Genomic DNA, 56,408 nt, shown 5'->3' with positions numbered 1-56,408 from the left:
GGTCGCCGTGGAGGCGAGCACGGCCTTGGTCGCCGACAGCCGCCGGCCACCGACGTGCACGGCGACGGCGAGCCCGTCCTGCACCTCGATCCGCTCGGCCGGCGCCCCCAGCACGACCTCGACGCCGCGCTCGGCGAGCAGCCGGCCGAAGGCCTCGGTGAACCGGCCGGCACCGCCCTCGACGACCGGCAGCCCGACGGCGTGCATGGTGAAGGCCATCACCGGCAGCATCAGCCCGCCGGTGGCCTGGTCGGGGGCCAGCCCGGCGTGCAGCAGCCACGGCGCCCACAGCTGGTCGACCTCGTGGCCGGCGAACCGCTCGCGCACCAGGCCGCGGCCGGACTGGCCGGCCACCCGCACCAGCTCGACGACCTCGGCCCGGCCCAGCCCGCGCAGCGCACCCAGGCCCAGCCGGGCGGCGTCGGTGCCGCCCAGCCGGGAGCCCAGCGCGCCGAACACGTGCGGGGACCAGCGCTCGAGCTGGGTGAGCATCGCGGCGTAGGCCGCGGCGTCCTCCGGGTGCTCGAACGTGGCCGCGGTGGCGGCGGGGTCGCGGTCGGCGACGACGGCACCCCGCTCGGACACCGAGGCGGTCACCGGGCCCTCGGCGTTCCGGTAGACCAGGCCGTGCCGGTGCAGGTCCGCCCCGAGCGCGGCGTAGGCGCCGCCGGCCATGAACAGCGGGTGCCACGAGCTGAACGTGTCGTGGGTGTACCCGGGCAGGGTCAGCTCGTCCGACGCGATGAAGCCGCCGATCCGGTCGTGCTCGTCCACCAGCGCCACCCGCCAGCCGGCGCCGGCCAGCTCGGCGGCGGCCACCATGCCGTTGATCCCCGCGCCGACGACGACGGCGTCGAACCGGTCGCTCATGCCGGCGACCCCTGCAGCCGCTTCGCCAGGGTGGGCGTGACGTGCGCGTAGTCGCCCGGGTCGATCGGCAGCAGCCACTGCTTGGCCCGGGTGAGCGGGCCGACGCCGATGCCGACGTCGGAGAGCACCTCGTCGATGTTCTTCACCGAGAACGGGATGATGTTGGTGCCGCGGGCGTGCGCGCCGTGGGTGCGCTCGCGCATCCAGTCCAGGGTCTCGCGCCGCTGCCGGTGCATCTCGTCCCGGCTGGGCAGCTCGTGGTTGCCGCCCAGCAGCGAGCCGATCCAGATCGCCGAGACCTCCGCCGACAACGGGGAGAAGAACGACGAGTTGTACCCGGCGAAGCTGAGGTCGGCGACGTCGATCGGGTGGATCTGCCGGTGCAGCAGGAAGTCCCCCTTGTCGTCGGTGAGCCGGTCGACGACGTCCTCGGGCAGGAAGGGCAGGTCCTGGGTCCAGCCGGTGGCGGCGACGACGACGTCGGCGGGCACCAGCTCCCCGGTGGAGAGCTCGGCGAGCGCCTTCCCGTCCTGCTCCACGAACCGGGCGACGACGGTGTCGCGCTTGACGGCGATCCGGCCCTCGGCGACGCCCTCGAAGAAGCCCTCGGTGGCCAGCGAGACCGTCGACCGGGCGATGTCGGAGAACTGGCCCAGCGGCACCAGGCCGAGGTCGGTGAGCTTGAGCTGGCCGGTGGTCACCTTCTCCACGCTGCCCAGCATCGAGTTGGCCATCGCCGAGTTCCTGGCGTGCAGCAGCTTCTCCGGACCGGTGGTGGACCGGTAGCGGAACAGGCCCTCGCCCATCCGCGTGAGCATGAAGAACTTGTAGTTGACCGCGTTGGCCACCTTGCGCGGCATCTTCCACAGCAGCTCGCGGGCCACGACGGTGGTCGAGGCCGCCACCGAGGCGATCTCCACGGTGATGTCGCAGGCGCTCTTGCCGTAGCCGAGCACGACGACGTCCTTGCCGCGGACCTGCTCGTGGCTGTGCCACTCGCTGGCCGCCAGCACCTCGCCGCCCAGCTTCTCGAACAGGTCGAGGTTCTCGATCGGCGGCACGAAGGGCCGGGAGAAGATCCCGCTGGCCAGCACCAGGTGGTCCACGTGCGTGGTGCTCTCGGCGGTCTCGACGTCCCACCCGCCGCCGTCGGACGGGCGGGCCTGCACCACCTCGGTGCCCAGCTGCACGTGCCGGACCAGGTCGAACTTCTCCGCGTAGGTCTGCAGGTAGGCCTGCACCTGGGCGCCCGAGGGCCACTCCGGGTAGTCCACGGGCATCGTGAGGTCCGACAGGGCGTAGGTGCCCTTGTCGTTCTGGGTCTTGAGCCCGGGGTAGCGGCGGGTCCCGCTCCACACCCCGCCCAGGTCGGGCGCCTTCTCCCAGACCACCACCTCGTGGCCGAGCTGGCGGAGGACCTTGGCGGAGGACAGGCCGGCGAACCCGGCCCCGACGATGCCGATCTTCATGGTGGAGGACCTCACTCTGCGAGCTGCGGGATGGCGGGGACGGTCTGCTCGGGGCCGAGCGCGGAGTAGCCGCCGTCGGCGGCCCAGTCGGCCCCGGTGACGACGGAGGCGGCGTCGGAGACCAGGAAGGCGACGACGGCGCCGATCTCGGCGCCGTCCCCGACCCGGCCGGTCAGGTGGAACGGGGCCGCGACGGCGTCGGTCTTCGCGCGGTCGCCGCCGGAGAGGTCGTCCATGATCTTCGACCAGGTCCAGCCGGGGCTGATGGAGTTGACCCGGATGCCGTCGGGGGCCAGGTCCAGCGCCATCGACCGGGTGAGCTGGGCGATCGCCGCCTTGGACGCCGGGTAGACCCAGCGGCCGGTCTGGGCGACCTTCGAGGAGATCGAGGTGAAGTTGACGACCGCGGCGTGCTCGCTGGCGACCAGGTGCGGGTGCGCGTGCCGCACCACCTCGACCATGCTCACCACGTTCACGTCCAGCGCCCGCAGCCAGTCCTGCCGGGAGGTGGCGAAGCCCTCGTCGAGGTAGACCGCGGCCAGGTTGACCACCACGTCGATGCCGCCGAACCGCTCGACGGTGGTCTGCACCAGGGCGGCCAGCGAGTCGTCGTCGGTGACGTCGGTGCGGACGAAGACGACGTCGGTGCCCAGCGCCTCGGCCGCGGCGCCGCCGACCTCGTCGACGTCGGCGACCACCACGCGGGCGCCGGCCCGGGCGAGGGCCTCGACGACCCCGTGGGCGAGCAGGGTGGCACCGCCGGTGACGACGGCGGTGCGACCGGTCAGGTCGGTCATGCGGGCTCCTCTCCTCCGACGCTGCGACATCGGTCACAACGTGTGGAGGGCGACGCTAGGAAGGCCCGGGACCGGGGGCTATCCGCTCTGCGCGACCGGCGTCCGCGGAGCGCGGGGCGGTCCCGGCGAGCTGCTCGCGCAGCTTGAAGTGCTGCAGCTTGCCGCTGGTGTTGCGCGGCAGGGCGTCGACGAACCGGACGTCGCGCGGGTACTTGTACGGGGCCAGCACGGCCTTCACGTGGTCCTGGATCGACCGCGCCGTCGCCTCGCTGGCCGGGACGCCCGCGCGCAGGACGACGAACGCGCAGACCACCGCGCCGCGGTCGGGGTCCGGGCGCCCGACCACCGCGGACTCGACCACGTCGGGGTGCCCGTCGACGGCGAACTCGACCTCGGGCCCGCCGATGTTGTAGCCCGAGGACACGATCATGTTGTCGGTGCGGGCGCAGTAGGTGAACCAGCCGTCCTCGTCGCGCCGGAAGGTGTCGCCGGTGACGTTCCAGCCGCCCTGCACGTAGCTGCGCTGCCGGTCGTCGTCCAGGTACCGGCAGCCGACCGGGCCGATCACCGCGAGCCGGCCCTCGACGCCGGCCGGCAGCTCAGCGCCGTCCGGGTCGAGGATCGCCGCGCGGTACCCGGGCAGGGGCCGGCCGGTCGTGCCGCGCCGGACGTCCTCACCGGCGGCGGAGATGAAGATGTGCAGCAGCTCGGTGCCGCCGATGCCGTCGACCACCTGCAGGCCGAGGTCGTCGTGCAGCGCGGCCCAGGTGTCGTCGGAGATGTGCTCGCCGGCGCTGACCGCCATCCGCAGGCCCGCCAGCTGCGATCCCTTGCCCGCGGCCAGGATCTGCCGGTAGGCCGTCGGCGCGGTGGCCAGCACGGTGACACCCTGCTCGGCGACCAGGTCGGCCAGCGCGGGCGGGGCCAGCGCGTCGGTGAGCAGGGCGCAGGCGCCCGCGCGCAGCGGGAAGACCACCAGCATGCCCAGCCCGAAGGTGAACGCGAACGGCGCAGTGCAGGCCACCAGGTCGTCGGGCCCCAGCTGCAGCACGTGCCGGCCGAAGGTGGCGTCGATGCTCAGCACGTCCCGGTGGAAGTGCATGGTGATCTTGGGGACGCCGGTGCTGCCCGAGGTGGGGCACAGCAGCGCGACGTCGTCGGCGGCGGTGTCGACGGCGGTGAACCCGGCCGGCTTGGTCGCCGCCCGGGCCACCAGGTCGGTGTCGGTGCCGGCCCCGATCGTGGTCACCCGCAGGTCCGGGGCGGAGGAGTCCCGGACGGCCTCGACGTCGGCGACGCTGCGGTGGTCGACCAGGGCGAGGGCGGGCCGGGTCCGCTCGACGACCGGGGCCAGCTCACCGGCCCGCAGCGCGGCGAAGACCACCGTGGCGACGCCGCCGGCCTTCAGCGTGCCCAGCCAGGCCGCGACCATCCACGGCGTGTTCGGTGCGCGCAGCAGCACGCGGTTGCCCGGCTCCAGGCCGAGGTCGTCGACCAGCACGTGGGCGACCTGATCGGCCCGGTCCTGCAGCTCGCCGTAGGTCCACACCTCGCCGTCCGGGGTGCGCAGCGCCGGGCGGTCCCGGCCGAACCGGGCCACGGCCTCGTCGACGAGGGCGGCCCCGGCGTTCAGCCGGGCCGGGTGCTGCAGCTCGGGGGTGGTGAACTCGAGGACCGGCCAGTCCTCGGCCGGCGGGAGGTGGTCCCGGGCGAAGGTGTCGGTGTGGGCCGACGGCGAGAGCTGCACGGGCGCTCCTCAACTCTGGTCCGGGTGACATGACACATCAAGCGCGATCGTTGCGCAGGTGTCAATACACACCGGTCGGGTTCAGGCGGGCCAGTGCCCCGCGGCGTGCGCCAGCGCCCGGCCCTCGAGGGCCTGCACCAGCTGCTCGAACACCGCGGCGGCCCGCGGGCCGGCCCAGTCGTCGGGCAGCAGGGTGCGGGGCAGGCCCGGGTCCCGGTAGGGCAGCCGGCGCCAGGCGTCGACCACCTGCAGATAGGTGGCGAACGCCGTCGCCGGGTCCACGCCGCCCTCGACCACCGCGAGGGTGTCGGCGTGCTCGGCGACGAACTCCCGGTACCGCTGGTCGATGCCGGCCAGGTCCCAGCTCTCCCGGATCAGCGTGGCCAGGTCCTGCCCGGCGACGTGGTCGCCGACGAAGACCGCGCTGTGGCCGACCAGGTCGAGCTCGGTGATGGCCGCCTGCGCCGCCGGCAGCATCCGGGCCGGGGCGATCCAGGTCGCCGTCCCCACGTTCCCGAAGCCGAGGGAGGACAGGTGCGACCGCAGCTGCTGGCGGCGGCTGCGCATCGACTCGGGCACCGAGAAGTTCACGATGCACCAGCCGTCGGTCAGCGCCGCCGGCTGGCGGGCGTGCCAGATGATCTCGTCGCCGCGGGCGAAGGAGTCGGCGGCCAGCGGGGTCAGCGCGTAGCCGCGCACCCCGCCCCGGCTCTCCGGGTCCAGCCAGCCGCGCTTCTTCAGCCGGAAGACCGCGGTGCGCACGGTCGGCCCGTCCAGGTCGAGGGCGGCCAGCAGGTCGATGCTGCCGCCGATGGGCAGCCAGCCGCCCATCCGCCGGACCACGGCACCGAGGAACGTCACGACGACGGTGCGGGAGGCACGCCCCCCGCCGTCCCGTCGCTCCTCCACCTCCGGGCTCACCAGCAGCATCGTGCCAGCCGACCCGGTCACGACCCGTCGGCCCCCAGCGCCGCGCGCCAGGCGTCCGGCCACGGGCTGGGCCCGCCGCCCTCGAACCCGTCCACGTGCACCACGACGTACCGGCCGCGGGCGGCCAGCACGTCGTCCCCACGGCGCACCTCGAAGTCGAAGGTCATCGAGGTCCGGCCGATCTCGGCCACCTGCACGGTGGTCACCGCCTCGTCGCCGAAGCGCAGCGGGGACACGAACTCGACCTCGTACCGGACCCGCGGGGCGGTCGGGGCGAAGTCCAGCCCGACCCCCCGCATGAGCTCCGCCTCGGCCGCCTCGGCGAACCGGGCCACCGCGGTGTTGTGGTAGATCCCCGACGCGTCGGTGTCCACCCACTCCACCCGGCGGCGACAGGTGCCGCTGGGCCCGCTCACCCCGCCGCGACCGGCGTGCGCGGCCGCCACCGGACGTGCTCGGGCTCCACGACGCCGTCGCGCAGCAGGGACAACCGCGGCGGCACCTTGTCCGTGCGCGACGTCGGGGGCTTGCGGCTGCCGCCGGCCCAGGGCGTCGGCCAGACCGCGCCGGGACCGGCGTAGCCCTGCTCGGCGGCGGCGTGCAGCGTCCACTGCCCGTCGTAGAGGTGGGTGCGGCCCAGCGCGCAGAGGTCCGCGCGCCCGGCGAGCAGGATCGAGTTGACGTCGTCGTGCGAGGAGATCGCCCCGACCGCGATCACCATCGCGCCGGCCGGCGCCGCCACCTCCTGCCGGATCCGGTCGGCGAAGGGGGTCTGGTAGGACCGCCCGAACGCCGGCTTCTCCTCCTTGGACACCTGGCCGGAGGACACGTGGACGGCGGCCGCGCCGTGCGCCACGAAGGCCCGGGCGATCTCCACGGCGTCGTCGTCGGTGTTGCCGTCGGGCAGCCAGTCGTGCGCGGAGATGCGCACGGTCACCGGCACCCGGCCCGCGACGACCTCGCGGACGGCGTCGAAGACCTCCAGCGGGAACCGCAGCCGGTTCGCCAGGCTCCCGCCGTAGGAGTCGGTGCGCTGGTTGGCGGCCGGGGACAGGAACGACGACAGCAGGTAGCCGTGCGCGGCGTGCACCTCGACCAGGTCGAACCCGGCGTCGACCGCCCGGCCGGCCGCGGCGGCGAAGTCGGCGACCGCGGTGTCCAGGTCGGCGCGGGTGGCCTCGCGGGGCACGTGGCAGCCGGGGCCGTAGGGCAGCGCGCTGGGCCCGACGACCTCCCAGTTGCCGCTCTCCAGGGGCTGGTCGATGCCCTCCCACATGAGCTTGGTGGAGCCCTTGCGGCCCGAGTGCCCGATCTGGACGCCGATCTTGGCCGGCGACCGCTCGTGCACGAACCGGGTCACCCGGGCCCAGGCGTCGCGCTGCTCGTCGGTCCACAGCCCGGGGCAGCCCAGGGTGATCCGGGCCTCCGGGGACACGCAGGTCATCTCGGTCATCACCAGGCCGGCGCCGCCCAGGGCCTTGCTGCCCAGGTGCACCAGGTGGAACTCACCGGGCACGCCCTCGTCGGCCACGTACATGTCCATGGGCGCCAGCACGACCCGGTTGGCCAGCTCCAGCCCGCCGATCCGGACCGGCTGGAACATGGCCGGGGCGGGCTCGCCGTCCCCGTGCCGGGCGGCGAAGGCGGCCTCGACCTGGGCGGCGAACACGGCGTCCCGGTCGCGCAGGTTCTCGAAGGTGATCCGGCGGGACCGGGTCAGCAGGTTGAACACGAACTCGGTCGGCTCCTGGCCCGCGTACATGCCGATCCGCTCGAACCACTCCAGCGAGGCCTGGGCCGCGCGCTGGGTGGACTCGACCACCGGCTTGCGCTCGTCCTGGTAGGCGGCCAGAGCCTGCTCGATCGTGGGGTGCTCGTGCAGGCAGGCGGCCAGCGCCAGCGCGTCCTCCATGGCGAGCTTGGTGCCCGAGCCGATGGAGAAGTGCGCGGTGTGCGCCGCGTCGCCCAGCAGCACCAGGTTGCCCTCGTGCCAGCACTCGTTGCGGACGGTCTGGAAGTTCAGCCACTTCGAGTTGTTGGTGAGCACCTCGTGCCCGGCCAGCTCGTCGGCGAAGATCTCCCGGATCCGCTCGACGGCGTAGGTGTCGCTCACCCCGGGCGGGAACTCCTGGCCCTCGGTCGCGCCGAAGCCCGCGCGCTCCCAGACGTCGTCGTGCATCTCGACGATGAAGGTCGAGCCGGTGTCGGAGAACGGGTAGCCGTGGATCTGCATCGTCCCCCACTCCGTGTGCTTGACGATGAACTGGAAGGCCTCGAAGACCAGGTCGGTGCCCAGCCAGATGTACTTGTTGTGCCGGCGGTCCAGCGTGGGGCCGAACGCCTGGGCGTGCGCCGTCCGGATCTGGGAGTTCAGCCCGTCGCAGGCCACCACCAGGTCGTGGGTGGCGCGCAGCTCCTCGACGTCGGGGGCCAGCGCGCGGTAGTGCACGGTGACGCCGAGCTCGGCGACCCGCTCCTGCAGGATCGACAGCAGCTCCTTGCGGCTCATCGCGGCGAAGCCCTGGCCGCCCACGGTGAAGGACTGCCCGTCGACCTCGACGTCGATGTCGGTCCACCGGGCGAAGCGGGACTCCATCCGCTGGTGCACGACCTCGTCGGCGCCCTCGATGCTGCCCAGCGTCTCGTCGGAGAACACGACGCCGAAGCCGAACGTGTCTTCGGGGGCGTTGCGCTCCCAGACGGTGATCTCGTGGCTGCTGTCCAGCTGGCGCAGCAGCGCGGCCAGGTACAGGCCACCGGGCCCGCCGCCGACGATCGCGACCTTCACGACTGCTCCCCCGTCTGCGGCACGGCCGCCCGGATCAGACCTTCCTGGACGACGGTGGCCAGGTGGACCCCGTCGGTGTCGTAGAACCGGCCCACCCCGGTGCCGCGGCCGTCCTCGACCGAGACCACCTCCTGGGCGTAGAGCAGCCAGTCGCCCATGACGACCGGCCGGTGGAACCACATGGCGTGGTCGAGGCTGGCGGTGACCAGGCCCTCGTCGGCCCACGCGTGCCCGAGCACCCGCAGGGCGGGCTCGAGGATCGTGTAGTCGCAGACGTAGGCCAGGGCGGCGGCGTCCCGCTGGGCGTCGTCCACGCCGGGCACCGGGCGCAGCGCGTCGAACGGGCGCACCCAGACCGCCTGCTGCGGGCCGGTGCCGCCGGCGACGTCGAGGTAGAGCGGGCCGGGCACGTGCCGCATGTCGAAGCTGCGGCCGCCGGCCCAGTAGGCGCGGGAGGCCTCGGTGCTGGTGCCGCCCTCGCGTCCGGCCAGCACGTCGGCCGCCGACGGCAGGTCCTCGGGCGCGGGGACGCCGGTCGGGGCGGCGGGCGCCCAGCTGCCGCCGGCCTCGCCCGCGGCGAAGCTGACCAGGCAGGTGTAGACCGGCTTGCCGTTCTGGAAGCCGCGGACCTGGCGGGTGGCGTAGCCGCGGCCGTCGCGCAGCAGCTCGACCTCGTAGCGGACCTGCCCGCCGATGTCGACCGGCCGCAGGAAGTAGGAGTGCATCGAGTGCACGGTCTTGCCGTCGGTGACGGTGCGCAGCGCGGCGACCAGCGCCTGGGCGACCATGTCCCCGCCGTAGGCCTTGGGCCACGGGCAGGGCTGGGTGGTCGCGGTGAAGGCCACGTCGTGCACCTCCGCCGGGGCCTCCTGCAGCGTGACCGCGGCGGTGAAGACCTCCGAGGTGGCGGTCACGGCCGGTCCGCCCAGTCGCGCAGGTCGGCGTCGTCCACCTGGGGCAGGTTGACCACGATGTTGTCCGGCGTCCGGGTGGTCATCCAGGTCAGCGGGTTGTTCCGGTCCAGGTTGCACTCGACGTGCGGCATGTGCGGCGGGACGAAGACCCAGTCGCCCTCGGACATGTCGATGTAGTCGTCGAACCGCTCGCCGAAGTAGATCCGGGCCCGGCCGCTGAGCACGAACCCGCCGGTCTCGGCCTCGCCGTGGTGGTGCGGCACCGAGCGGTAGCCGGCCAGGTTGTGCACCTGGCCGAACCAGATCTTCGTGGCCGGGGTGTGCTGCGGGCTGACCCCGGAGATGCGGGTCGCGCCCTCGCTCTGCGCCGTCCGGTCGGGCTCCTGGCCCGAGCGGGTGACGACCGGGACGACGAGGCCCGTGGCCGGGGTGATCAGGCGGTCGTTGCTGGGGTCCACGATGACTCCTCCTGGGTGAGACGGATGGTGTTGCGCAGGGTGCCGATGCCCTCGACCTCGGTCTCGAGCACCTCGCCGTCGGCGAGCCAGCGCTGCGGATCGCGGGCCATGCCGACGCCGCCGGGCGTGCCGGTGAGCACCAGGTCGCCGGGGCGCAGCACGGTGAAGGTGGAGACGTAGGCCAGCAGGTCCGCGGCGTCGAAGACCAGCGTGGCCGTGCTGTCGCGCTGCACCTCCACGCCGTCGATCCGGCAGGAGACGGCCAGCCCGGCGAAGGGGTCGACCTCGTCGGGGGTGACGACGACCGGGCCCAGCGGGGTGGTGGCGTCCCACGCCTTGCCCTGGAACCACTGCAGGGTGCGGCGCTGCCAGTCCCGGGCGGACAGGTCGTTGGCGACCGTCCAGCCGCCGATGGCCGCGCGGGCGGCGGCGCGGTCGGCCCGGTGCAGCGGGGTGCCGACGACGACGGCCAGCTCGGCCTCCCAGTCCCACTGCGCCGAGGCGTCCAGCCGCAGGTCGTCGGTCGGGCCGGTGAGCGTGTCGGCGAACTTGGCGAACAGCGTGGGGTGGGCGGGCAGCTCCCGGCCGGTCTCCCGGATGTGCTCGCCGTAGTTCAGGCCGCAGCAGACCACCTTGCCCGGGCGCGGCAGCGGGAGCACCGGCACCGCCCCGGGGACGACGGCACCGGGCGCCGCGGCCCAGGAGCCGTCGGCGAAGGCCGCGGAGAGGTCGCGCGCGGGCAGGGCGCGCCAGTCCTCGCCGTCCTGCACCGCTGCCGTCGTGCCGGTCGGTGTGCTGACCGTGGCGAGCCGCATCGGTCCCCCTTCTCGTTCGGTGTTGCATTCTGCGCACGATCGTTGCGTCGTTGTCAATACGATGACAGAGTGGCTGCGTCCGGACCGCCCCCACCACCAGGAGCCCGTCATGTCGCTCGAGCCGCAGGCCGTCAACCCGTCGTCAATGCCCACGCCGCGCGGCTACTCGCACGGCACGCTCAGCGGCAACACGCTGTACCTGGGTGGGCAGACCGCCCTCGACGCAGACATGCGGATCGTCCCGGGGGGGATCGTGGCGCAGTTCCGGCAGGCCTTCGGCAACGTGCTCACCACGCTGCGCGCCGCGGGCGGCGAGCCGGGCGACCTGGTCAGCATCACGATCTTCCTGACCGACATCCCCGACTACCAGGCGCACGGCAAGGAGATCGGCGAGGTCTGGCGCGAGCTGGCCGGCCCGGTCTACCCGGCCATGGCCGGGATCGGCACCACGGGCCTGTGGCAGACCGACGCGCTGATCGAGATCGTGGGCACCGCGGTCATCCCCGACGAGCGGCTCGTCCGGCCCTGACCTGCACGTTCCGCGCAGATGACGGGCGTCCCGGCGTTGACGCGCGCCGGGACCGCGTGCCCCAATGGACGCGCCGCCCACGAGGAGCCCGCATGGCCACCGCACTGCTCGCCCGTCACCCGCTGGTCGTCACGACGGAGCTGGACGAGGCGCGCAGCGAGGTCGCGCAGCGGTTCTGCCCCCACCACCTCGGGCTGACCCGCCGCGACGGGCGGCTGGACATGGTGCACAACGCGGCCGCCCTCGGTGAGGACGTCACGCTGGACTACCTGCGCTACGGCGACGAGGTGCGCATCGTGCCCGGGCGGTTCGAGGACTTCTTCCTGGTCCAGGTCCCGCTGGCCGGTCGCGCGCGGGTGCGGGTCGGCGACCGCGTCGTCCCGTCGGACACCACGCGGGCCTCGCTGGGCTCCCCCACCGAGCACGTCGACATGACCTGGGAGGCCGGCTGCGAGCAGCTGCTGGTCTACCTGCGCCGGTCCGCCGTCGAGGCGGCCGCGGGCGGTCCGGTCGTGTTCGACCCGCTGGTCGACCTGACCGCGGCACCGCTGCGGTCGTGGCTGCGCCTGGTGCACCTGGCGGTCGACGACCTGGGCGCCGGCGGCCCGCTGCTGCGGTCGCCGCTGGTGGCCACCCAGTTCGAGCAGACGCTGATCTCCGCGCTGCTGGCCGCCCAGCCCAACAGCACGACCGACGCGGTGCCGGCACCGGTCGGCTCCCGGGCGGTGCGCCGGGTGCTGGCCGCCATCGAGGCGGAGCCCGGGCGGGCCTGGCGGCTGGCCGACCTGGCCGGCACCGCCGGCGTCTCCGCCCGCTCCCTGCAGGAGGCCTTCCAGCGCGAGCTCGGCAGCACGCCGCTGGAGCAGCTGCGCCTGGTCCGGCTGACCCGGGCCCGCCGCGACCTGCAGGCCGCCGACCCCGGCACCACGTCGGTCACCGACGTCGCGGCCCGCTGGGGCTTCTTCCACCTGGGCCGGTTCTCCCAGGTCTACCGCGAGACCTACCGCGAGCTGCCCTCCCAGACCCTGGCCGGCTGAGCCACCGGGCCCACCGGGTCAGCGGCGGAGCGTGGCCGAGGGGGGCTCGGCGAAGCGCCGGCGGTAGTCCCCGGCGAACCGGCCCAGGTGGGTGAACCCCCACCGGAAGGCCGCGTCGGTGACCGTCAGGCTGCCGGGGTCACCGGCCTGCAGCGCGGCGTGCACCCGGTCCAGCCGGACGTCGCGCAGGTACTCGGTGGGCGTGCAGCCGACGTAGCGGCGGAAGCCCTGCTGCAGCGCCCGCACGCTCATGCCGGTGGCCTGGGCGACGTCCTCGACGGTGAGCGCCTCGGCGGCGTGGTCCCGGATCAGGTCGACGGCCCGCTGCAGCAGCCGGGGCACCGGGGTGCCCGACCCCTGCCGCAGCACGTCGCTGTAGTTGTTGGGCTGGCCGCACAGCAGCTGGGTGAGCAGCAGGCTGCGCAGCTGGGCCCGGGCGACCGGCGAGTGCACCAGGGCGCCGTCCTGCTCGGCCTCGGTGCGCAGCAGGTCGACCAGCCGGTGCCACGACCGGCCCTCGGGCGAGGTGAGGTCCAGGGCCGCGGTGAAGCGCAGCGGGCGGTGCACCTCGGCGCCGGTCAGCGTGCGCAGCTGGTCGTCGAGGGCGGCGCGCTCGAGCCGGACGATGAGCTGCGGGCTGCCGGCCGAGCGGACCGTGCTGATCGGCTCGGCCAGCGACAGGATCGCGCCGGTGGTGCGGTCGGCGACCACGGTGTCGGCGCCCTGGGTGATGGTGGACCGGCCGCCGAGCGGGATCTCGACCAGGAACGCGTCGCAGCCGCCGCGGGTGGTGATCCGCACGGGCGCGCCGTAGTCGAGCACCGTGACGCCGATGTCCTCGACCTGGTGCGCCCGCCACCGGGCCGACAGCGCGGCCGAGCGGTCGGGCAGCTCGAGCGTGTGCGGGCAGAACGCGGCGGCCACCACGTCCCGGGTCTCGTCCAGGTCAGCACTGCGCAGCACCGTGGCAGCGAGCATCGCGCACCATCCCTCTGCGCCGGACGGCGGCGCGGAGGGAAGCGTATGACCAATTCGGAGCGAACGTCAATGCAATGTCATGTTACGTCTGGGTACCGGGCGGGCGTCGGACCCGCCCGGTACCCACCCGCTCAGCCGACCGGGAGGCGGGTCTCGGCGGGCTTGAGCACCGTCGTCCGCAGGGTCGGGTAGGCGACCAGCACGACCACGAGGGCGACGACGAAGCCCAGCGCCGTCACACCGGTCTCCTGCAGGATCCCGCCGAGCAGCGCGGCGCCGACCACCGAGATGACCCCGGCCCAGTTGACCGACTCGGTCTCGCCCGGGTCGGCCACCCGGCGCTTCCGGACGATGAAGAAGTCGGCGATGATCACCCCGGCCAGCGCGGTGGTGGTGACGCCGAGGATGCCCAGGTAGCTGCCGATCAGGCCGAGGATGTCGCCGGCCACCATCAGCAGGGCGATGAGGTTGCCGACCACGACCATGGTGACCCGGCCCGGGCTTCGGCCGAAGAGGCCGTCGGCCAGGTTCGACAGCGACAGCGAGCCACTGTAGGTGTTGAGCACCTGCGCCTTGACCTGCGCGACGTACATCAGGACGAAGCCGAGCGTCCCGGCCAGGACGACGAAGAAGGCGCCGGCGTTGTTGGCGATCATCCAGGCCAGCTTGTCGGCCACGGTGTCGCCCACCTGCGTGGCGGCGATGTCCGGGTTGGCGGTCAGGTAGTCGCTGACCTCGCCCGAGCCCGCGTGGATGATGATCGTGCCGAGCACGACGACCACGACGTCGATCATCACCGCGCCGCCGACGGCGAGGATGCCGACGTCCTTGGTGGAGCGGGCGTAGCGGGCGAAGTCGGCGTCGACCAGCGCCAGCGCACCGGCCGAGCCGGCCAGGATCGACAGCACGGCGGTGAACCGGGCGGTGCCGCTCTCGAAGCCGGGGACCACGGGGCCGGCGGCGAACAGCTCGCCCAGCGACACGCTGGAGTCGGCCAGCGCCACGAACGCCAGGACGACGGTCAGCGCCACGAAGGCGACCAGCAGCACCATCGAGGTCTTCTGCACCAGCGGCAGGCCGAAGACGGTGAGCGCGATCCAGGCCAGCGTGAGCAGGCCGTAGATGACGACCGCGTTGAGCAGCGTGGGCGCCCAGCCGAACATGAACAGCGTGCCGTAGTAGAGCAGCGCGTTCTCCAGGGCGAGGAAGCCCAGGATCATGAACGCGAAGATCAGCGAGGCCAGCGCCGAGCCGCGGGTGCCCAGCCCGTAGAAGCGGGCGGTCACGGTGCTCGAGGTGCCCGACTTGTAGGCGACGTGCCCGACCAGCCAGCCCAGCGTGCCGCCGAAGACGGCGACGACGACGCCGGCGAGCAGGCCCCACCAGACGCCGGCGATGAGGGTGACGGTGCCGCCGATCGCCAGCTGGATCAGCGTGGAGGCGATGCCCGCGGTGTTGGTCATCAGACCCCATCCCGAGCGGCGCTCGGAGTCGGGGACGGCGGTGAGTGCGTGGTCCTCCATGCGGGCACGGAGCGCCGGTTCCACGGGGATGCGGTCTGCCATCGGGTGTCCTTCGGGAGTGGGGTCGCGGTCGAGCTGCCGCGGGACGTTAGGGAGGTCACACCCCCTGGGTCCATCCGCCCGGCGCACCCGCTGTCCGCATTCCGCACGGATGCGTTGACGCCGTCCCCACCTGGGCTTTCGATGCGATGACCCACCCGACTGCCCGTCCCCAGGAGCCCCGCCATGGCATCGCCCGCCCACGCCTTCTCCCACGTCGGCGCCACCGTCCCCGACCTCGAGGCCGCGGTCGGGTGGTACCGGGAGACCCTCGGCGCCTACCTGCTGGTCGGGCCGATCGAGGTGCTGGAGGACGGCTCGCCGCTGGGCGACGCGGCCGCGGCGATCTACGGCCAGGGCTTCCGCCGGTTCCGGTTCGCCCACCTGGCCTTCGCCGACGCGGTCGGCCTGGAGCTGTTCACCTTCGACGTCCCGGCGCTCGAGGTCCGCGAGGACAACTTCGAGTTCTGGAAGACCGGCATCAACCACTTCTCGCTCACCGCGCCCGACGTGCGCGAGGTGGCCGACCGGATCGCCGCGGCCGGGGGCCGGGTGCGGGCGGAGCCGGTGGTGCTGGACGCCGAGAAGGGCTACACGATCGTCTACTGCCAGGACCCCTGGGGCACCGTCATCGAGCTGTGCTCCCACCCTTATGCCCAGATGTGGGCCTGACCGGTCCGTCCCGCGCGGGTCAGCGGGAGCGGCGCAGGGTCTCCGCGGGGCTCTCCCCGAAGGCGGCCCGGTAGTCCACGGCCAGCCGGCCCAGGTGCGGGTGGCCCCAGCGGGCGGCGGCCTCGGTGACGGTGCCGGCCGTGCCGTCGGCGAGGCTGGCCCGGATGCGCTCGAGCCGGGTGCGGCGCAGGTAGGCCATCGGCGTGCAGCCCAGCTGCGCCCGGAACCCGGCCTGCAGCGCCCGGACGCTGACGTGCAGGGCCTCGGCGACGTCCGGGGTGCCCAGCGGCTCGGCGCAGTGCTCCTCGATCAGCCGGGTTGCCCGCCGGACGACGGTGTCCGACGTCGCCGGCGGCGCCGCCCGGCGGGTGGCGAGACCGGCGACCAGGCCGTCCACCAGCGCCGTCCGCAGCGACGCCGCGGCCACCGGGGACGCCGCCAGGCCGTCCGGCCGCTCGAGGTCGGTCAGCACCAGCTCGACCAGGCTGCGCCAGGAGCGGCCGGCGCCCCGGGTCAGGTCCAGCGCCGCCCCGCCGGGCGCCGGCACGTCCAGGCCGGCCTCCCGGGCCACGGCCGACCGGTCGGCCAGCAGCCGCTCGGCGACCTGCACCACCAGCCGGGGGTTGTCCCCGGAGTAGCCCATCCGCAGCGGCCGACCGGCCGGGGTGACCACCGCGGCGCCCGGCCCGGCCCCGACGACCCCGGAGCCTGCGTCGACGGTGGTCCGGCCGCCCAGCGGGATCTGCACCAGGTGGAAGTCCATGGCGTCCACCGCGACGTCGGCGGCCACCCCGTAGTCCAGGAAGTGCAGGCCGACCCCGCCGAGGTCGGCCCCGTTGTGCCGGGCGCAGAAGGTGCCGCCGCGGTCGGCCGGCACCAGCCGGTGCGGGGCCAGCGAGGCCGAGATCGCCGACTGGGCGGCCTCGATGCTGGTCGTCCGCAGGATGCGGTGGGAGGACAGCGGGACCGCCGAACGGGGCACGGATCCGCCTCCTGGGGTCGTCGCGAGCTCCTCGAGCGTAGGCCTTCGAAGCGTGCGATGTGGCCCTTGACACCCCAAAAAGTCACTCCTACGCTCCGCTCGTTCAGCCTGGCTGACATCTCGTCACGGTCCGCGGATCCCGCGACGCCGTCCCCGGCACCTGCACGGCACTGGCTGCAGCGGTGCGTCCCGGCAGCCGCCCCGCCGACGCCCACCTCCCCCGATGCACCACGAGAGGCCTCCATGACCGCCCACCCCTCCGTCGCGGAGTTCCGCGCGCACTTCCCGGCCCTGGCCGACACCACCTACCTGGCCAGCTGCAGCCAGGGCGCGCTCTCCGACGCGATGACCGCGGCCCTGCTGGAGTTCCAGTTCTCCATCCGGGAGCACGGCGCCCCGTGGGAGCTGTGGATGGGCAAGGTGGCCGAGGCCCGCGCCGGCTTCGCCCGGCACATCGGGGCCGACGTCGACGAGGTCGCCGTGGTGTCCACCGCGTCGGAGGGCGCCTTCCACGTCGCCTCGACCCAGGACTGGTCCACCCGCCCGCGCCTGGTCACCACCGACATGGAGTTCCCCTCGGTGGCCCACGTCTGGCTGGCCCAGCGGCCCCGGGGCGCCGAGGTCGTGCACGTGCCCGACCGCGACGGCGTCGTCGAGCTCGACGACTACCTGGCCCTGGTGGACGAGCGCGCCGCGCTGGTGTCGGTCCCGCTGATCTCCTACCGCAACGGCCTGCGGCTGCCGGTCCGCGAGGTCGTCGCCCGGGCCCGCGAGCTGGGCGCCAAGACGTTCGTCGACGCCTACCAGGGCATGGGCGTCGAGCCCGTCGACGTCCGTGAGCTCGACTGCGACTACCTGGTCAGCGGCTCGCTGAAGTACATGCTCGGCATCCCCGGCCTGGCGTTCCTCTACGTCCGCTCCGGCGTGCGCGACGACGTGGCCCCCTCGCTGACCGGCTGGTTCGGCCGGCAGGACCCGTTCAACTTCGACCCCCGGCACCTGGACCACCCGACGCACGCCCGCCGGTTCGAGGGCGGCACCCCGTCGATCCCCTCGGCCTACGGCGCCGTCGCCGGCCTCTCGCTGCTCGAGCAGCTGGACATGCACCGGGTGCAGCAGCACATCACCGAGCTGACCCGCAGCCTGCAGGACCAGCTCATGGCCGCCGGCGAGGTGACCCGCTCCCCCAAGGACGACGCGCTCCGCGGCCCGCAGGTCGCCCTCCTCGACGCCGACCCGCACGCCCTGGACGCCCACCTGAAGGCGCACTCGGTGATCGGCAGCCCCCGCGGCGACGTCGTCCGGCTGTCCTTCCACCTCTACAACGACGACTCCGACGTCACCCGGGCCGTGCAGGCCGTCGCCGACTACCGCAAGACCCACTGAGGGAGCAGACATGTCATCGACCACCGACACCCCGGGCACCGGCACCGGGTCCGACGGCGCCACCGGCACCGCCGGGCTGCAGCGCCGGCTCAACTCCAAGCAGCTGACCATGATCGGGATCGGCGGGGCCCTCGGCACCGGCCTGTTCCTGGGGGCCAGCCTCGCGATCTCGCAGGCCGGACCGGCGGTGATCATCGCCTACATCCTGTGCGGGCTGGTCGCGCTGGTCATCGCCGGGGCGCTGGCCGAGATGGTCGTGGTGCCCCCGACCGCCGGTGCCTTCGGCGCCATCGCGCACAACTACCTCGGCGCGGGCACCGGCTTCGTGCTGCGCTGGACCTACTGGGCGATGCAGGTGATCGCCATCGGCGGGGAGATGATCGCCGCCGGCGTCTACGTGAAGTTCTGGTGGCCGGACATCCCGCTCTGGCTGCCGGTGATCGTCTTCTCGGTGCTCGTGCTCGCCGTGAACGCCGCCGCCGTGCACCTGTTCGGCTCGTTCGAGTACTGGTTCGCGATGATCAAGGTGACCGCGATCGCCGTCTTCGTGCTGCTCGGCCTGGTCCTCGTCGTCTTCGGCCTGCCCGACCGGCCCGCCGTCGGCACCGACAACCTGCTGCTGGACGGCGGCTTCTTCCCCAACGGGATCACCGGCCTGATGCTGGCCATGGTCTTCGTGCTCTTCAGCTACATCGGCACCGAGGTCGTCTCGGTCACCGCGGCGGAGTCGGAGAACCCGCAGCGGGACATCCCCCGCGCCGCCCGGGCGATGGTCCTGCGGCTGGGGCTGTTCTACGTGCTGGCGATCATGGTCGTCGTCCTCGTCGTGCCGTGGACCCTCACCGCGCAGGGCGGCACGATCAACGCCAGCCCGTTCGTCACCGTGTTCGAGGGCGCCGGCATCCCCGCGGCCGCCGGCATCATGACCTTCGTCGTGCTGACCGCGGCGCTGTCCAGCGCGAACACGAACCTGTACCTGACCACCCGGATGATGCACTCGCTGGCCGAGCACCGGCTCGCGCCGGCCTGGGCCGGTCGGCTCAGCACCAGCGGGGTGCCGCGCAACGCCCTGGCGCTCTCCGCCCTGGGCATGGTCGTGGCCGCGATCCTGTCGGCGAACGACTCCGGCCAGGCCTACCTGGTGCTGTTCGGCATCTCGGTCTTCGCCGCGATCGTCGTCTGGCTGCTGATCCTCGCCACCCACGCCTCCTTCCGCGCCACCCGGCGCAAGGAGGGCCTGCCGCCCTCGCCGGTGCAGCTGTGGGCCGCGCCGGTCACCCGCAGCGTGGTCGCGGTGTTCCTGGTCGCCGTCCTGGTCTCGACCTACTTCGTCGAGGGCCTGGACCCGGCCTGGCAGTTCGGCCTGCCGTTCTTCGTCCTGCTGGTGGCCACCTACCTGGTGATGAAGAAGACCGGGCGGTGCGACCACCTGCTGGCCGAGACGCGGCTCCCCGACTACGAGCCCCGCGCGACCGACGCGTGACGAACCGACCCCCCTCGACCCGCAGGAGAACAGCATGGTGACCATCCGACGCACCTCCACCGCCCACTGGGAGGGCGACCTGGAGACCGGCAGCGGCCACATCGGGGTCGGCCGCACCGACCTCGACCTGCCCTTCAGCCTGAAGACCCGGATGGGCGGGGAGCCCTCGACCAACCCGGAGGAGCTGCTGGCCTCGGCACTGTCGGGGTGCTACTCGATGTCGCTGGCCAACGAGCTGGCCGGCAACGGGACGCCGGCCACCCGGATCACCTCGACCTCGACGGTGCACCTGGTGCAGGGGCCCGACGGCTTCGGGATCCCGACCGTCGACCTCGAGGTGGCCGCGCAGGTCGACGGCGTGGACGACGACGCCTTCCAGCGGATCGCCACCACCGCACACGAGGGCTGCCCGGTGTCCCGGCTGTTCCGGGCCGACGTCCGGCTGACCGCCCGGCTGGTGGCCCCGTGAGCGCCCCGGCCCGGGTCGGCGGGGACCTGCCCGCCGGCCGGGCCGGGATGCCGGTGCACTACCGCGACGTCCCCGCCGTCACCGCCGACGGCGTGGCCGTGCACCGGGTGCACGCCGACCCCGACGGGTCCGGGCTGGAGATGGCGGTCCTCGTCGTGGCCGACCACGGCACCCGCCGGGTGGACGCCGGCCGGGACGAGCTGCTCTACGTGCTCGGCGGCCGCGGGGAGGCCGTCGTCGACGGGGTCGCCCACGACCTCGTCCGCGACACCGCCGTCCGGGTGGCCGGCGACGCCGCCTACGAGCTGCGCAGCACCGGTGCCGAGCCGCTCGAGGTGGCCGTCGTCTCCGGGCGCGTCGACCCGGGCACCCCGGCCACGGTCGGGCCGGTCAGCCTCGACCTGGCCGACCGGGCCAAGCACCCGGCGGTCAGCAGCCGGGAGTACCAGCTGCTGTTCGACCCGGACTGCGGCTGCTCGGGCATGACCCAGTTCGTCGGCTACGTCCCGGCGCTGCGCACCCCGCGGCACACCCACCCCTACGACGAGATGCTGTGCATCGTCAGCGGCACGGGGACCGTGGAGATCGAGGGCGTGGAGCAGGAGGTGTCGGCCGGCTGGTGCTACTACCTGCCGCGCGGCACCGTCCACCTGGTCCAGAACCGCGCCGAGGAGCACCTGGTCGAGCTGGGGGTCTTCACCCCGGCCGGCAGCCCCACCCAGAACACGCCCGTCGAGTGATCGCCGGTCACCCCGCTCAGTAGCTGGGCGGGGTGACCGCGACCAGGAAGACGGTCGGCCGGTCGCTGTCGTTGACCAGGCGGTGCGGCAGCCGGGAGTCGAAGTAGCAGCTGTCGCCGTCGGTGAGCCGGTGGTCCACGCCGTCGACCTCCACCAGCAGCGAGCCCTCGACGACGACCACGCACTCCTCGGCCGGGTGGCTCCACGGCTGCTCGTGGGACACCCCGCCCGGGCGCAGCTCCCCCCGCAGCACCTCGACCTGGCCGTGCGGCACGGACTTGCGGGCGTAGGACGCGTCCCCGTTCGGCGAGGTGATCGTGGACTCCTCGCCCCGCTTGATCACCGTCACCGCGGACTCCGGCGACGCCGGCTGGAACAGGTCGAACAGCGGCACGGCCAGCACCTTGGCGATCTGCCGCAGCGTGGCCATGCTCGGGTCGGTCAACCCGCGCTCGACCTGGCTGATCAGCGCGGTGGAGACCTCCGCGGCGGTCGCGAGCTCGGCGATGGTCATGCCGCGCTCCACCCGCAGCTTGCGGATGCGAAAGGTCTCCACCCCCCGATTCCACCAGGTCGGCCCCCGTCGGGGGCGCCGACCCCGCACGGCGGCGCCGGGCGGGGGGCGTCCACCGGGCCCATGGTGTTCGATCGGGTGCGTGCCGATCCCGCGCGACGCGCTGCTGGCGGCCGCCCGGGCGGTGGCGGCCGAGGACGAGGACCGCACCGGGGTGGCGATGCTGGTCGCCCTGGTCGACCGCACCCGGCCGGCGCCCGCCGTCGACCCACGGCCCGGGGACGTCGAGCTGGCCGCCGACGTCCAGCAGGCCTGGGAGGTGCTGCGGGCGGCGGACGCCGACGTGACGGTGCAGGACGCGCTGGCGGCGCTGGCCCACCTGCGGCTGCGCCCACCGGCCAGCCGCGGTCCGGCCGGCGACGCCCCGCTGGCGGCGTGGCGGCCGCGCGACACCGACCGGCCCGACGCGGCCGCACGGGACGCCGAGGCCGCCGTGGTGGTCGACGCGGTGCTGCACGGCCGGCACCTGCGGGTGGTCAACTGGCACAACACATCGGCCTCCCACGCGGCGGAGCTGCGGCAGGAGCTGACCTGGTACGCGGAGCGCTTCTCCCCCGTGACCGAGGCCGACCTGCACGCCGCGCTGGACACCGGCCGCTGGGCCGACCCGCGCCCGGGCGTCGTCCCGGCCTTCTTCGACGGCTTCGCCAGCGCCGCGCAGGTCGCCGCCCCGCTGTGCGAGGAGCTCGGCCTGGTCGGCTGGTTCTACCCGCCCACGGAGTTCCTGGACTGCCCGCCCGCGCAGCAGCGCGGCTTCGCCGCCGAGCACGACCTGGGCGTGCTGGACGAGGACCTGGCCGGTGACGCCCCGCTGGCCATGACCTGGGACGCCCTGGCCGACCTGGCCACCCGGCACGTGGTCTGCGGGCACTCGGCCACCCACGCCAGCTCGGTCTCGGTGCGCACCGCGGCCGACGTCGAGCGCCAGGTGCACCGCCCGCTGGCCCGCCTGACCGAGGTCGTCGGGCGTCGTCCAGCCGGCTGGGCCTGGCTGGGCGGCACCCCGTTCGACCCGGCCGCGCCCGGGGACGCGGCGGTCGCCGCCGCCGGGGTGCGCCTGTGGACGTCGAACGCCGCGGTCGAGCGGCTCGCCTGAGGAAACTTGACGCACAAGATCGACTGGTGCGGTGCACAGCCAGCCCTCAAGGTCGGGCCGTGATCAGGTCACAGCTGTCCCGACGGGGATTCCTGGGCGCTTCGGCGGTCGGCGCGCTGGCCCTGGCCGGCTGCGGCACCGGGTTCGCGCTGCAGCGCGGCGACGGCACCGCCAGCCGGGAGGGCCGGCTCAGCTTCACGCTGTGGGCCGGCGAGGCCGAGCTCGCCGCGTTCACCACGGTGGCGGAGCGGTGGACGGCGACCAGCGGCATCCCCGTGGTGTTCAACGTCGTCCCGTTCAGCGAGGCGCTCACCGGCGTGGACGCCAACCTGGCCAGCGACCGGGCGCCGGACCTGTTCCGGGTGACCTACCAGGACATCGGCATCTACGCCGCCGGCGGCGCCCTGCTCGACCTCACCGACCGGCTGCCCGCCGGGTTCGTCGACGGGTTCGGCCCCGCCTTCGTGTCGGCGGTCAGCAACGGGGACCGGGTCTACGGGGTGCCGCACCACACCGACACCTCGCTGGTGCTCTACGACGTCGAGGCGCTGGCTGGCGCCCGCATCCCCACCAGCCTGGACGACGCCTGGAGCTGGGAGGAGTTCCGGTCGATCGCGGCGGACCTGCCCACCGGGGACGCGCAGTTCGCCTTCGGCGTGAACTGGCAGCTGGCCGGGGCGTACCGGTGGCTGAACTGGGTCGACCAGCTCGGCGGCCGGCTGCTGACCGAGGACCTCACCGGGCCCGCGATCGACGACCGGGCCGGCCGGGAGGCCCTGGCCTTCACCCAGTCCTTCTTCACCGACGGCCTGGTCCCGCCGACGACGTCGACCAAGGGTGCCTACGTCGACGAGCTGTTCACCACCGGGACCATCGCGATGGTCTTCGCCGGGGACTTCCTGCTGCCCACCATCGACCCGGCGTTCGTCGCGGCCGGCCGGGAGTACGGCGCGACCTTCCTGCCCGCCGACGAGCGGGCCTCGGCCGACCTGGGCGGCAACGCCGTGGTGGCCACCGCGCAGTCGGTCAACCCCGAGGCGGCCGCGGACTTCCTGGCCTTCCTGTCCGACGACGAGCAGCAGGCGCTGTTCTGCGAGCAGGCCACCGTGCTGCCCACCCGGACGGCGCTGCTGGGCCAGCAGCTGGACTACGCCGTCCGGCCCGACCTCATGGAGCTGTTCGTGGAGCAGGCCACCACCATCACCCCCGAGCTGTCGGCGCAGGTGACGGTGCCGCAGTTCAACGCGGTGAACGCCTCGATGGTCGACCGGCTGGAGCAGGCGTTCCTCGCCGGCGACGACCCCGGCCAGGTGCTCGCCGACCTCGCCGAGGACATCACCGGACGGCTGTCGTGACCACCGCGGCGCCGGCGGCGGTCACCGCACCCGGCCCCGAGCAGCCCACCCCGCCACCGCGGCGGCGGCCCCGGGTCTCCCGCGACGCGGTGGCCGCCTGGGGTCTGCTGTCGCCCAACCTGGTCGTCTTCGGCGTCTTCCTCTTCGTCCCGCTGCTGGCCACGGTCTGGCTGTCGCTCTACTCCTCGTCCGGCTTCGGCCCGCGGGAGTTCGTCGGCGCGGACAACTACGCCGAGCTGTTCGCCGACTCCACGTTCTGGCGGGCCACCCTCAACACCGGCCTGTACGCGCTGCTCACCGTGCCGGTCTCGCTGGTGCTGGGGCTCGGGGTGGCGCTGGCGATGAACCGGCCGCTGCGCGGGCGCGGCGTCCTGCGGGCGATCTACTACGTGCCCTACGTGATCAGCGGCGTCGTCGTCGCGGTGGCCGGGCGGTGGATCTTCAACGAGAACGTCGGCGTGGTGAACCGGCTGCTGCGCTCGGCCGGGCTGGACGGCGTGCCCTGGCAGTCCGACGCGGTCGGGGCCATGAGCTCGCTGGTGCTGATCAGCATCTGGACGAAGGTCGGGTTCTGCATGGTGGTCTACCTGGCCGGCCTGCAGTCGATCCCCAAGGAGTACCTGGAGGCCGCGCAGACCGACGGCGCCGGCCGGTGGACCCAGCTGCGGTACATCGTGGTCCCGCTGCTGAAGCCGACGACGATCTTCCTGGTCGTGCTCGGGGTGATCGAGAGCTTCCAGGTCTTCGACATCGTCTACGTGCTCACCGGCGGCGGGCCCGGCAACGCCACCGAGATGCTGGTGACCTACGCCTACGCCGAGGGCTTCGACGCCCGCCGGCAGGGCTACGCGGCCACCATCGGGGTGGTCACCTACCTGTTCATCGCCGTCCTCACCGCGCTCTGGTACCGCCGGCAGAAGGCCCAGGAGGCGGACCTGTGAGCACCTCGACCTCGACCTCGACGAAGAGAAAGCCCCGCACGCCGCAGCGGGCGGGCGCCGGCTGGGCGTCCTGGCGGGCGGTGGCGCTGGTGGTCGGCGCCCTGGTCATGCTCTTCCCGCTGTACTGGATGGTCATCACCGCCTTCAGCGGCCAGGGCGCGCTGACCAGCGGTCCGCTGCGGTTCTTCCCGGCCGACCCCACCCTCGACGGCTTCCGGCGGGCGTTCGCGCTGCTCCCGTTCAGCAGCTTCTTCCTCAACTCCACCGCGATCGCGCTGGTGGCGATGGCGCTGTCGGTGACGCTGAACCTGCTGGCCGGCTACGTGCTGGCCAAGTACCGGTTCCGGGGCCAGCAGGTCGTCTTCGTGATGATCGTGTCCACGCTGATGATCCCGGTGCAGGTCGTGATGGTGCCGCAGTTCCAGCTGGTCGCCGGGCTGGGCTGGATCAACTCGTACTGGGCGGTGATCGTCCCGCGCGCGGCCGAGGCGTTCGGCATCTTCCTGTGCCGGCAGTTCATGCTCGGCATCCCCGACGAGGTCCTCGAGGCCGCTCGCCTGGACGGCGCCGGGCACCTGCGGATCTTCTGGTCGATCGTGCTGCCGATGAGCCGGCCGCTGATCGCGGTGCTGGTCATCCTCACGTTCATGTACCGGTGGAACGAGTTCGCCTGGCCGCTGATCGTGCTCAACGACCAGCAGCTGTTCACCGTCCCGATCGGGCTGGCGTTCCTGCAGGGCGAGTACGGCACCGACTACCCGGCCCTCATGGGCATGGCGTTGCTGTCCACGCTGCCCGTGCTGGTGGTCTTCGCGATCTTCCAGCGCCAGTTCGTGGAGGGCGTGGCCCGCAGCGGGCTGCGCTGAGGGTCAGCCCAGCCGCTGCGGGGCGTGCCGGGCGGGCTCGCGGTAGAGCGGGTAGAGCTCGCCGACGGTGCGCGCGACGGCGGCGACGTCCAGCCAGGCCGGCCCGCCCACCCGCTCGGTGGCCTCGGGGGTGAGCCGGACCGGGAGCCGGTCCGGCGTCGTCGGCGCCCCGAGCCCGACCAGGTCGGACCCCCGGGCCAGCAGGCGGCGCAGCACCCGCTCGCCGATCCGGCCGTAGGACAGCGTCTCGACCTCCAGGCCGGGCACCAGCACCTTGGCCACGTGCACGTCGCCGACCCGCACCGGCGCGACCAGCAGGTCGAACCCGGCCAGCCGCTCCCGGTGCAGGGCCAGGGTGTCCACGGGGCCGGTCACCGTCGAGGTGGGCAGGTCGGCGTAGGGCACCTCGGTGGTGCGCCGCCAGAGCGGGGCCAGCAGCTCGTCGAGCTCGGCCGTGGTCAGCCGCCCCCACGCCGTCATGGCGGCGAGGGCGCGGTCCTCCTGCGGGCCGAGCGGGACGGCGAGCTCGGCGGCCAGGTAGTCGGGGTGCAGCGCACGCACCCGGTCCAGCGGGCCGAAGGCGAACGCCCGACGCGCGCGGGAGGAGGCCAGCTCCAGCACCGCCTTGCGCACGGCCTCGGCCCGGTCCGGGGCCGCGGCCTCGCCGACCGCGCTGAGCACCACCGGCGGGTCCGCGGCGGCGTCCCGGGCCACCGCGTGCACGACCACGGCGAACTCGGTGCTGTCGAGCTTGACCGTGACCTCGAGCCCCGCGGCGGCCAGCTCGGCCAGCAGCCGGACCGTCTCCGGGTCGTCGATCCCGGTGACCACCCGGCCGGTGTCCAGCGCCCGGAAGTCGACCGTGTCGCCGTCGCGCTGGAGCAGCTCGCCGATCCCGTGCGCCACCGCCCGCTCGGCGGTGTCCCCGGCCCCCATCCCGTTGGTGATCGGGGTGACCAACCAGCCACCCGGCGGCGGTGCCGCGGCGATGCCGCCGGCGTGCGGGGCGACGAACTCGGCCGGGACGAGCACCTCCTCCCCGGTCGCCCACCGGGTGGTCGGCAGCCAGCGCAGCGGCCGGTCGAGGTCGACGTCGGCCCCGGCCGGCAGCACCAGCGTGCGGGGGTCGGCCACCCGGCCGGCGCCGCGCTCGCCGACCAGCTCGCGGTGGCTCGCCGTCCGTGGTTCCACGTGCAACAACGCGTCGTCCAGGAGCACCTGCTCGGCCAGCTCGCCCCAGGCGCCGATCGCCGCCGCCTCGGCGGTCGCGCCGTAGCCGACCCCGTGGCCGGACCGGGCGCCGTCCGCGGACCGCCAGACGGTCGCGGTCACCGGGACGCCGGTCCGGTCGTACGGGCGGAGGTCGAGCTCGGTGGTCGCGCCCTCCGGGAGGGCGGCGCGGTAGGCGGCAGCCGGGTCGCTCACCCGGTCACTGTGCCCCGGGTGCCCCGGTCCGCGCGCGCTCAGCCGCCGCGCTCGTGCTCGAAGATCAGGCTGGTGTTCGTCGCGGCGACCATCGGCTGGGTGGAGATCCGGTCGGTCACGAAGTCGCGCAGGTGGGCGGTGTCCCGGGCCCGGACGTGGACGACGAAGTCCTCGGCGCCGGCCAGGTAGAAGAACTGCGCGACCTCGGGCAGCGACCGCAGCCCGTCGGCGAACGCGGTGAGCTGGTGCCGCGCACCGGGGCGGATCCGCACCGAGACCAGGGCCTGCAGCGGCCGGCCGAGCAGCTCGGGGTCGACGTCCACGGTGAACCGGGTGATGACCCCGTCGGCCACCAGCGCGCGCACCCGGGCCAGGCAGGTGGACGGCGAGATGCCCAGCGCCGCGGCGAGCTGGTTGTTCGGCCGGCGCCCGTCCAGGCGCAGCAGCTCCAGCAGCCGCCGGTCGACGTCGTCCAGCGTTCGGCCGCTCACCGCACCGACCGGTCCCGGCCGCAGATCCTGCGGCTGATCGGCTCTTGCCTGCGCACTTGTTCGACTCCTCTGGCCCGCACCCGCAGTTGGTGGATGGATGGTGGCACGGCTCACCCACCGACCCAGGAGACCCCCGTGCTGATCGGCATCCCCCGCGAGATCAAGGACAACGAGCAGCGGGTCTCCCTGCAGCCCGACGGCGCCGCCGAGCTGGTGCACCACGGCCACGAGGTGCTCGTGGAGTCCGGGGCCGGCGTCGGCTCCCGGTTCTCCGACGAGGAGTACGCGGCCGCCGGCGCCCGGATCGTCGACGACGTGTTCCCCGCCGACCTCGTCGTGAAGGTCAAGGAGCCTGTCCCCGAGGAGTACCACCGCTTCCGGGACGGCCAGCAGCTGTTCACCTACCTGCACGCCGCGGCCGACCGCTCGCTGACCGACTTCCTGCTCGAGCGGCGGATCGACTCGATCGCCTACGAGACGGTGCAGACCCCCGACGGCCGGCTCCCGCTGCTGACGCCGATGAGCGAGGTCGCCGGCCGGATGGCCGTGCAGGCCGCCGCGCACCACCTGGAGAGCCCCGCCGGCGGCGCGGGCGTGCTCATGGGCGGGGTACCCGGCACGCCGGCGGCCAAGGTGACCATCATCGGCGGCGGCGTCTCCGGCACCGAGGCCGCCAAGATCGCCGTCGGCATGCGGGCCATCGTGCGGGTCTTCGACACCAACCCCGCCCGGCTGGCCTACCTGTCCGACGTCTTCGACGGCCGGCTGGACCTGGTGCAGCCCAACCGCTCCCGGCTGGCCGCCTACGTGGCCGACTCCGACGTCGTCATCGGCGCGGTCCTGGTCCCCGGCACCAAGGCGCCCAAGCTGGTCAGCCGCGAGATGATCGCCGCGATGCGCCCCGGCAGCGTCGCGGTGGACATCGCCATCGACCAGGGCGGGTGCTTCGAGACCAGCCGGCCGACCACGCACTCGCACCCGACCTACGTCACCGACGGCGTCGTGCACTACTGCGTGGCCAACATCCCCGGCGCGGTCGCCCGCACCTCGACCCTGGCGCTGACCTCGGCGACGCTGCCCTACCTGGTCACGGTCGCCGACCACGGCGTGCGCGGCGCGGCCCGCACGTCCCCGGTGCTGGCGAAGGGCCTGACCTCCCTCGGCGGGCAGCTCACCAGCGAGCCGGTCGCCGCCGCCCACGGCCTGCCCTGGACGGCGGGCGAGCAGCTGCTGGGGTGAGCCCGGACCTTGACGGGTCGACGCGTGTCCGTCACTCCACGGAGTGATTCCTCAACGCTGAGGTATATCCAGGTGGTTGACGGGCACAAGAGGGCTGCCGCACCGTGGATCTACCCGGTGCAGACAGCCCGATGACGAGGAGCAAGCGTGAACACCTTCGTGACCTGCGCGGTCGTGGAGACCCTGGAGTCGCACGCGTTCGAGCTGGGCCTCGCGCTCGAGCTGGATGCGCCGAGCGGCCTGGTGGTCCGCGAGGACCCGCACGTCCCGGGGGTGTTCTACCTGGAGGCCTGCATCGAGGCCGCCGACGCCCAGCGCGCCCTGGCCCTCGGCCTGCAGACCACGGCGACGCTGACCGCGCAGCTCGGCCTCCCGGCCGAGGTCGTCGAGGTGTCGGTCGTCGGGCTCGACGGCGCCACCAGCTGGCTGGCCGGGGACCCCGTCCCCAGCTCGGTCGCGCCGCCGCACTGACCGCACCGACCCCACGACGACCGGCCCGGGCAGCAGCAGCTGCCCGGGCCGGTCGTCTCGGTGCGGGTGGTCCGGCGCCGGTGGTTCAGCGCCGGTCGGTCAGTGCCGGGACCCGGCGGTGGTCGGGTCCGGGGTGGTGCGCGACCCGGTGACGGCGTGCCCGCCGTCCGCGCTCCACAGCACGCGGTGCAGCAGCGCACCGATCACCGCACCGACGAGCGGGACCAGGACGAACAGCCACACCTGGGACAGCGCGGTGCCGCCGGACAGCAGGGCCGGGCCGAGGCTCCGGGCCGGGTTGACCGACGTGCCGTCCACCGGGACGGCGACCAGGTGGGCCACCACCAGGGCCAGGCCGATGGGGATGCCGGCGACCGCGGCGTTCGACGAGCGGGCCGTGGCGGCCAGCACGACGAGGACCAGCAGCGCGGTGAGGACCAGCTCGACCACGATCGCTCCGCCGATGCCGTAGCCGCCGGCCGAGGCCGCGCCCCAGCCGTTGGTGCCCAGGCCGTCGACGGACAGGTCGAAGGACGGGTCGGCGCTGCGGAAGGCCAGCACGACGCCGGCCCCGGCCACACCGCCGAGCACCTGGGCGACGACGTACGCGCCGGCGGCGGCGGGTGCGATCCGGCCGGCGACCAGCGCACCCAGGGTCACCGCCGGGTTGATGTGGCAACCGGAGATGGGGCCGATCGTGTAGGCCAGCACCAGCAGGCTCAGGCCGAACCCGAGCGCGATCCCCACGGTGCCGGTGTCCGGGGCGGCCACGGCGGTGCCGACGCCCCCGACGACCAGCAGCGCGGTGCCGAGGAACTCGGCCAGCGCGCGGACCGGCAGGGCAGGCTGGACGGTCGCGGTGTCGCTCATGCCGCGCGCCGGGTGCCGGTGGCGGCATCGGTCGCGGTCGCGGCGCCCTTGCGGGCCACCCGACCGGTCAGGTCACCGGCCTTGCGCAGCCCGCGGGACAGCGAGCTGGGGCCGCGGCGGGTCTCCAGCTGCTGCCCGGCGCCGCGCAGCAGGCGGGAGAGCAGGGGGACGGCGACGCTCAGCAGCACCCAGGTGCGCAGACGGCGGGACAGAAAGGCCCACACGGGCTTCCTCCAAGGGGACGGCGACAACAGATCGGATGCGATCGGGTTGCCCGTTACGGTTCCTACGTCGTAAGGGGCCGCCGACCTGCTGTCATTACGCCGTAAGCCCGCCGTTCAAACATCCGGCCGGCTCAGGCCTCCGGCGGGGTCCGCCCCAGGGAGACCAAGAACCGCCGCAGCAGACCCGCCAGCTGGGCCTGCTCGGCGGCGCTGAGACCGGTCAGCATCGCGTGCTCGGTCTCCAGGTGGTCGGGCAGCGCGGCGTCCAGCGCGTCCCGCCCGGCGGCGGTCAGCGTCACCACGACCGCCCGCCCGTCGGCGTCGCTGCGCCCCCGGGTGATCAGGCCCTTCTCCTCCAGCCGGTCAAGCCGCTGGGTGATCGCCCCGCTGGTGACCAGCGCGGTCCGCATGAGGGCCGTGGGCGTGAGCTGGTAGGGCTCGCCGGCCCGGCGCAGCGCCGCCAGGACGTCGAAGGACGGCGCGTCCAGGCCGTGCCGGGCGAACGTCGCCCGCTGGGCGAGGAAGACCTCCCGCTGCAGCTGGGAGATCCGGCCGATCACCCCCATCGGGGCGCAGTCCAGGTCGGGCCGCTCGCGGGCCCACTGGGCGAGGATGACGTCCATCGCGTCGCCGGCGGTCACGCCGGGTCCCCGAGGTCGGCGAGGTGCTCGGCGTAGCTGCGGGGCGGGCGGCCCAGCAGGTCGGTGAGCACCCGCGGGCTGCCGGTGAACCCGTGCGCCCGGTAGTGCTCGAACATCGTCCGCAGGCACCGGCCGGCGTAGCTGTCCTGCTCCGGCGCCCGGGTGTCCACGGCGGTGACCGGCCGGCCCAGGTGCGCCGCCATCGCGGCCGCGACGTCCGGGGCGGTCAACCGCTCGGGGCCGACCGCCTCGAAGGTGCCGCCGTCCAGGCCGTCCTCGGTGAGCAGCACCGCGGCGGCCGCGGCGACGTCGCGCAGGTCCCCCAGCGACTGCGCCTGCCGCACACCCCAGGCGCTGCGCAGCTCGCCGGTCTCGGCCGCGGTGCGCAGCGCGGCGTCCAGGTTGTCGGCGTACGCGCACGGCTGCAGCCCCCGCCACGGCACCCCGGCGGCGTCCAGCGCCTCCTCGGCGCGGTCCTTGGCCGCGTGGTGCGGCATCGCGCGCAGCTGGGGCCGGAGCACCGAGTGGTAGACCACCCGGCCGACCCCGGCGTCGCGGGCCGCGCGGAACGCCGTCGGCGCCCCGGCCCCCTCGGTCGGCTCGAAGTTCGGCCAGATCAGGTACAGGGCGTCCGCATCGGCCAGCGGCAACCCGGCGGGGTCGCCCACCAGGTCGCCGACCACCACCTCGGCGCCGAGGCCGTCGAGCTCCGGCCTCGCCCGCGGCGTGCCGACGACGGCGCGCACCTCCTGGCCGCGCGAGCGCAGCTCGCGGACCACCGCCGTCCCGGTGCTGCCGCCGGCAGCCGTCACCACGATCACGGCACTACCTCAGCGGTGAGCTACCGCGGAGTCAAGCCACCGAGCGGTGCGCGCACGAACCGGCCTCGGCGCGCACCGGCGAGACGGCGGTCGTCAGCCGGACCGTGAACCCGGCAGCGGTCTGCTCGGTGTCGACGTGGTCGCACAGCTTGCGGGCCAGCCACATGCCCATCCCGCCCCGGGACAGGTCCTCGCCGTGGGCCGGTCGGTACCCGGCCAACCGCCCGTCGAAGGTGTGCCCGCCGTCGGAGATCGTCACCACCACCCGGTCCGCATCGGCCCACACCCGGGCCGACACCTGCCCGCCGCCGTGCCGGAAGGCGTTGGCCGCGATCTCGCTCGCCGCCAGGTGGGCGTCGTCGTCGGCCGCCGCGCTGCCCAGCCGGCCGACCAGCGCGTCGCGCAGCCGGTGCCGCAGCGCGGGGAGGGAGGTCGCGGGGTCGACGACCAGCACCGGGACCGTCCGCTGCACCGGCTCCTCGGGGACGGGGAGCTCCGCGGCCAGCTCGGCCGGGGAGCGGTGGCCGGGGACCGGGCGCACCTCGCCGCCGACGAGCTGCTCGGCGTGCACCAGCAGGGCCTGCGCGAGCACCTCCGGCGGGGTGGTCCGCCGGTCGTAGACGCACAGCGAGGCCATGCCGCAGTCGGTGAACACGTGCTCGTGGGCGAGCTCGCCGCGGACCCGCTCGTCCCAGACCCGCCGGGACCGCTCGCGGACCTGGCCCAGCATCCGCAGCCGGCGCCCCTGCCCGACCGCCGTCGCCAGGAACCGGGACTGCGCCTCGATGGAGTCCGGCTCGCGCGGCGTCGAGGGCCCGTGCTCGTAGACCTCGACACCGGGCACCGCGTCGCGCACCAGGGCAGCGGTCCGCGGGGCCAGCAGGGCCACGGTGAGGTCGCCCTCGGCGATGCCCTCCCGCAGGTAGGGCAGCACGACGGCGAGGAGTTCGTCGTCGGTCTCGACGACGGCGATGCGGTGGGTGCGCACCGCGGTGTGACCGAGCACGTCACCCCCTACCCAGACCGGCCCCTGTGACCGGACCCCGACATCATGGAGCATCCGCCGTGCACAACGCACCAAGGGGTGCGTGACGGGGGGCACCCCCGTGCCGGCCAGCGCGTCCTCAGCCGGTGCCGGCGCCCCCGGCGTGTCGCGCCCGACCGGCCAGCGCGTCGAGCTCGGCCCGGCCGAGCCCGGTGGCCGCGGCGGCCTCGGCGCCGTCCAGCGCGCCGCAGTCGACCCCGCGCAGCACCACCGACGCCAGCGCCCGGGCGGTCGCCGGCTCGTCGAGCACGCCGCCGTCCACCCGGGAGACGTAGGCCGCCAGGCGGGACCCGGCGGCGGGCAGCGCGGCCCGGAAGAAGGCGTAGGTGGCCGTGTACCGGGTGACCAGCTGGGCCGGGTGCAGGTCCCAGCCCTGGTAGAAACCGCGCTCCAGGGCGCGGCGGACCAGCCCGGCGTGCAGCTGCCAGCCCGCGTGGACCTGCTCGCGGGAGCCCACCGGCAGCACGTTCGTGGAGCCGTCGACCGCCCGGGCCCCGGTGCCGGCGACCGCCACCTGCATGGTGGCCTTGGCGTGGTCGGCGGCCGGGTGGTCGCTGGCCTGGTGCGCCGCGGCGATGCCCAGGGACGCCGAGTAGTCGTAGGTGCCGTAGTGCAGCCCGGTCACCCGGCCACCCCCGGCGTGCAGCATCGCGGCCAGGGTCGCCGCGCCGTCGGCGCCGAGCACCGCCTGCGGCGTCTCCACCTGCAGCTCCAGGTCCAGGCCGAGCCCGTGCGCCTGCTCCAGCGCGTCGAGGACCGGCAGGAACGCCGCGACCTGCTCCACCGCGGTGACCTTGGGCAAGGTGACGACCGCGCGGCCCCGACCGGCCAGGCCGGCCAGGAAGAGGTCCAGCGAGCGGACGCCGCGGTGCCGGGTCGGGCCCTCCAGCGACTTGGCCCGGGTGCCCCAGAAGGGCGGCAGCACCGGCTCGGCGGCCAGCACCCGCGCCGCCGTCCGCACGTCGTCGTCCTCGCGGTCGGGCGGGCCGCGGTAGCCGTCCTCGCTGTCGACCCGCAGGTCCTCCACGGGCTCCCGGGCCAGCTTCGCCCGCACCCGGGGCAGCACCTGCTCGACGAGGGCGGGGTCGAGCCCCAGGTCGGGCAGGCCGTGCTCGTCGAGGGCGGCCAGCGCCCGCTCGCCCCAGGACGCGACCAGCCCGGGGACGACGGCGTCGGCCGGCACGTAGCAGGTGTGCACCGGCTGGCGGGTGGACCGCTCCCCCGGGTAGGCCGCCGCCCGGGCGTCGTCCACCGGCCCCAGGCGCCGGTCCAGCTCGGCGTAGTGCTCCGGACCGAGCACTAGTCGATGAGGGTGTAGGCGGGGAGGGTCAGGAAGTCGGGGAACTCGTCGGCCAGCGCCACCTGCTCGAACAGCCGGCGGGCGTCGTCCACCCGGTCCAGGTCGCCGATCCCGGCGACCTCCTCCTCGATCACCCGGTGCACCAGCTCGGCGGTGACGGTCTCGCCGGTGTCCAGCACGACGCCGGTGCGCAGCCACTGCCAGACCTGGGAGCGGGAGATCTCGGCGGTGGCGGCGTCCTCCATCAGGCCGTGGATGCCGACCGCGCCGTTGCCGGCCAGCCACGCGGCCAGGTAGCGGATGCCGACCTCGACGTTGGCCCGCAGCCCCGCCTCGGTGCGCTCACCGGGGACCCCGGCGACGTCGAGCAGCTGCTCCCGGGTGACGTGGACGTCGTCCCGCTGCCGGGTGAGCTGGTTGTCGGCGTCGCCGAGCACGCCCTCGAACACCTCGCGGCAGATCCCGACGAGGTCGGGGTGGGCGACCCAGGACCCGTCGAAGCCGTCGCCGGCCTCCCGGGTCTTGTCCTCCCGGACCTTGGCCAGGGCGCGCTCGTTGGCCTCGGCGTCCCGGCGGCTGGGGATGGCCGCGGCCATGCCGCCGATGGCCATCGCGCCGCGGCGGTGGCAGGTGGCCACGAGCTGCTCGGTGTAGGCCCGCATCATCGGCGCGGTCATCGTCACCGCCGAGCGGTCGGGCAGCACGAAGTCCGGGCCGGCGTCCCGGAAGACCTTGACCACGCTGAAGAGGTAGTCCCAGCGGCCGGCGTTGAGCCCGGTGGCGTGCTCGCGCAGCTCGTAGAGCATCTCCTCCATCTCGAAGGCGGCCGGGATGGTCTCGATCAGCATCGTGGCCCGGATCGAGCCGCGCGGGATGCCGAGCTCGCGCTCGCAGTGCACGAAGACGTCGGCCCACAGCCGCGCCTCGAGGTGGGACTCCATCTTCGGCAGGTAGAAGTAGGGCCCGCTGCCGCGCTCGAGCTGCTCCACGGCGTTGTGGAACAGGTACAGGCCGGCGTCGACGAACGCGCCGACCACCGGGTCGCCGTCCACCAGCACGTGCCGCTCGTCCAGGTGCCAGCCGCGCGGGCGGGGCACGATCGTGGGCAGGACGGCGTCGGGGCGGACGGCGTACTGCTTGCCCTCGGGGCTGGTGAACGACAGCGACCCACGGACGGCGTCGCGCAGCACGAGCTGGCCGGTGACCACGTTGTGCCAGTGCGGGGTGTTGGCGTCCTCGAGGTCGGCCAGCCAGACGTCGGCGCCGCAGTTGAGCGCGTTGATCGCCATCTTCGGCTCGGTCGGTCCGGTGATCTCCACCCGGCGGCGCACCAGGCCCGGCGGGGGCGGCGGGACGGACCATTCACCCTCGCGGACGTCGGCGGTCTCCACCCGGAAGTCCAGCGGCTCGCCGTCGGCGATGGCCTGCCGGCGCAGCGCGCGGGTGGCCAGCAGCTCGTCGCGGCTGGCGCCGAACAGGTGCTGCAGCTGCCCGACGAACTGCAGGGCCTCCGGGGTGAGCACCTCCGCCGACCGCTCGACCTCGGGACCGATCACCTGGACGTCGACCACGCGCACTCCTTCGATCGGGGTTCTGGTGCTGGCATCCTCGCAGCCGTGGACCTGTCCAGCTTCTCCGCAGCGAGCCTCGACGAGGTGACCGAGGCGTTGCGCGCGTGCAACGCCGCCCGGTCCTTCGCCCCCACCGTCGCCGCCGGCCGGCCCTACCCGTCGGTGGACGCCCTGGTGGCGCGGGCGGGCGAGGTGTCCCGGGCACTCCCGTGGGACGAGGTGGCCCAGGCGTTGGCCGCGCACCCGCGGATCGGCGACCGGGTGTCCGGGGACTCGGCGGAGGCCGCATCGTCCCGGCGCGAGCAGTCCTCGATGTCCTCGGCCGCCGACGACGTCCGGGACGCGTTGCTGCAGGGCAACCGGGACTACGAGGACCGCTTCGACCACGTCTTCCTCATCCGGGCCGCGGGCCGGACGCCGGAGGAGATGCTCGCCGAGCTGCGCCGCCGGCTGGCGCACCCGCCGGAGCAGGAGCGGCCCGAGGTGCTCGAGCAGCTCGCCCAGATCACCGAGCTGCGGGTCCGGGGGCTCGTCTCGTGAGCGTCTCGACGCACGTGCTGGACGCGGTGCTGGGTCGGCCCGCGGCCGGGATGGTGGTGCAGCTGCTGGTCGGGGACGAGCTGCTCGCCGAGGGCGTCACCGACGCCGACGGCCGGTTCCGGCTGGCCGACCGGGACACCGGCACCGGCACCCACCGGGTGGTCTTCGGCACCGGCGCCTGGTTCGCCGAGCAGGGCCGGGAGACCTTCTACCCGTCGGTGACCCTGGAGTTCTCCGTCGTCGACGGGACGGCGCACCACCACGTGCCCCTGCTGCTGTCGCCCTTCGCGTTCAGCACCTACCGAGGGAGCTGAGGACCACCATGGCCGAACCCCGTCCGCCCTTCCCGCCCTTCGACGCCGCGAGCGCCGCGGCCAAGGTGCAGGCCGCCGAGGACGCCTGGAACAGCCGAGACCCCGAGCGGGTGAGCCTGGCGTACAGCGAGGACACCGTCTGGCGGAACCGCGACCGGTTCCTGACCGGCCGGGCCGAGGTGGTCGCGTTCCTCACCGACAAGTGGGCCCGGGAGCTGGACTACGCGCTCCGCAAGAGCCTGTGGTCGTTCACCGACGACCGGATCGCCGTGCGCTTCCAGTACGAGTGGCACGACGCGGACGGCCAGTGGTGGCGCAGCTACGGCAACGAGCTGTGGGAGTTCGACGAGCAGGGCCTCATGCGCCGTCGCGAGGCGAGCATCAACGATGCCGCCATCGCCGAGGCCGACCGCCGCATCACCGGACCCCGCCCCGAGGCCGATCGGGGCCGGGACATCCCGCTGCGCTGACCGACGTTCCACGTGCAACACCGCTGACACACCGATCGGAGAAGGTGCGCCCATGGCGATCGTGCTCGGACCCAACCAGTACGGGAAGGCCGAGGTGCGGGTGGTCGCGGTCGACCGCTCCACCCCCCGGCACACCCTCGTGGACCTCAACGTCAGCTCGGCGCTGCGCGGGGATTTCGCCGGGGCGTTCACCGACGGCGACAACAGCCACATCCTGGCCACCGACTCGCAGAAGAACACCGTCTTCGCCTTCGCCCGCGACGGGATCAGCACGCCCGAGGAGTTCGGGCTGCGGCTGGCCCGGCACTTCGCCGGCAGCTACGACTGGATCACCGGCGCGCGGATCGGCATCGAGTCCTTCGGCTGGGACCGGATCGCCGTCGGCGGGCAGCCGCACGACCACGCGTTCCGCCGGGCCGGGGGCGAGGTGCGCACCGCCGTCGTCACCGCCGACGGCGACGACCTGCACGTCGTCGCCGGGCTGTCGGACCTGGTCGTGCTGAAGACCACCGGCTCGGAGTTCTGGGGCTTCCCACGGGACGCGTACACGACGCTGCCCGAGACCCGGGAGCGGATCCTGGCCACCGCGGTGACCGCCCGCTGGCGCTACACCCGCACCGACCTGGACTTCGCCGCGGTCTACGACAGCGTCCGGACGACGATGCTGGAGACGTTCGCCTCCCTGCACTCCCTGGCCCTGCAGCAGAGCCAGTACGCGATGGCCACCGCGGTGCTGGAGCGGCACCCCGACGTCGCCGAGGTGCGGATGTCGATGCCCAACAAGCACCACTTCCTGCAGGACCTGTCCGCGTTCGGCCTGGACAACCCGGACGTCGTCTACCACGCCGACGACCGCCCGTACGGCCTGATCGAGGGCACCGTCCTGCGCGACGACGTCCCCGCCGCCGAGGTCGCCTGGGAAGGCACCCCCGGCTTCGTCTGACCGCCCTCCCCCGCAGCGTTGATCAGGGGGGTGCCGCATCGTCCGTCCTCCTGCGCCAGATCTGGCGCAGGAGGACGGAGTTCGGCGCACCCCCCTGATCGACGCTGGGCCCCCACGGCTTCGATCAGCTGGGTTCAGCTGGAGCCGTCCTGGCTCACCGGCGCCGGTGAGCCAGGACGGCCACCGGTGAACCCAGCTGATCCACGCCCGGGGACGCTGGGGCGCACGCGGTGCTCGGGGGGCGGTGCGCACGGTTACGGTTCACCCGTGCGGGACGCAGGGGGGATCGGCCGACCCGGACCCGTCCGGCGTCCCCGCGCCGTGGACGTGGCCGCCCGGGCCGGCGTCTCCGTGGCCACCGTGTCCTTCGTGGTCAACGGCAAGGCCGAGGGCCGGGTCTCCCCCGCCACCCGCCTGCGGGTCCTCGACGCGATCGCCGCCCTGGGCTACGTCACCGACGCCTCCGCGCGCGCCCTGGCCACCGGCCGCCGCCGGCAGGTCGCCCTGCTCGCCCACGACATGACCAACCCGTTCACCGCCCAGGTCGCCGCGGGTGCGGCCACCGGCATCGCCGAGGCCACCGACGGCACCGGGCACCTGCTCCTGCTGCTGGCCGCGGGCCTCGACGAACCCGACGTCGAGCCGGTCGGCGCGGCCACGGTGGACGGCGTGCTCATCAACTACCCGGGCACCCTCCCGGCCGGGCGGCCCGACCTGCCGGTGGTGCACCTGGACGACCCCGCCGCCGGCGGCCACCAGGTGTCCCTCGACGTCGCGGTCGGCGCCCGCGAGCTGGCCCGGCACCTCGCCGACCTGGGCCACCGGCACGTGGTGCACCTGGACAGCAACCGGCCCTGGTCCACCTTCGCCGAGCGCCGGGCCGCCTTCGCCGACGAGTTCGCCCGGCTGGTCCCCGGCGCGGTGGTCACCGACGACCGGTGCGACATCGACCTGGCCGCCGCCCGGGACCACGCGGCGCAGCGGGCGGAGGGCTGGCGGCGGTCCGGCGCCACCGCGGTCGTGGCCGCCACCGACGTGCAAGCCCTCGGCGTGCTGGCCGGGCTGCACGGGGCCGGGGTCGCGGTGCCGGGGCAGCTGTCGGTGGCCGGGTTCGACGACATCCCCTTCGCGGAGGTGTCAGCGCCCCCGCTGACCACGGTCGCGCTGCCCGCCCGCGAGCTCGGCCACCGCGGCGCCGTGCTGCTCGCCCAGGTCATCGAGGACCCGGCAGCTCCCCCCGGGGAGCCGGTCGTGCTGCCGGCGCACCTGGTGGTCCGCGGCAGCACCGGACCGGCGACCGACCTGATACGGTGACGTTAAGCGCTTAACCGTCCCAGGAGGAACCGTGCTGGTCTGCATCGGCGACGTCGTCGAGGACGTCGTCGTCTGGACCGACGGACCCCTCCGCACCGGCACCGACAACCCCGGCCGGGTCGTGCGCACCCGCGGCGGCAGCGCGGCCAACGTCGCCGTCTTCGCCGCGGCCACCGGGGCGGCCAGCCGGTTCGTCGGCCGGGTCGGCACCGACGCGCTGGGCGCCGCGCTCACCACCGACCTGGAACGGGCCGGGGTCGAGGTCCGGGTCCAGCGGGCGGGCCGCACCGGCAGCATCGTCGTCCTGGTCGACCCCTCCGGCGAGCGCACGATGGTCCCCGACCGCGGCGCGGCCGCCGAGCTGGCCGACCCGCCGCCGTCCTGGGTGGCCGGTGCGTCCGTCGTGCACGCCCCCGCCTACGCCCTGGCCACCCCGGGCCCGGCCACCGCGGTGCGCACGCTGTTCCTCGCCGCCCGGGACACCGGTGCGCTGACCAGCATCGACGTCTCGTCCGTCGACCTGGTGACCCGGTTCGGCGCCGATGCGCTGCGCGCCGCGATCATCCGGTTGGTCCCCGACGTGCTGATCGCCAACACCGAGGAGTCGGCCGCGCTCGGCCCGGTGCCCGGCGTCGCGACGACGGTGGTCAAGGCCGGCGCGGCGCCCACCACGGTCACCGGCCCGGACGGCGCCGTCGTCCGGGTGCCGGTCGACCCGGTGGCCGGCGTCCGCGACACCACCGGGGCCGGCGACGCCTTCGCGGCCGGCTTCCTCCCCGCCTTCGCCCTCGACCGCGACCCGGTCGCGGCCTGCCGGGCCGGCCACGCGCTGGCCGCCCGCGTCCTGCAGCAGCCGGGCGCGAACCTCACCCCGGACCCCACCGTCGAACCCTCGGGAGCACCCGCATGACCTCCACCGCCGCACGCATCGGGCTCGTCGTCGCCGACGAGGTCGCCACCGCCCTGGCCGAGGGCCGCCCGGTCGTCGCCATGGAGTCCACGATCTTCTCCAACCTCGGGCTGCCCGCCCCCGGCAACCGGGAGGCCTTCGACCGGTGCGAGGCCGCCGTCCGCGCCGGCGGTGCCGTGCCGGCCGTGACCGCCCTCCTCGACGGTCGTCCGCGGGTCGGGCTGACCGCCGACGACGTCGACCGGGTGCTCACCGGCAGCTCCAAGGTCGCCGAGCGCGACGTCCCGGTGGCCATCGCCCAGCGCTGGGCCGAGGGCATGACCACGGTGTCGGCCTCGGTCGCGCTGGCGCACGCCGCCGGCATCGAGGTCTTCGCCACCGGCGGCATCGGCGGGGTGCACCGTGGGGTCGACACCACCGGCGACATCTCCGCCGACCTGGACGCCCTGGCCAGCCACCCGGTGGTCACCGTGTGCGCCGGCGCCAAGGCGTTCCTGGACCTCCCCCGCACGCTGGAGCACCTCGAGGCCATCGGCGTCCCCGTGCTGGGCTGGCGGCACGACTGGTTCCCGGCCTTCTACTCCCGCTCGGTCGGCCTGCCCGTGCCGCACCGCGTCGAGGACGCCGCCACCGTGGCCGGCGTGCTGCGCGCCCGGCTGCGCGAGGACACCGGCGTGCTGCTCGGCGTGCCGATCCCCGAGGCCGCGGAGATCCCGGCCGAGGAGATCGAGGCCAAGATGCTGCGCGCGCTGGCCGCGGCCGCCGAGGCCGGCGTGACCGGCCCCAAGGTCACCCCGTTCATCCTGGCCCGGATCGAGGCCGAGACCGACGGCGAGTCCATTCCGGCGAACCTGGCCCTGGCCGAGAACAACGCCGCCGTCGCCGCGGAGGTCGCCACCGCGCTGTCCGCCCTGCGGTGACAGCATGTCCGGTGTGACGGCACCGGAGCGGGAGACGCTCACCTACGAGATGTTCGGGACGGCGGGCCGCGACCTGGCCCAGCAGGTCGCCGACGACGGCTTCGAGCCCGACCTGATCCTGGCCATCGCGCGCGGCGGACTGTTCCTGGGCGGGGCGCTGGGCTACGCGCTGGACGTGAAGAACCTCTTCGTGATGAACGTGGAGTTCTACACCGGCGTCGACGAGCGGCTCGAGCTGCCGGTGATGCTGCCGCCGAACCTGGACCGGGTGGACCTGACCGGCGCGAACGTGCTCATCGCCGACGACGTCGCCGACACCGGCAAGACGCTGGAGCTGGTGCGCGACTTCTGCACCGGCTACGTCGCCGAGGTCCGGTCCGCGGTGGTCTACGAGAAGCCCCGCTCGGTGGTGAAGTGCGACTACGTCTGGAGGCGCACCGACGCCTGGATCGACTTCCCCTGGTCGGTGCAGCCCCCCGTGGTCAACCGGCGGGGCGGCCTAGCCCACTGAGACCGGGGCGGTGCCGAAGGCGACGTCGAAGCGGTCGCACCAGACCACCACCGAGGTGAGCCCGGCCAGGTCGACGTCGGCGGGGATCGGGTAGTTCTGGTTGCCGTTGGTGGCCGTCAGGTCGCCGAGCTCGACGAACCGGCCGTCGTCGTAGCTCCCCCACTCCCCGCCGCTGGGCCGGTCGGTGAGCCACACGACGACGTCGGGACCGTCGGAGGTGGCGAAGTCCTCCAGCCGCAGGAACCGGCTGCCGTCGGCCAGCTCGATGATCCGGGCGGTGCCGGTCGTGGCGTGCTCGCCGTCCTCGAAGGCACCCGCGGCCAGCTCCACCGGCTCGGCGGGCGGGGCGGGCCGCCGACGCCCGGCCCGGCGTCGGCGCGAGGTCGGGCTGGAGCACCGGCTCGACCACCACGGGCAGCGCCTCGTCCACGGTGCTGCTGGTCCACAACCGCCACGGCTCGAAGACCAGCAGCGCGGCCACCACCCCCACGACGACCAGCCCACCCAGCAGCGCCAGCACCGTCCGTCTGCTCATGCCGGCACAGCCTGGACCTGGTCGGCCCCCGGCGTCTACGGCTCCCCGAGCAGCAGCCGGGCCACCGCGGCGGCCTCGGCGTCGTCGTCCCCGGCCCGGCGCAGCCAGGCGGCGATCGGCCCGGCCAGCGCCGGGGAGAGCGTGCTGATCCAGCCGGCGGTGCCGGCCCGGGCCTCGGCGACGTGCTGGGTGCCGCCGTCCGGGAGCTGCGCGACGACCTCCGGGCGGGGGGCGAGCAGGCCGCGGGGGGTCCACCGGCCCGGCGTCGTCCGGGCGGCGAGCTCCTCGAGCAGGTCGGCGGACCGCCGGCGGTCCGCGGCGGCGCTCACGACCCCCGCCGGATGCCGCCCCCGCCGGGCTTGGTGGAAGCGGTGACGGTGAACTTCGGGTCTCGCGAGACCTGGCGGGTGGGGCCGACGATGCGCCGCAGCGCGTCCCGGTGCGGCAGGTGGGAGTTGTAGACGCACAGCAGCTGGCCACCGGGTCGGAGCACCCGCGCCGCCGCCTCGAACAACCGCTCGGCGATCCCGGCGTGCACCGTCGTCCCCTGGTGGAAGGGCGGGTTGCAGGCGACCAGGTCGACGCTGCCCGGCGCCACCCCGGCCAGCGCGTCGTCGCGCACCACGGTCACCCGGTCGGCCACCCCGTTGGCGGCGGCGGTGGCCCGCGCGGAGGCCACCGCGGCCGCGGAGGCGTCCGACGCCAGCACGTCGAACCCGGCCCGGGCCAGCGCGACGGCCAGCACCCCGGTGCCGCAGCCCAGGTCGACCGCGGTGCCCGAGCCCTGCTCGGGCAGCGCGCGCAGCAGCGCCCGGGTGCCGATGTCGACCTTGGTCCCGGCGAACGCGGCGCCGTGCGCGGCGACGGTGAGTCCCAGGTCGGCGTGCTCGGCGACCCGTGGGAAGGACGAGGCGCCCGGTCGCGGTCCGGTGGCCACCAGCACCCGCGACTTCTGCCGGGCGAGGGTGGCGTGAACGGCGTCGAAGGAGTCGGCCAGCACGCCGTTCATCGCGTGCGTCATGTGCTTGACCCGGCCGCCGACGTACAGCGTGACGGAGGGGTCCGCGCCGGCGGCGACGGTCTCGGCGATCTCGCGCAGCGCGTCCAGGGACTTGGGCGCCTGCACCAGCACGACCCGGGCGCCAGCGGCGTCCAGCACCGGCAGCACCTGGAAGCCGGTCACCCCGGTGCGCTCGGCGTTGGCGGCCAGGGCCAGCTCGGCGACCCGCTGGTCGGTGTGCACCCGGACGCCGGTGGCGCCGTGCAGCGCGATCGCGCCGAGGGTCAGCGCACCGTGCGTGTCGTCGACGGTCAGCACGCCTTCGGGGTGCGCGGCGATGCCGGCCGCGGCCTCGTCGAGCAGCAGCCGGTCGGTGGCGTCCACCGCGACCAGGTCGGGCGCCTCGACGTCGGGGTACCGGGTCAGCTGGTCGAGGAAGGCGTCAGGCACTCGGCCCACTCTGCCCCACCGGTCGTCGTCCCCCTGCACGGAAGTCCGTCCTCCTGCACCAGATCTGGCGCAGGAGGACGGACTTCGGGGCACCCCCCTGATCGACGCTGGGGGGTGGAGGTGTCTCAGACGCCGGTGAGGCCAACCGGGCAGCTGACGCCGGTGCCGTTGACCGGGCAGTAGCCGTGGGGGACCTTGTAGAGGTACTGCTGGTGGTGGTCCTCGGCGTAGTAGAAGTCGCCCAGCGGCAGGATCTCGGTGGTGATCGCGCCGTAGCCCGCGGCCTTCAACCGGGCCTGGTACTGGTCGCGCGAGGCCTCGGCGGCGGCCTGCTGCTCGGGCGAGGTGACGTAGATCGCCGAGCGGTACTGGGTGCCGACGTCGTTGCCCTGGCGCATGCCCTGGGTGGGGTCGTGCTCCTCCCAGAACTCCTTGAGCAGCACGTCGTAGGAGACGACGGCGGGGTCGAAGACCACCAGCACGACCTCGGTGTGCCCGGTGCGCGCCGAGCAGACCTCCTCGTACGTCGGGTTCGGGGTGAAGCCCCCGGCGTAGCCCGCGGCGGTCGAGTACACGCCCGCGTGCTGCCAGAACACCTTCTCCACGCCCCAGAAGCAGCCAGCGCCGAAGACCGCGGTCTGCATCCCCTCCGGGAACGGCGGCTGGATGCGGTTGCCGTTGACCGCGTGCAGCTCGGGGATGTGCGGCAGCACCCGGGACCGGCCCGGCAGGGCGTCCTCCGCGGTGACCGAGCGCGTCTTGGCACGGGAGAAGAACGACATGGCCCGAATGTAGGACCGGCCCGCAACCCCGCCGACCGGGAACAGACCACCCCGCGCCCGCACTGGAAGGGGTATGCCGATCACCACGCGCGAGGTCCAGCTGGTCGCCCGCCCCCACGGCGAGCCCGTGCCCACCGACTTCGCCACCGTCGAGCTGCAGCGCCCGGACCCGACCGAGGGCCAGGTCGTGGTGCAGAACCTGGCCATGTCGGTGGACCCGTACATGCGCGGCCGGATGAACGCCGGCCCGTCCTACGCCCCCGCCTGGGAGCTCGGCGAGACGATGCAGGGCGGCGCGGTCGGCCGGGTCGTGGCCTCCCGCTCGTCCCGGGTGCCCGAGGGTGCGCTCGTGGTGAGCAACGCGGCCTGGCGGGACGTCGCCGTGCTCGCCGACACCGAGGTCTCGGTCCGCCCCGACGCCGACGACGTCCCGGTGACCTGGCACCTGGGCGTGCTGGGCATGCCCGGGCTCACCGCCTGGGCCGGGCTGCACCGGCTGGCCGCCTTCGAGCCCGGCGACGACGTCTTCGTCTCCGGTGCCGCGGGCGCCGTGGGCAGCCTGGTCGGCCAGTTCGCCCGGCTGTCGGGGGCCGGCAGCGTCGTGGGCAGCGCCGGGACGCCGGAGAAGGTCCGCTGGCTGACCGAGGACCTCGGGTTCACCGCCGCCTTCGACTACCACGACGGACCGGTCGCCGACCTGCTCGCCGCCGCGGCCCCCGGGGGCATCGACGTCTTCTTCGACAACGTCGGCGGTGACCACCTCGAGGCCGCGATCGGCGCCTTCCGGGAGCACGGGCGGGCTGCGCTGTGCGGCGCGATCTCCGGCTACAACGCCGTCGAGCCGCCGGCCGGACCGCGCAACATGTTCCTGGTGGTGGGCAAGCGGCTGAGCCTGCGCGGGTTCATCGTCGGCGACCACGCCGACCTGCGCCCGCAGTTCACCGAGGCGGTGACCGGCTGGCTGCGCTCGGGCGAGCTGACCGCCCGGGAGACCGTCCGCGAGGGGCTGGACGCCGCCGTCCCGGCGTTCCTGGACCTCCTGCGCGGCGGGAACACCGGGAAGATGCTCGTCAGGTTGTGAGCGGCAGCTGCGCCGGGGCCGGTGCGACCGGCTCCGGCCGGCCGAACAGGTAGCCCTGCGCGTAGGTGCAGCCCAGCGCGGCGAGGGTGTCGCGCTGCAGCTCGGTCTCCACGCCCTCGGCCACCACGTCCAGCGACAGGCTCCGGGCCAGCTCGACGATGGAGGCCACCAGCGTGGTCGCCGCGCCGCCGCGGGCCAGGTCGGTGATGAAGCTGCGGTCGACCTTGACGATGTCGGCGGGCAGCTGGCGCAGGTAGGACAGGCTCGAGTAGCCGGTCCCGAAGTCGTCGATGGCGATGCGCACCCCGAGGTCGCGCAGCTGCTGCAGCCGGGCGCAGACGGCCACCAGGTCGTCGGCCAGCACGCTCTCGGTCACCTCGAGCACCAGCCGCTCGGCCGGCAGACCGCTGTCGGCCAGCGCGGCCCGGACCGTGCCGACGAAGTCCTGGTCGGCCAGCTGCACGGCCGAGACGTTGACCGCGACCTTGCTCGGACCGCACTCCCCGCCCAGCCCGGTCACCGCGTCGCGGGTGGCCTGCCGGAGCACCCAGGTGCCCAGCGCCGTGATGGCACCGGTCTGCTCGGCGATCGGGATGAACTGCAGCGGCGGGATGGGTCCCCGGGGGGGGTGCCGCCAGCGGAGCAGCGCCTCGTACCCGCCCGCCTGCCCGCCGGGCAGGGTGACCACGGGCTGGTAGTGCACGGCGAGCTGGTCGCCGGCGGCCATCGCGGCCGTCAGGTCCTCGGCGAGGGCGGCGCGGTCGGTGACCGCCTCGGCCATGCCCGGCACGAAGCTGACCACGCGGTTCCGCCCGGTCGCCTTGGCCTGGTACATCGCCAGGTCGGCGTTGCGCAGCAGCTCCTCGGCGTCCCGCCGTCCGGCCGTGCCCGTGGTGGCCACGCCGATGCTGGCGGTGACGGTGACCGGACGACCGGTGAGCTGCACCGGCACCCGCATGGCCGCCTGCAGCCGGCGGGCGACGTCCGAGGCGTGCGTGGCCACCCCCGGAACCAGGACGGCGAACTCGTCGCCGCCGAGCCGGACCACCAGGTCGTCGGCGCGCACGCCGGTCCGCAACCGGTCGGCGACCTCGACGAGGAGCTGGTCGCCGAACAGGTGGCCGCGCCCGTCGTTGACCGCCTTGAAGCCGTCGAGGTCCAGGAACAGCACGCTGAGCGGGCCGTCGTGGCGGAGCAGGCGGGCGGTGGCCTCCTCCAGCCGGCGGCGGTTGCCCAGCACGGTGAGCGGGTCGGTGCGGGCCCGGTCCTCGGCGAGCTGCCAGGTGCGGTGGTGCACCAGGCAGACCAGGAGGGTGGCGACCACCGGCAGCAGGTCGTAGGGGTCGGTGCGGCCCGGGTGGTAGACGACCACGCCGAACTCGGCGACGGCGACCACCACCGCGGTGGGGACGATGACCCAGTCCTGGTACAGCGCGCTGACCGCGATGGCCAGCAGCATCCAGCTGAACGCCTCGCCCTGGCCGGTGATCGGCACGAGGGTCGCGGCGCCCACGGTCAGGCTCAGCGTGGCCAGCACGGTGCGCAGCCGGGCGGGCCAGCCGGCCCGGGTGGCGAGCACCGCCGGCAGCCCGGCGAGCAGCAGCACCGAGGACGCCGGTCCGCGGCCGTGCCCCAGCGCACCGGTCAGCAGGGCCAGGGCCACCGCCTGGGTGAGGGCGGCGCGGACGATCCAGCGGTGCCGCAGCTCCCACTCGGCCGCGGCCAGGGACGTGCCCGCACGCCAGCCACCGAGCCACGAGGTCATGCCCCCTTCTCGGCACAGCGGTGCGGATCACACAGCCCAGGAGGCCGGTGATCACCCTTCGGGGGTGCGGGCGAACCGGTTCCGGCCGACCATCGAACGGTGCCCGTGACCGACCCGCAGCTGGAACGCCACCCCGTCGACGGCGAGACCCGGGGGGTGGCCCTGTTCTGCCACGGCGGGACGGCCGCCAGCCAGGCCCCGCCCAAGGACCGGGCGCTGTCCCTGGTCCGGATGCGGGCCTTCGAGCGCTTCGTGCGCGACGACCTGGGCGGCCGCGGGGTCGAGACCGCGCTTGTCCGCTACCGGGTGGCGGGCTGGAACGGCGAGGCCGCCGACGCCTACCAGGACGTGCACTGGTCGATCGAGGCGTTGCGCGCCGACCTCGGCAAGGACGTCCCGATCGTGCTGGTCGGGCACTCGATGGGCGGCCGGGCCGCGCTGAAGGCCGGCGGCGACCCGCAGGTGACCGCCGTCTGCGCGCTGGCCCCGTGGACTCCGCCCGGCGAGCCGGTGATGCAGCTGCGCGACCAGACCGTGGTGATCCTGCACGGCTCGGGCGACCGCTGGGTGCCCGCCAAGCTGTCCGCGGACTTCGCCGTCCGGGCCCGCCGGGCCGGTGCGCGGGTCGCCCGGTTCACCACCCCCGGCGGGCACAGCATGCTGCGCGGCGCCCACCGCTGGCACGGGTTCGCCCGCGACGTCGTCCTGGCCGGCACCGGTCTCGAACCGATGCGGGCCGACGTGGCGAACGCTCTGCAGCTGCCGAGCCCGGAGGGTCTCGCGGTCCCGCTCTGACTCGTCGGTGGGGTACCGCACGGCACCCCGACTGCCGAGGAGAAGAAGATGTCCGCCGTGCGCAACCGACCGACCGCCGCCGTCGTGGGATCCGGGGTCTCCGGGCTCACCGCCGCGCACCTCCTGCAGCGCACGCACGACGTGACGCTGTTCGAGACCGACGGGCGGTTGGGCGGGCACGCGCACACCCACGACGTCGAGACCCCCGACGACCGGGTCATCCCGATCGACACCGGGTTCATCGTGCACAACGAGCGCACCTACCCGAACCTGCTGAAGCTCTTCGCCGAGCTCGGGGTGGCCACCCAGCCGACCGAGATGAGCATGTCGATCGTCTGCGAGGGCTGCGGGCTCGAGTACGCCGGGGCCCGCGGCCTGCCCGGCGTCTTCGCCCAGCGCAAGCAGCTGGCCAACCCGGCCTACCTGCGGATGCTCGTCGAGGTGAAGAAGTTCCACCGGTCGGCGCACCGGCTGCTGGAGCTCGCCGGCGCCGACCACGAGCGCGGGTCCGGCGGCACCGGTGAGTTCGACGGGCTGACCCTCGGCGCCTTCCTGGCCCTGGGTGGCTACTCCGACTACTTCGTCCGGCACTTCATGGTCCCGGTCGTGTCCTGCGTGTGGTCCTCGGGGACCGGCACCTCGCTGCAGTACCCCGCCCTGTACCTGTTCCGGTTCCTGGCCAACCACGGGATGCTCTCGGTCTCCGGCTCCCCGCAGTGGCGGACGGTGACCGGCGGCTCGCGGGCCTACGTGGAGAAGGCGGCCAAGGGCCTGACGGCGGTGCAGACCGCGACCGGGATCCGGACGCTGACCCGGCACGTGGACGGCGTCGAGCTGGTCGACGTCGACGGCGAGCGGCACGAGGCCGACGTCGTCGTGGTGGCCACCCACCCCGACCAGGCGCTGGCCCTGCTCGGCGACCCGACCGACGACGAGCGCGCCGTCCTCGGGGCCTTCTCCTACTCGCGCAACGAGACCCTGCTGCACACCGACACCTCGATCATGCCGGCGGCCGCGGCGGCCAAGGCGTCGTGGAACTACCGGATGCCCGGCTGCGCGACCGACACCTCCGCCGTCCAGGTGACGTACTGGATGAACAAGCTGCACGCGATCGACGAGCCGGTGGACTACCTGGTGTCGCTCAACGCCGTCGACCGGGTGGACCCGGGCACCGTGCTGCGCCGGATGGTCTACGACCACCCGGAGTACACCCCGACCTCGGTCGCCGCCCAGCGCCGGCTGCCCGAGCTCAACAGCGGACGGACGGCGTTCGCCGGGGCCTACCACGGGTGGGGCTTCCACGAGGACGGCTGCGCCTCGGGCGTGCGGGCCGCGGAGTCCCTCGGCAGCGGCTGGTGACCGCCGTCCGACCCGCGACCGTCGACTGGAGCCCGACCACGCTGCCGGCGCTCTACGACGTCCGGGTCGGGCACCGCCGCTCGCACCCGCTGGAGAACTCCTTCGAGTACGGCGGCTACCTGTGGGCCGTCGACCTGGACGACCTGCCGGTGCTGCCGCGCGGGCTGCGCTGGGCGGCCCGGTTCGACGCCGCCGACCACCTCGGCGAGCCTGCCGACTCCATCAAGGCCAACGTGGTCCGGTTCGCCGGCCTGCACGGCGTGGACGGCGTCGTCCGGGTGGTGATGATGGCCAACGCGCGCAGCGGGCCGCACGTGTTCAACCCGCTGTCGACGCACTGGTGCTACCGGGCCGACGGATCGCTGGCCTGCATCGTGGCCGAGGTGCACAACACCTACGGGGAGCGGCACGCCTACCTGCTGCACCCCGACGAAGCCGGGCGGTCGGAGGCGGAGAAGGACTTCTACGTCTCGCCGTTCAACACCGTGGACGGCCGGTACCTCATGCGCTTCTCCGGTCCGGGCGACCAGCTGCACGTGACGATGGCGCTGCAGGTGGGCGGGCGGACGCCGTTCGTGGCCACCCTGCGCGGCACGGCGCGGCGGGCGACCACGGGGGCCGTCGTCCGTACGATCCTGCGCTGGCCGTTCATGAGCCTGTGGGTGGCCGCCCTGATCAGGTGGCAGGGGATCCGGCTCTGGGCGCGCAAGTTGCCGGTGGTCCCCAGGCCGACGCACGATCCGGTACCGGGGGTGGGTACGAACACCCCGCGGAAGCATTCCCTTGAAGCGATCGAGGACAGGTCATGACCACGGTGCACCACAACGAGAGCCGGACCGAGGACGCACGGTTCCCCGTGCCCCGCCCGGACGAGGCGCACTGGCCCGGCCTGGCGACCCCGCCGCGGTCCCCGGTGCGCGCGGCCGTGGCCGAGCGGCTGTTCCGGCACGCGGTGTCGACGCTGCCGGTGCGGGTGGTCTTCCCCGACGGCACCGTGCTGGGCTCCGGTGACCGGCACGCCCCGGTGATGCGGCTGGTCCGCCCGGCCAACGTCTTCCACCGCCTGGGCGCCGACGCCAAGATCGGCTTCGGCGAGGCCTACATGACCGGCGACTGGACGACGGGGCCTGGCACCGACCTCGCCGACCTGCTCAGCCCGTTCGCCGCCCGGATGTCCTCGCTGATCCACCCGGCGCTGCAGCGCATGCGGCACCTGGTCGAGCGCACCCAGCCGATGGGCGAGGTGAACACCAAGGAGAACAGCCGGCACAACATCAGCCGGCACTACGACCTGTCCAACCAGCTCTTCGAGACCTTCCTCGACGAGACGATGAGCTACTCCTCGGCCTGGTTCGAGCCCGGCGACTCCCTGGTCGACGCCCAGCTGCGCAAGATCGACGGCGTGCTCGACCTGGCCCGGGTGGGCGAGGGCATGAGCGTGCTGGAGATCGGCTCCGGCTGGGGCGCGCTGGCGATCCGCGCCGCCCAGCGCGGCGCCCGGGTGACCACGCTGACGCTGTCGTCGGAGCAGCAGGCCCTGGCCCGGGTGCGCGCCGAGGACGCCGGGGTGGCGCACCTGGTCGACGTCCAGCTGTGCGACTACCGCGACGCCCGCGGCCAGTACGACGCCGTCGTCTCGGTGGAGATGATCGAGGCGGTCGGCGAGGAGTTCTGGGCCACCTACTTCTCCGCGCTGGACACCTTGCTGGCCCCCGGCGGCCGGGTCGGCCTGCAGTCGATCACCATGCCGCACGACCGGATGATGGCCACCCGGCGCAGCTACACCTGGATCCACAAGTACGTCTTCCCCGGCGGGATCATCCCGTCGATCCGGTCGATCGAGGACAACCTGGCCGCGCACACGACGCTCTCGGTCGTCGAGCGCCGGGACCTGGGCCCGCACTACGCGGTCACCCTGCAGATGTGGCGCGAGCGCTTCATCGCGGAGTGGCCCTCGCTGGAGGGCGCCTTCGACGGCACCTTCCGCCGGATGTGGGAGTTCTACCTCGCCTACTGCGAGGCCGGCTTCCGCAGCGGCTACCTCGGCGTCAGCCAGCTGGGCCTGGCGAGGGACCCCTTCCCCCGCTGACCGCCTGGTAGCTCGGCACGGATCCTGCGCATCCCGCGGCCGGAGTGCGCAGGATCCGTGCCGAGCTGATGTGCACAGGGATGTGGGCTGTCCACAGATCGTCCGCGAGCGCCCTGCGGAGGGGGTGTTCGCTGCACGGTCGGACCCGTGACCACCGACCTGCACGTCCTCCTCGGTCCCACCGGGGTCCGGCCCACCGCCCAGGTGCTGTGCGCCGCCGACCCGGGCAGCATCAGCCGCTGGGTCGGTGCCGGTCGGCTGGTCCGCCCCCTTCCCGGCGTGCTCGCACTGCCCGGTGCAGCCGACACGTGGCGCGGCCGGGCTGCGGCCGCCGTGCTGTGGAGCGGCGGGCAGCTGACCGGGCGGACCGCGCTCACGCTGTGGGACCTCCTGGGCCACCCCGGCGCACGCACCCACGTGGCGGTGGGCCGACGCCGGCACGTCCCGCCGGTGCCGCCGTGGCTGCGCGTCCACCGGACGACCGTGCCGGAGTGGTCGGTGGTCGACGGGCTCCCGCTCGTGACCGCCCGCCGGGCACTGGTCGACGCCTGGGGCGAGGCGCACGGACGGTCGGGCTCACCGGAGGCGGTCCGGGTGGCCCGGGAGGCGGTCATCGGCGGGGGCCGCCGTCGCGAGGTGTCGGTGGCCGGCGTGCGCCGTGAGCTCGCCCGCCACCCGGTGCTGCCGGGACGACGAGCGCTCGCGGACCTGCTCGAGCTGGTGGGCAGCGGATCGCACAGCGAGTTCGAGATCTGGGGCCTGACCCACCTGTTCGACCTCCCCGGTCTGCCGACCGTCTCCCGCCAGCACCCGGTGGCGACGTCGATCGGGACGATCCACCTCGACGGGGCCCTGGAGGAGGTGAAGCTGGGCTTCGAGCTGGACGGGGCCGCGTACCACCGGGCACCCGACCAGCGCGAGCGCGACCTGCGCCGGGACGCCGCGGCCCTGGCCGAGGGCTGGGCGGTGCTCCGCATCAGCCACCGCCGCGCCCACGCACAGCCCGACACCTGCCGCGCAGAGATGGCCAGCGCCTTCCACGCCCGCCGACGCTGAGGCTCGGCGTGGTCCCTGCGCATTCCGCGTCGGGAGTGCCCATGATCCGTGCCGAGCTAGACGGGTGCGGGAGGCGCAGGCCACCGGCCTACCGTCTGCGGCGTGCGGACACGGGGTGCGGTCGGGCTGGTCGTGTGGATCTTCACCGTCGTGATGCTGGGCGGGACGGTGCCGGCGCCGCTGTACCCGTTCTACGTGCGCTCGCTGGACCTGTCCGAGCTGCAGGTGACGATCGTCTTCGCCGCCTACGCGGTGGGCACGCTGACCGCGCTGCTGCTGGGCGGCGGGGTGTCCGACCGGCTGGGCCGGCGCCCGGTGCTGGTGCTGGCGGTCGGCATCGCGGTGCTGTCCACGCTGGTCTTCCTGCTCGCCCCGACGCTGCCGGGCCTGCTGTTCGCGCGCGTGCTGTCCGGGCTGTCGGTCGGCCTGACCACCGGGACGGCGACCGCGGCCATCGCCGAGCTGCACCCCGACCGCCGGACGGCGACCACCCTGGCGACCGTGGCCAACATGGGCGGCCTCGGCCTGGGCCCGGTCGTCTCCGGCCTGGTCGCCCAGCACCTGCCCGGCCCGACGGTCGGCCCCTACCTCGCGTTCCTGGTCCTGTTGCTGCCGGTGCTGGCGATCGGGCTGGTGCCCGAGACCCGCCCGCGCACCGAGAGCCTGGCCGGCGCGATGCGGCCGCAGCGGCTGTCGGTCCCGCGCGCGACCCGGGCCCGGTTCGCCGCGGCGGCGGTGGGCGGGTTCGCGGCCTTCGCCGTCCTGGGGCTGTTCACCTCGCTCACGTCCTCGTTCCTGGGTCAGGAGCTCGGCGACCCGGGCCCGCAGCTGGTCGGGTTCTCGGTGGCGGTCATGTTCGCCGCGGCGGTGGCCTGCCAGCTGCTGGTGCAGCGCTGGGACCCCGACCGGGCCGCGCTCGTCGGCGCCGCGCTGCTGCCGACCGGCACCGCCCTCGTCGTGGTGGCGCTCGCCGTCGGGTCGTTGCCGCTGTTCCTGCTCTCCGCGGTGGTCGGCGGCGCTGGGGTGGGCTTCTCCTTCCAGTCCGCCGTCTCGCGGGTGGGCGGCCTGGCCTCGGCAGACGAGCGGGCCGCGGTGACGTCGAGCTTCTTCGTCGTCGCCTACCTCGGCATCACCGTGCCGGTGGTCGGGGTCGGCGAGATCGCCACCGCGACCTCGCTGACGACCGCGGCGATCGCGCTCGCCGTCCTGGTGGTCGTGCTGTCGGCGGCCGCGGCGCTGCTGACCCGCCGGCACCCCACACCGGTCCGCGGCTAGCTGCGCCAGGCGCCGGGGCTGGTGCCGTAGCGCCGGCGGAACGCGGTGCCGAAGCCGTGCACCGAGGCGTACCCGACCCGCGCGGCGACCGACGTGACCGGCAGGCCCCGCTCGAGCAGCGCCAGCGCCGCCTGCAGCCGGGCACGGCTGCGCCACTCGGTCCAGGTCAGCCCGGTGCCGGTCACGAACGCCCGGCGCAGCGTGCTCTCCCCCGCCCGCAGCCGGGCCGCCCAGTCGGCGAGCGGGGTATCGTCGGCGGGGTCGGCCAGCAGCCGGGTGGCGACGGCGGCCGCGCGGGGGTCCTCGGGCAGCACCACCCCGTCGTCGGCGACCGCGGCGCCGGCGACCTCGTGCAGCACGAGCGCCAGGGTCGGCGCGGCGACCGGGCCCTCGCCGCCGGTCTGGCCCAGCGCGAGCAGCAGCTCGCGGAGCAGCCCGGACACCGCGACCACGGTCGGTCGGGTCCAGGGCAGCGGGCAGGCGTGCGGCCAGACGTAGAGGCAGTGCAGCGCGGCCGGCGGCCGGAGGACGACGTCGTGCGGCACCCCGCCGGGCACGAACAGGGCGCGGGACGGCGGCAGCACCCACGAGCGGCCCCCGGCCACGGCCCGCGCCGACCCGGCCGCCGTCCACACCAGCTGGTGCTGGTCGTGCCGGTGCAGCCCCCAGGCGCCGCCCTCCTCGGTGTCGAACGCGCACGTCCAGGCGTCCCGCTCGGCCGACCCGGGGTGGTCGTCGGTCACGACGTCGTCGAGGGCGGTCACCGGGCCTCCTGAGCGCTGGGCGTCGTCGTCCGGGCGCTGGCGGACTGTCCTACGATGATAGGGCAGCCTAACCTCAGCGGGCCGTTCCGTCATCGTCCCCTGGAGCTCCCCGTGCGCCTGCCCACCACCCGCCTCGCCGCCGTCGCCCTCGCCGGGCTGCTGCTCGCCGGCTGCGGATCGTCGACCGAGGACGGCGGCGCGGACGCCCCCGCGGGCGGCGACGGCTTCCCGGTCACCGTGGAGCACGCGTTCGGCAGCACCACCGTGGAGTCCGAGCCGACCCGCGTGGTGAGCGTCGGCTACACCGAGCAGGACACCCTGCTCGCCCTCGGCGTCGTCCCGGTCGGGGTGACCGAGTGGTACGGCGAGCAGCCGTACGCCACCTGGCCCTGGGCGCAGGACGCGCTCGGGGACGCCGAGCCCACCGTGCTCACCACCGACGACGGCCTGCAGTTCGAGGCCATCGCCGCGCTGGACCCCGACCTCATCGTGGCGACCAACGCTGGGCTTGAGCAGGACGACTACGACACCCTGTCGGCCATCGCCCCGGTCGTCGCGCACTCCGAGGAGGCGTACTTCGAGCCGTGGGACGTGCAGACGATCGCCATCGGCACCGCGCTGGGCAAGGCCGAGGAGGCCCAGGAGCTGGTCGACGGGATCAAGGACCGGTTCGCCGACGAGGCGGCCGCGCACCCCGAGTTCGCCGGCACCCCGGCGGTCTTCCTGCAGAACGCGGTCTACGAGGGCGACCTGATCGCCTACCAGGAGGGCCTGTCGACGGCGTTCCTCACCGACCTCGGCTTCACGGTCCCGGCGGTGCTCTACCAGTTCGCCACCGAGGGCCAGGCCTACGTCCCGCTGGAGCAGGCCTCGGTGCTGGACGAGGCCGACGTGCTGATCTGGGGCACCGAGTCGCCGGCGGACCGGACGGCGCTGGAGTCGCTGGGGGTGTACCGGTCGCTGCGGGCGGTCCAGGGCGGCAACCTGGTCTTCACCGACGGCACGCTGGCCGGGGCGATCTACTTCACCAGCCCGCTGTCGCTCCCCTACCTGCTCGACGAGCTCGTGCCGGCGCTGTCCACCGCCGTCGCCGGGGATCCGTCCACCATCCCGTCCTGACGGAACGTGACCGTCCGGTCATCATCTCCACCGATCGAGGGACCCTGCTCGGCCTCCACGGAACGCTGCCGTCCGGTTGACTATTCGTAGTCGCCCGATGACCGTGCGTGGAGGTGAGCAGGATGTCCGGATTCCGTCGCCCTGCCCACCTGTCCCGCACCGCCGGCCGGGTCCTCACCGTCGCCGGCCTCGGCGTCGGCCTGTGGCTGGCCGGTCAGGCCGCCGCCTCCGCCTCGGCCGAGGAGCCCGCCGCCGGCACTCTGCTGTCGGGCATCACCACCCCGGTCGCCGACCTGGTCGGCCAGGTCGCCGCCCCGGTCTCGCAGGTCGTGGCCCCGGTGACCACCCCGGTCGCGCAGGTCGTCGCCCCGGTGGCGCAGACCGTCGCCCCGGTGGCCCAGGCCGTCGTAGCCCCCGTCGCACCGGTCGTCACGCAGGTCGTCGCACCTGTCGTGGCGCCGGTGGCCCAGGCTGTCACGCCGGTGGCGCAGGCCGTCGCGCCCGTGGTTCGCGCAGCGGCGCCGGTGGTGGCCGCCGTGCAGCCCGTCCTTGATGCCGTCACCCCGCTGACCAGGGCACTCACCCCCGTCACCGGCGCCCTGAGCCCGGTCACCGAGGCCCTGTCCCCCGTCGTCGACGCCCTGGCTCCGGTGGTCGACACGCTCGCGCCGGCCACCGCGGCGCTCGCCCCGGTCGTGGACCCCACCGCCCTGCTCGCCGGCGCCGGCGCCGGCCTGGTGGTCGCGATGACCACCGCCGGCTCGGCCACCGCACCCTGGGCCGCCGGCACCTCGACCACGACCACCACCCCCACCACCACCGCCGTCCCGGCCACCCCGGCCGCGCCCGCGGACTCCCCC

General features: G+C 74.3%; 59 protein-coding genes (1 of these 59 running past the window's edge). 30 read left to right on the top strand and 29 right to left on the bottom strand.

The genetic code is table 11. The features are described from left to right. The 10 genes from LFA75_RS12075 to LFA75_RS12030 form a co-directional block, all read right to left on the bottom strand. Positions 1-870, bottom strand: the 5' portion of a protein-coding gene (locus tag LFA75_RS12075; protein ID WP_225233884.1) for a phytoene desaturase family protein. 756 nt of this gene lie to the left of the window's left edge; only the first 870 of its 1,626 coding nucleotides appear in the window; its start codon is at positions 868-870; its stop codon lies beyond the left edge, outside the window. Next, on the bottom strand, positions 867-2,339 hold the full coding sequence (locus LFA75_RS12070; protein WP_225233883.1) for a flavin-containing monooxygenase: 1,473 nt from the start codon (positions 2,337-2,339) through the stop codon (positions 867-869). The genes LFA75_RS12075 and LFA75_RS12070 overlap by 4 nt, the downstream gene beginning before the upstream one ends. An 11-nt stretch (positions 2,340-2,350) precedes the next feature. Next, complete coding sequence (locus LFA75_RS12065) at positions 2,351-3,136, bottom strand: SDR family oxidoreductase (protein ID WP_225233882.1); 786 nt, start codon at positions 3,134-3,136, stop codon at positions 2,351-2,353. Between the two features lie 55 nt (positions 3,137-3,191). After that, positions 3,192-4,883 (bottom strand): AMP-binding protein, encoded by a 1,692-nt coding sequence (locus LFA75_RS12060; protein ID WP_225233881.1) that lies wholly within the window; start codon positions 4,881-4,883, stop codon positions 3,192-3,194. Between the two features lie 81 nt (positions 4,884-4,964). Further along, positions 4,965-5,804: a PaaX family transcriptional regulator gene (locus LFA75_RS12055; RefSeq protein ID WP_225233880.1), complete on the bottom strand. Its 840-nt coding sequence runs from the start codon at positions 5,802-5,804 to the stop codon at positions 4,965-4,967. A 26-nt stretch (positions 5,805-5,830) separates the two neighbouring features. After that, on the bottom strand, positions 5,831-6,187 hold the full coding sequence (locus LFA75_RS12050) for an acyl-CoA thioesterase (protein WP_225233879.1): 357 nt from the start codon (positions 6,185-6,187) through the stop codon (positions 5,831-5,833). Positions 6,188-6,225: 38 nt separating this feature from the next. Further along, a complete protein-coding gene (locus LFA75_RS12045; protein WP_225233878.1) occupies positions 6,226-8,601 on the bottom strand; it encodes a bifunctional salicylyl-CoA 5-hydroxylase/oxidoreductase in 2,376 nt (791 codons plus the stop codon). Continuing rightward, positions 8,598-9,515 (bottom strand): acyl-CoA thioesterase, encoded by a 918-nt coding sequence (locus tag LFA75_RS12040; RefSeq protein WP_225233877.1) that lies wholly within the window; start codon positions 9,513-9,515, stop codon positions 8,598-8,600. The genes LFA75_RS12045 and LFA75_RS12040 overlap by 4 nt, the downstream gene beginning before the upstream one ends. Continuing rightward, the gene (locus LFA75_RS12035; protein ID WP_225233876.1) at positions 9,512-9,973 is read right to left on the bottom strand and encodes a cupin domain-containing protein; all 462 of its coding nucleotides are present in this window, start codon (positions 9,971-9,973) and stop codon (positions 9,512-9,514) included. The genes LFA75_RS12040 and LFA75_RS12035 overlap by 4 nt, the downstream gene beginning before the upstream one ends. After that, on the bottom strand, positions 9,949-10,788 hold the full coding sequence (locus LFA75_RS12030; RefSeq protein ID WP_225233875.1) for a fumarylacetoacetate hydrolase family protein: 840 nt from the start codon (positions 10,786-10,788) through the stop codon (positions 9,949-9,951). The genes LFA75_RS12035 and LFA75_RS12030 overlap by 25 nt, the downstream gene beginning before the upstream one ends. A gap of 109 nt (positions 10,789-10,897) precedes the next feature. Between LFA75_RS12030 and LFA75_RS12025 the strand changes: the two genes are divergently transcribed. Further along, positions 10,898-11,317, top strand: coding sequence for a RidA family protein (locus tag LFA75_RS12025; protein WP_225233874.1), 420 nt, complete (start codon positions 10,898-10,900; stop codon positions 11,315-11,317). Between the two features lie 92 nt (positions 11,318-11,409). Then, positions 11,410-12,354: an AraC family transcriptional regulator gene (locus LFA75_RS12020; RefSeq protein WP_225233873.1), complete on the top strand. Its 945-nt coding sequence runs from the start codon at positions 11,410-11,412 to the stop codon at positions 12,352-12,354. 18 nt (positions 12,355-12,372) lie between these two features. Here the strand turns inward: LFA75_RS12020 and LFA75_RS12015 are convergent, their stop codons facing one another. Continuing rightward, a complete protein-coding gene (locus LFA75_RS12015) occupies positions 12,373-13,332 on the bottom strand; it encodes an AraC family transcriptional regulator (protein WP_225233872.1) in 960 nt (319 codons plus the stop codon). Positions 13,333-13,463: 131 nt separating this feature from the next. Further along, positions 13,464-14,897: a purine-cytosine permease family protein gene (locus LFA75_RS12010; protein WP_225233871.1), complete on the bottom strand. Its 1,434-nt coding sequence runs from the start codon at positions 14,895-14,897 to the stop codon at positions 13,464-13,466. Between the two features lie 183 nt (positions 14,898-15,080). Here LFA75_RS12010 and LFA75_RS12005 point away from each other — a divergent pair, with 183 nt between their 5' ends. Further along, positions 15,081-15,566, top strand: a complete 486-nt coding sequence (locus tag LFA75_RS12005; protein WP_225233870.1) for a VOC family protein — start codon at positions 15,081-15,083, stop codon at positions 15,564-15,566. A 19-nt stretch (positions 15,567-15,585) separates the two neighbouring features. On the opposite strand, the gene LFA75_RS12000 is transcribed toward LFA75_RS12005, so the two are convergent. Continuing rightward, the gene (locus LFA75_RS12000; RefSeq protein WP_225233869.1) at positions 15,586-16,548 is read right to left on the bottom strand and encodes an AraC-like ligand-binding domain-containing protein; all 963 of its coding nucleotides are present in this window, start codon (positions 16,546-16,548) and stop codon (positions 15,586-15,588) included. 243 nt (positions 16,549-16,791) lie between these two features. Here LFA75_RS12000 and LFA75_RS11995 point away from each other — a divergent pair, with 243 nt between their 5' ends. From LFA75_RS11995 to LFA75_RS11980, 4 genes are read left to right on the top strand one after another with little or no spacing between them, the layout of a single operon-like run. Continuing rightward, positions 16,792-17,934: an aminotransferase class V-fold PLP-dependent enzyme gene (locus LFA75_RS11995; protein WP_225233868.1), complete on the top strand. Its 1,143-nt coding sequence runs from the start codon at positions 16,792-16,794 to the stop codon at positions 17,932-17,934. Between the two features lie 10 nt (positions 17,935-17,944). Continuing rightward, a complete protein-coding gene (locus LFA75_RS11990; RefSeq protein WP_225233867.1) occupies positions 17,945-19,417 on the top strand; it encodes an amino acid permease in 1,473 nt (490 codons plus the stop codon). Positions 19,418-19,451: 34 nt separating this feature from the next. Beyond that, entirely contained in the window at positions 19,452-19,886 is a 435-nt protein-coding gene (locus LFA75_RS11985; protein WP_225233866.1) for an OsmC family peroxiredoxin, read from the top strand. Beyond that, on the top strand, positions 19,883-20,626 hold the full coding sequence (locus tag LFA75_RS11980; RefSeq protein WP_225233865.1) for a cupin domain-containing protein: 744 nt from the start codon (positions 19,883-19,885) through the stop codon (positions 20,624-20,626). Before LFA75_RS11985 ends, LFA75_RS11980 begins: the two co-directional genes overlap by 4 nt. Positions 20,627-20,642: 16 nt before the next feature. On the opposite strand, the gene LFA75_RS11975 is transcribed toward LFA75_RS11980, so the two are convergent. Beyond that, positions 20,643-21,182 (bottom strand): helix-turn-helix domain-containing protein, encoded by a 540-nt coding sequence (locus tag LFA75_RS11975; RefSeq protein ID WP_225233864.1) that lies wholly within the window; start codon positions 21,180-21,182, stop codon positions 20,643-20,645. Between the two features lie 100 nt (positions 21,183-21,282). Here LFA75_RS11975 and LFA75_RS11970 point away from each other — a divergent pair, with 100 nt between their 5' ends. Genes LFA75_RS11970 through LFA75_RS11955 form a run of 4 tightly spaced genes read left to right on the top strand, consistent with a single transcriptional unit; the run spans position 21,283 to position 25,458 of the window. Then, positions 21,283-22,296: a polysaccharide deacetylase family protein gene (locus LFA75_RS11970; RefSeq protein WP_225233863.1), complete on the top strand. Its 1,014-nt coding sequence runs from the start codon at positions 21,283-21,285 to the stop codon at positions 22,294-22,296. Between the two features lie 59 nt (positions 22,297-22,355). Next, the gene (locus LFA75_RS11965; RefSeq protein WP_225233862.1) at positions 22,356-23,651 is read left to right on the top strand and encodes an ABC transporter substrate-binding protein; all 1,296 of its coding nucleotides are present in this window, start codon (positions 22,356-22,358) and stop codon (positions 23,649-23,651) included. Continuing rightward, positions 23,648-24,592, top strand: a complete 945-nt coding sequence (locus LFA75_RS11960; RefSeq protein WP_225233861.1) for a carbohydrate ABC transporter permease — start codon at positions 23,648-23,650, stop codon at positions 24,590-24,592. The genes LFA75_RS11965 and LFA75_RS11960 overlap by 4 nt, the downstream gene beginning before the upstream one ends. Then, positions 24,589-25,458: a carbohydrate ABC transporter permease gene (locus LFA75_RS11955; RefSeq protein WP_225233860.1), complete on the top strand. Its 870-nt coding sequence runs from the start codon at positions 24,589-24,591 to the stop codon at positions 25,456-25,458. Before LFA75_RS11960 ends, LFA75_RS11955 begins: the two co-directional genes overlap by 4 nt. 3 nt (positions 25,459-25,461) lie before the next feature. On the opposite strand, the gene LFA75_RS11950 is transcribed toward LFA75_RS11955, so the two are convergent. Continuing rightward, positions 25,462-26,883 carry a YcaO-like family protein gene (locus LFA75_RS11950; RefSeq protein WP_225233859.1) on the bottom strand — a complete coding sequence of 474 codons (1,422 nt, stop codon included), beginning with the start codon at positions 26,881-26,883 and terminating at the stop codon, positions 25,462-25,464. Positions 26,884-26,921: 38 nt separating this feature from the next. Then, positions 26,922-27,374: an Lrp/AsnC family transcriptional regulator gene (locus LFA75_RS11945; RefSeq protein WP_225233858.1), complete on the bottom strand. Its 453-nt coding sequence runs from the start codon at positions 27,372-27,374 to the stop codon at positions 26,922-26,924. Positions 27,375-27,509: 135 nt separating this feature from the next. Between LFA75_RS11945 and ald the strand changes: the two genes are divergently transcribed. Together ald and LFA75_RS11935 are read left to right on the top strand one after the other, a co-directional pair. Next, a complete protein-coding gene (gene ald / locus LFA75_RS11940) occupies positions 27,510-28,613 on the top strand; it encodes an alanine dehydrogenase (RefSeq protein ID WP_225233857.1) in 1,104 nt (367 codons plus the stop codon). Between the two features lie 147 nt (positions 28,614-28,760). Continuing rightward, positions 28,761-29,084, top strand: coding sequence for a hypothetical protein (locus LFA75_RS11935; RefSeq protein WP_225233856.1), 324 nt, complete (start codon positions 28,761-28,763; stop codon positions 29,082-29,084). Between the two features lie 99 nt (positions 29,085-29,183). On the opposite strand, the gene LFA75_RS11930 is transcribed toward LFA75_RS11935, so the two are convergent. The 7 genes from LFA75_RS11930 to aceB form a co-directional block, all read right to left on the bottom strand. After that, entirely contained in the window at positions 29,184-29,954 is a 771-nt protein-coding gene (locus tag LFA75_RS11930) for an aquaporin (protein ID WP_225233855.1), read from the bottom strand. Continuing rightward, positions 29,951-30,178, bottom strand: a complete 228-nt coding sequence (locus LFA75_RS11925) for a hypothetical protein (protein ID WP_225233854.1) — start codon at positions 30,176-30,178, stop codon at positions 29,951-29,953. Before LFA75_RS11925 ends, LFA75_RS11930 begins: the two co-directional genes overlap by 4 nt. Positions 30,179-30,309: 131 nt before the next feature. Beyond that, positions 30,310-30,819, bottom strand: a complete 510-nt coding sequence (locus tag LFA75_RS11920) for a MarR family winged helix-turn-helix transcriptional regulator (RefSeq protein WP_225233853.1) — start codon at positions 30,817-30,819, stop codon at positions 30,310-30,312. Next, on the bottom strand, positions 30,816-31,640 hold the full coding sequence (locus LFA75_RS11915) for an SDR family oxidoreductase (protein WP_225233852.1): 825 nt from the start codon (positions 31,638-31,640) through the stop codon (positions 30,816-30,818). The genes LFA75_RS11920 and LFA75_RS11915 overlap by 4 nt, the downstream gene beginning before the upstream one ends. Positions 31,641-31,671: 31 nt before the next feature. Continuing rightward, positions 31,672-32,646 carry an MEDS domain-containing protein gene (locus tag LFA75_RS11910; RefSeq protein WP_225233851.1) on the bottom strand — a complete coding sequence of 325 codons (975 nt, stop codon included), beginning with the start codon at positions 32,644-32,646 and terminating at the stop codon, positions 31,672-31,674. A 118-nt stretch (positions 32,647-32,764) separates the two neighbouring features. Continuing rightward, entirely contained in the window at positions 32,765-33,985 is a 1,221-nt protein-coding gene (locus LFA75_RS11905) for a DUF6986 family protein (protein ID WP_225233850.1), read from the bottom strand. Continuing rightward, a complete protein-coding gene (aceB, locus tag LFA75_RS11900; RefSeq protein ID WP_225233849.1) occupies positions 33,985-35,556 on the bottom strand; it encodes a malate synthase A in 1,572 nt (523 codons plus the stop codon). The genes LFA75_RS11905 and aceB overlap by 1 nt, the downstream gene beginning before the upstream one ends. A gap of 45 nt (positions 35,557-35,601) precedes the next feature. On the opposite strand from aceB, the gene uraD reads away from it, so the two are divergent. The 8 genes from uraD (at position 35,602) to LFA75_RS11860 (ending at position 41,478) form a co-directional block, all read left to right on the top strand. Then, the gene (gene uraD / locus LFA75_RS11895; protein ID WP_225233848.1) at positions 35,602-36,096 is read left to right on the top strand and encodes a 2-oxo-4-hydroxy-4-carboxy-5-ureidoimidazoline decarboxylase; all 495 of its coding nucleotides are present in this window, start codon (positions 35,602-35,604) and stop codon (positions 36,094-36,096) included. Beyond that, positions 36,093-36,410 carry a hydroxyisourate hydrolase gene (gene uraH / locus LFA75_RS11890; protein ID WP_225233847.1) on the top strand — a complete coding sequence of 106 codons (318 nt, stop codon included), beginning with the start codon at positions 36,093-36,095 and terminating at the stop codon, positions 36,408-36,410. The genes uraD and uraH overlap by 4 nt, the downstream gene beginning before the upstream one ends. Positions 36,411-36,418: 8 nt before the next feature. Then, on the top strand, positions 36,419-36,880 hold the full coding sequence (locus LFA75_RS11885; protein WP_225233846.1) for a nuclear transport factor 2 family protein: 462 nt from the start codon (positions 36,419-36,421) through the stop codon (positions 36,878-36,880). Positions 36,881-36,932: 52 nt separating this feature from the next. Further along, positions 36,933-37,823 (top strand): factor-independent urate hydroxylase, encoded by an 891-nt coding sequence (gene pucL, locus LFA75_RS11880; protein ID WP_225233845.1) that lies wholly within the window; start codon positions 36,933-36,935, stop codon positions 37,821-37,823. A gap of 267 nt (positions 37,824-38,090) precedes the next feature. After that, complete coding sequence (locus LFA75_RS11875; RefSeq protein ID WP_225233844.1) at positions 38,091-39,137, top strand: LacI family DNA-binding transcriptional regulator; 1,047 nt, start codon at positions 38,091-38,093, stop codon at positions 39,135-39,137. Between the two features lie 31 nt (positions 39,138-39,168). Continuing rightward, positions 39,169-40,047 carry a PfkB family carbohydrate kinase gene (locus LFA75_RS11870; RefSeq protein ID WP_225233843.1) on the top strand — a complete coding sequence of 293 codons (879 nt, stop codon included), beginning with the start codon at positions 39,169-39,171 and terminating at the stop codon, positions 40,045-40,047. Continuing rightward, a complete protein-coding gene (locus LFA75_RS11865; RefSeq protein ID WP_225233842.1) occupies positions 40,044-40,967 on the top strand; it encodes a pseudouridine-5'-phosphate glycosidase in 924 nt (307 codons plus the stop codon). Before LFA75_RS11870 ends, LFA75_RS11865 begins: the two co-directional genes overlap by 4 nt. 13 nt (positions 40,968-40,980) lie before the next feature. Further along, positions 40,981-41,478 (top strand): phosphoribosyltransferase, encoded by a 498-nt coding sequence (locus tag LFA75_RS11860; RefSeq protein ID WP_225233841.1) that lies wholly within the window; start codon positions 40,981-40,983, stop codon positions 41,476-41,478. Here LFA75_RS11860 and LFA75_RS11855 read toward each other — a convergent pair. The 4 genes from LFA75_RS11855 to msrA all read right to left on the bottom strand — a co-directional run bounded on the left by LFA75_RS11855 (position 41,467) and on the right by msrA (position 44,245). After that, a complete protein-coding gene (locus LFA75_RS11855) occupies positions 41,467-41,808 on the bottom strand; it encodes a DM13 domain-containing protein (protein WP_225233840.1) in 342 nt (113 codons plus the stop codon). The genes LFA75_RS11860 and LFA75_RS11855 overlap by 12 nt on opposite strands. A gap of 240 nt (positions 41,809-42,048) precedes the next feature. Beyond that, a complete protein-coding gene (locus LFA75_RS11850; protein ID WP_225233839.1) occupies positions 42,049-42,342 on the bottom strand; it encodes a hypothetical protein in 294 nt (97 codons plus the stop codon). Next, positions 42,339-43,463 (bottom strand): class I SAM-dependent methyltransferase, encoded by a 1,125-nt coding sequence (locus tag LFA75_RS11845; protein WP_225233838.1) that lies wholly within the window; start codon positions 43,461-43,463, stop codon positions 42,339-42,341. The genes LFA75_RS11850 and LFA75_RS11845 overlap by 4 nt, the downstream gene beginning before the upstream one ends. Positions 43,464-43,588: 125 nt before the next feature. After that, positions 43,589-44,245 carry a peptide-methionine (S)-S-oxide reductase MsrA gene (msrA, locus tag LFA75_RS11840; protein ID WP_225233837.1) on the bottom strand — a complete coding sequence of 219 codons (657 nt, stop codon included), beginning with the start codon at positions 44,243-44,245 and terminating at the stop codon, positions 43,589-43,591. Between the two features lie 73 nt (positions 44,246-44,318). Between msrA and LFA75_RS11835 the strand changes: the two genes are divergently transcribed. Further along, positions 44,319-45,326 (top strand): NADP-dependent oxidoreductase, encoded by a 1,008-nt coding sequence (locus LFA75_RS11835; protein WP_225233836.1) that lies wholly within the window; start codon positions 44,319-44,321, stop codon positions 45,324-45,326. Here LFA75_RS11835 and LFA75_RS11830 read toward each other — a convergent pair. Continuing rightward, entirely contained in the window at positions 45,316-47,091 is a 1,776-nt protein-coding gene (locus tag LFA75_RS11830) for a putative bifunctional diguanylate cyclase/phosphodiesterase (protein ID WP_225233835.1), read from the bottom strand. The two genes, LFA75_RS11835 and LFA75_RS11830, sit on opposite strands and share 11 nt — an antisense overlap. A gap of 105 nt (positions 47,092-47,196) precedes the next feature. On the opposite strand from LFA75_RS11830, the gene LFA75_RS11825 reads away from it, so the two are divergent. The 6 genes from LFA75_RS11825 (at position 47,197) to LFA75_RS11800 (ending at position 53,665) form a co-directional block, all read left to right on the top strand. Next, positions 47,197-47,886: an alpha/beta hydrolase gene (locus tag LFA75_RS11825; RefSeq protein ID WP_225233834.1), complete on the top strand. Its 690-nt coding sequence runs from the start codon at positions 47,197-47,199 to the stop codon at positions 47,884-47,886. A 48-nt stretch (positions 47,887-47,934) separates the two neighbouring features. Then, positions 47,935-49,245, top strand: coding sequence for an NAD(P)/FAD-dependent oxidoreductase (locus LFA75_RS11820; protein ID WP_225233833.1), 1,311 nt, complete (start codon positions 47,935-47,937; stop codon positions 49,243-49,245). Continuing rightward, complete coding sequence (locus tag LFA75_RS11815) at positions 49,242-50,054, top strand: DUF1365 domain-containing protein (RefSeq protein WP_225233832.1); 813 nt, start codon at positions 49,242-49,244, stop codon at positions 50,052-50,054. The genes LFA75_RS11820 and LFA75_RS11815 overlap by 4 nt, the downstream gene beginning before the upstream one ends. Continuing rightward, positions 50,051-51,334 (top strand): SAM-dependent methyltransferase, encoded by a 1,284-nt coding sequence (locus LFA75_RS11810; protein ID WP_225233831.1) that lies wholly within the window; start codon positions 50,051-50,053, stop codon positions 51,332-51,334. The genes LFA75_RS11815 and LFA75_RS11810 overlap by 4 nt, the downstream gene beginning before the upstream one ends. Before the next feature lie 147 nt (positions 51,335-51,481). Further along, positions 51,482-52,390 carry a DUF559 domain-containing protein gene (locus LFA75_RS11805; RefSeq protein WP_225233830.1) on the top strand — a complete coding sequence of 303 codons (909 nt, stop codon included), beginning with the start codon at positions 51,482-51,484 and terminating at the stop codon, positions 52,388-52,390. A 102-nt stretch (positions 52,391-52,492) separates the two neighbouring features. Next, entirely contained in the window at positions 52,493-53,665 is a 1,173-nt protein-coding gene (locus LFA75_RS11800) for an MFS transporter (RefSeq protein ID WP_225233829.1), read from the top strand. Here the strand turns inward: LFA75_RS11800 and LFA75_RS11795 are convergent. After that, positions 53,662-54,429 (bottom strand): AraC family transcriptional regulator, encoded by a 768-nt coding sequence (locus tag LFA75_RS11795; RefSeq protein WP_225233828.1) that lies wholly within the window; start codon positions 54,427-54,429, stop codon positions 53,662-53,664. The genes LFA75_RS11800 and LFA75_RS11795 overlap by 4 nt on opposite strands. A gap of 111 nt (positions 54,430-54,540) precedes the next feature. On the opposite strand from LFA75_RS11795, the gene LFA75_RS11790 reads away from it, so the two are divergent. Together LFA75_RS11790 and LFA75_RS11785 are read left to right on the top strand one after the other, a co-directional pair. Beyond that, entirely contained in the window at positions 54,541-55,548 is a 1,008-nt protein-coding gene (locus LFA75_RS11790; protein ID WP_225233827.1) for an ABC transporter substrate-binding protein, read from the top strand. A gap of 122 nt (positions 55,549-55,670) precedes the next feature. Continuing rightward, positions 55,671-56,408 (top strand): hypothetical protein (locus tag LFA75_RS11785; protein WP_404820939.1); only part of this gene is annotated, 738 nt, incomplete at its 3' end.

The sequence above is a fragment of the Klenkia terrae genome (assembly GCF_900491935.1).
GTDB classification, from domain to species: domain Bacteria; phylum Actinomycetota; class Actinomycetes; order Mycobacteriales; family Geodermatophilaceae; genus Klenkia; species Klenkia terrae.
The sequence above is the reverse complement of the archived record's forward strand: the minus strand, read 5'-3'. Positions and strand labels throughout refer to the sequence as shown.

What these genes read in the sequence shown, in the direction of transcription:
- LFA75_RS11865 (WP_225233842.1), top strand. Translation starts at nt 40,044, where the DNA reads ATGACCTCCACCGCCGCACGCATCGGGCTCGTCGTCGCCGACGAGGTC.
- LFA75_RS11835 (WP_225233836.1), top strand. Translation starts at nt 44,319, where the DNA reads ATGCCGATCACCACGCGCGAGGTCCAGCTGGTCGCCCGCCCCCACGGC.
- LFA75_RS11990 (WP_225233867.1), top strand. Translation starts at nt 17,945, where the DNA reads ATGTCATCGACCACCGACACCCCGGGCACCGGCACCGGGTCCGACGGC.
- LFA75_RS12005 (WP_225233870.1), top strand. Translation starts at nt 15,081, where the DNA reads ATGGCATCGCCCGCCCACGCCTTCTCCCACGTCGGCGCCACCGTCCCC.
- LFA75_RS11930 (WP_225233855.1), bottom strand. Translation starts at nt 29,954, where the DNA reads ATGAGCGACACCGCGACCGTCCAGCCTGCCCTGCCGGTCCGCGCGCTG.
- LFA75_RS11830 (WP_225233835.1), bottom strand. Translation starts at nt 47,091, where the DNA reads ATGACCTCGTGGCTCGGTGGCTGGCGTGCGGGCACGTCCCTGGCCGCG.
- msrA (WP_225233837.1), bottom strand. Translation starts at nt 44,245, where the DNA reads ATGTCGTTCTTCTCCCGTGCCAAGACGCGCTCGGTCACCGCGGAGGAC.
- LFA75_RS11985 (WP_225233866.1), top strand. Translation starts at nt 19,452, where the DNA reads ATGGTGACCATCCGACGCACCTCCACCGCCCACTGGGAGGGCGACCTG.
- LFA75_RS12025 (WP_225233874.1), top strand. Translation starts at nt 10,898, where the DNA reads ATGTCGCTCGAGCCGCAGGCCGTCAACCCGTCGTCAATGCCCACGCCG.
- LFA75_RS12010 (WP_225233871.1), bottom strand. Translation starts at nt 14,897, where the DNA reads ATGGCAGACCGCATCCCCGTGGAACCGGCGCTCCGTGCCCGCATGGAG.
- LFA75_RS11810 (WP_225233831.1), top strand. Translation starts at nt 50,051, where the DNA reads ATGACCACGGTGCACCACAACGAGAGCCGGACCGAGGACGCACGGTTC.
- LFA75_RS12020 (WP_225233873.1), top strand. Translation starts at nt 11,410, where the DNA reads ATGGCCACCGCACTGCTCGCCCGTCACCCGCTGGTCGTCACGACGGAG.
- pucL (WP_225233845.1), top strand. Translation starts at nt 36,933, where the DNA reads ATGGCGATCGTGCTCGGACCCAACCAGTACGGGAAGGCCGAGGTGCGG.
- LFA75_RS12065 (WP_225233882.1), bottom strand. Translation starts at nt 3,136, where the DNA reads ATGACCGACCTGACCGGTCGCACCGCCGTCGTCACCGGCGGTGCCACC.
- LFA75_RS12015 (WP_225233872.1), bottom strand. Translation starts at nt 13,332, where the DNA reads ATGCTCGCTGCCACGGTGCTGCGCAGTGCTGACCTGGACGAGACCCGG.
- LFA75_RS12030 (WP_225233875.1), bottom strand. Translation starts at nt 10,788, where the DNA reads ATGCGGCTCGCCACGGTCAGCACACCGACCGGCACGACGGCAGCGGTG.
- LFA75_RS11820 (WP_225233833.1), top strand. Translation starts at nt 47,935, where the DNA reads ATGTCCGCCGTGCGCAACCGACCGACCGCCGCCGTCGTGGGATCCGGG.
- LFA75_RS12070 (WP_225233883.1), bottom strand. Translation starts at nt 2,339, where the DNA reads ATGAAGATCGGCATCGTCGGGGCCGGGTTCGCCGGCCTGTCCTCCGCC.
- LFA75_RS11995 (WP_225233868.1), top strand. Translation starts at nt 16,792, where the DNA reads ATGACCGCCCACCCCTCCGTCGCGGAGTTCCGCGCGCACTTCCCGGCC.
- LFA75_RS11885 (WP_225233846.1), top strand. Translation starts at nt 36,419, where the DNA reads ATGGCCGAACCCCGTCCGCCCTTCCCGCCCTTCGACGCCGCGAGCGCC.